Genomic DNA, 45,202 nt, shown 5'->3' on the forward strand with positions numbered 1-45,202 from the left:
CCGATACGGTATCGCACCTGCGAATCTTGCGGCAGGTCAGCATTGGCGACGCCTACATAGTGCTGCATGTCCAACGCACACCGAACGGCCTCAACTGCACTTGCAAACTCAAGAAGCAAGCCGTCGCCCATCAATTTGACGATGCGCCCATGTCGTGAAGCGACAATTGGTTCAAAAAACTGCTCGCGATGGGCTTTGACCCTTGCAAGCGTGCCGGCCTCGTCATTTCGAATAAGACGGCTATAGCCAACCACATCGGCGGCAAGTATCGCTGCTAGACGTCTTTCCAAAGACTGAACTCCCACAGTGGGCACCACGCTAAACGCAAAATTGCATCTAGGCCAGATGCGCTAGCCGAACACACATTTCCAAAAAGAGCGATTGTTAAGTCTTTTTAAGGCATCAGCCGTGAAGCTGTGCCTGACTGCGAAGTGCAGTAGTTCATTGAATGTCCGCTTGAGGCTGCGTGCTGTAGTCGCCCGATGCCCCTAGGACCAGATCTGATGCTATTGGGCCGCGACCCACACGCCGCACCGCCGCAAGGCAGCTCTTGAGATGGATAGGTTCTATGGCAACTTGGAATATCAACCAATGGTTCGCGGTGCGATGATGTCACTATTTGACAAACGCTTGCTAGCTTCAGCCATGAGGCCATCAAACGTCTTCAGAACAATTCCGCGGATCCAGGCTAGGGCCGGGTCAGCATCCAACTCGGCATTCCACATAACCCGGAAGACAAGATCAGGCATAACTTGCGGCGGTTCAAAGACTTGCAGGTCGTCGCCACCTGCGCCCTCCAACATGATCAAAGCAACGAAGTTGCCCATCATATTCGTGTTGTTCAGAGACGATGCGACGCCTGACCAACTGCCAGCGTGAAGCCCGATGCGCCGTTTCAAGCCTAGATTTGCAAAGTGCTCGCTGACAGTGCCGTGGATCGCGGCTGGAATGCGAACTACAACATGGGGCCAGCGCATCCAACTTTCCAGGCTCCAATCATTTGTCGCCGGATGGCCGCGCCGCGCCAGAACATACCGCTTCATCGGCTTCAGTGTTTGTGCTTTCAGGCCTTCTGGTAGAGGGAAGTTCGCGTTCCCGAATGCGATATCTATCTCGCCTTGTAAGATCTGGCCTATGGTCTCTTTGGAGTAGGGCTGCCAAGACAGTGCCGAATCCGGGGCCTCTCCCTGCATTCGTGAGATGACACTGGACGCGATGCAATCCAGCGCCGGTCCTGCCATGCGGAAAGTCCGAGAACATGTTGCGGGTTCGAACGGAGCAGGCGTCTGAACGGCGCGTTCGATTTGCGACAAGATCGGTCGGATCTCATGATATAGGGCCTCGGCCCGCGGACTTGGTTTCATGACGCCACCGGCGCGCACCAGCAATGGGTCATCCAACTGCTTACGCAAGCGCCCCAACGCATGACTCACCGCTGACGGCGTTCGACCAAGCTGTTCAGCAGCGCGGTTCACGCTGCCTTCTTCCATGAGAACTCGAAAGACAAAAAGCAGGTTCAGGTCGAGATTTCTTATCTGAATTTCATTCATGTTGCCTGAATGCTATTCGCTGGAGTGACGCTGAATGCTCCCATATTCAGAGGAAAGTGAATTGAAGTGCAATCGAAATCTGAAGGAATTTCACGATGATGCCATCCCTTCCGAAGCTTAAGACACTTCTGATCGATCAAGCGCCGCGCCTAATTCTTGGCGGTATTTTTCTGATAGGGGCGTTGGATGGCTTTGTGTTCATTCTTACAGACGCGCACCTTATACATCCGCCGACCTCTTCCGCCGGGCTTGCATTTGAAGTAGCGCTTAAAGAGGCCGGGTTTCTCTGGCCATTGATGAAAAGTGTCGAACTGGCAGGCGCGCTTCTTCTCTTGTCCAACCGAGCCCCAGCACTGGGGCTGGCTCTGTTGGCGCCGATTATGGCTGTTATCGTACTATTTCATGCCGCTCTCAATCCAGCAGGACTCCCGCTCGCGTTTGTCCTGGTTCTTTGCGGAAGCGCAATCCTGTGGGTCCAACGCACTAGGTATGCGGCTCTCCTTGAATCAGGCACACCCGAGGCACAGACCCGTCCCGTCTCCGCCTGAAATCTCAAAAAAAGGAGAGGACTAATGCCTGGAGTTATTGCGCCCTTACCCGACTCAGCTCAACCGATGACCTCCACCGCAAGGGAGCAAAGAATTGCGACGCACTCATTCAAACTTGAAGTCGGTATACGCTGGAACTGGACCGTTTTAGTTTTATCGATCACTGTTGTTGGACCAAGACCGTTGGCATTTTTGGAGAGTTCACGATGAAGTTCCTTCGTACACCGGACCAACGGTTTGACGGATTGCCAGATTTTGAATTTGGGCCGAACTATCTTGATGTGGATGATACCGAGGGCGGTCTTCTCCGTCTGCACTATTTGGACGAGGGACCGAAACAGGCACCGCCCGTATTGTTGATGCATGGAGAGCCAACCTGGTGCTTCCTGTATCGGCACATGATTCCGTTATTCAAAGATGCGGGCCATCGAGTTCTAGCTCCTGATTTGATTGGGTTTGGACGGTCGGACAAGCCAATTGAGCGATCCGACTACACCTACCAACGCCATGTAGACTGGATATCCGAGTGGTTGCAGAAAGTTGACCTGACGGGCATCACATTGGTTTGCCAGGACTGGGGCGGACTCATTGGCTTGCGGCTGGTTGCGAGTATGCCCGAGCGTTTCTCCCGTGTGGTCGTGGCGAACACGGCCTTGCCCACCGGTGACGTGCCCTTGGGCGACGCATTTCTTTCATGGCGGGAATACTCACAATCCGTACCTGAATTTAATTCGGGACGCATCGTATTCGGTGGCACAACTTCCAAGATTTCCGATGAAGAGGTTGCAGCCTACAACGCACCATTCCCGGATGCGCGCTATCTGGCAGGCGCCCGAGAATTTCCAGTGTTGGTGCCCGACTCGCCTGACAATCCAGCTTCAGAAGCCAACCGAGCCGCATGGGAAACCCTCAAGACCCTCGACACACCTTTTCTGACTGTTTTTGGAGAAGACGATAGGGTCATGGCGGGCGTAGACAAACTGTTCCAAAAGTCGATCCCTGGGGCAGTTGGTCAAAATCATATCGTTGTGCCAAAAGCCGGGCATTTCATTCAAGAAGATGCTGGCAGAGAGCTGGCAAACGCGACTTTGAAGTTCATAGAGCAAACATAGCGGCTGTCAGATTAGTGTCTTCCCGTGCGGCCTCAACTCACACCAAATTTGCGACGCAAATGCTCGGCCAAGGCCGTTACGCGACGTGGTTGGGCTCGGCTCGGCGGAAACATCATTTGCAAAGGTTTCGGCGGTGGAAGGAAATCGCGCAAGACAGAAACAAGTCTGCCAGATCGAACATCGTCGCCGACATCCAGCTCGGACTTCATTACGACCCCATGGCCTGCAATCGCCCAATCGCGGATGAGTGAACCATCATTGACTATTCGATTTCCCTTTACCGAAACGCGCTGGGCATTTGGCCCTGATCCAAACTCCCAAACGTTGTCAATGATGTCCCCAAACCTCATCACCAAGCAGTTGTGGTTCAATAGCTCTTCTGGTTTATCGGGCGTTCCGAATGAGGCCAGGTAACTTGGGGATGCACATACGAAACGTTGGTAGCTTCCTAGATTTCGCAACCTGAGCGAGCTGTCCGTAATGTTGCCGAAGCGAACGGCGAGGTCGAAACCCTGGCCGACAAGGTCGACATAGCCGTCAGAGAGGGACAGTTCGATTGAGACGGCGGGGTTCTCTTCGGTGAATTCGGCAATTACCTTGGAGACAATGCTCCGCCCCAAGTCAATCGGCGCGCTTATGCGAATTGGACCAGACAGAGTTTCGGCGCCGTGCCGAACAAGTGTATCCAGGTCCGCAACCTCACTGAGAACGATTCTTGCTCCATCAGCGAGTGTCCGACCTTCTTCGGTCAAGCTGATAGAACGGGTGGTGCGGTTGAACAAAACCACACCGTAATGTGCCTCCAGAGCCGCGAGCCGCTCGGACACTGTTGTACTCGACAACCCTGTCTCGCGCGCCGCGGCCACCAGACTGCCTTTCTCGGCTATGGTCAGAAACAAGCGAAGATTGTCTAAAAGCATTAAACGGAAATTCCGGATTATATGTTCGATCCAGACCTGTTTATCCCGAAACTTCTGCGGCGTAAATCTAGCGCATCACTCAAGAACACAAGGAACATATTCCAATGGCCAAGCTGACAATCGTCGCCAACATCAAAGCCAACCCCGACAAGATTGACCTCGTAAAGGCCGAGCTGATCAAGCTCATCGACATAACCCGTGCCGAAGAGGGTTGCATTAACTACGACCTGCACCAGGACAACGACAACCCGGCTCATTTCGTGTTCTACGAAAATTGGGAAAGCCGAGAGCTTTGGCAAACCCACATGAGTGCTCAGCACCTTGCGGCTTACCTGGAAGCAACCGAAGGCGCCGTTGCGGAATTCACTTTGAATGAAATGACAGTCATCGGTTGATACAGAACCGGACAAAGGAGCACGCCATGAAAGCCGTCGGATACCGTGAGACAGGGTCGATTGATCGGGCGGACGCCCTGGTTGACTTCGAGGCCGACAAACCGACGCCGAAGGGGCGCGACTTATTGGTGAAAGTGCAGGCCGTGTCAGTAAACCCGGTCGATACGAAGATTCGGCAAAGACGTGCTCCTGTAGGTCCAGCACCTGATATTCTGGGGTGGGACGCAGTAGGGATCGTCGAAGCAGTTGGCGAAACGGTTGAGACTTTCCGTCCGGGAGATACAGTTTGGTATGCAGGGGCGATCAACCGACCGGGAACCAATGCCGAGTTTCATCTGGTAGATGAACGTATTGTGGGAGCCGCGCCAAAATCCATAACAGCGACAGCGGCAGCGGCGATGCCGCTTACGACGCTTACTGCTTATGAGATGCTGTTCGACCGCTTGCGAGTCCAAGATGCCGTTCCCGGCGGAACCAATACGTTGCTGATTATAGGCGGCGCAGGCGGTGTCGGGTCAACTACCATTCAATTGGCCCGAGCTCTCACTGACTTGACGGTGATTGCCACTGCTTCTCGACCCGAGACACAAGACTGGGTTCGAGAGTTGGGTGCCCACCATGTCATCAACCATGCTGAACCTTTGGGACCGCAGGTCGATGCGCTCGGTATCGAAAGCGTTGATTTTATCTACTCAACGAACCATTCCCAACTGTATGCATCTCAAGCTGGAGAGGTGATGACACCCCAAGGTCGTTTTGGGTTGATAGACGATCCAGAAACCTTCGACATTGCGCCGTTCAAACCCAAGTCGATCTCAATACATTGGGAGTTCATGTACACCCGTTCGCTTTTTGGGACTAGCGATTTGAGCCGTCAAAGTGAAATCCTGAATCAGGTCGCCGGGTTGATAGACGATGGAAAGATCAGATCCACGGCAACGGATACACTTGGTCGGATCAATGCTACAAACTTAATGAAAGCGCATACGATCCTTGAAAGCGGGAAAGCCAAAGGAAAGCTCGTGCTTGAGGGATTCTAGATGAGAATTGAACGGCTGGATCACGTGAACATAGTAACGACCAGGTTGCCTGACATGGTCGCCTGGTATGAAGAGGTCCTGGGTTTGAAACCTGGGGCCCGCCCCGATTTTCCGTTCCCCGGAGCATGGTTGTATGCGGGTGACCACGCTGTGGTCCACCTTGTGGGTCATGAAGGAACGCCCAATGTCGGCTCCGAAGTGAAGCTAAAGCTCGAACATTTTGCGCTCTCAGCCACGGGGTTGGACGCATTCGAGGAAAAGCTGATCTCGAGTCAGACCCAGTATCGCAAAACTGACGTCCCGGGGGCTCGAATAGTCCAAATCCATTTGGCCGATCCTGATGGAAATCATATTCATATAGACTTCGAAGAAACCGGGTAAGTGGCAAACCCTCGGAATAGTCGGGCCGCATAACCAAGATCGAAACGTCTTGCCGATTAGTGGTCGAGATGCTTGCCGGCTTATTTCCAGGAATTACGTGGGCCAACATTTTGGGGCGGTACAAACGTCGATTTGGAGATCAGCATGCCGGATATCGAAACAAACAAGAAAAACGTCATCGCTTTTTACGAAATGATGTTCAACGCGTGTCGACCAGCCGAGGCCATAGCGACCTTTGTTGGTGAAACCTATGCGCAGCACAACCCACATGTTGGCGACGGCAAGCAAGCCTTTGTCGAGTACTTCGAGCGCATGGCCGCCGAATACCCGGGAAAGCGCGTGGACATCAAACGTGCCTTTGCTGAAGACGACCACGTTATTCTGCATTGCCATCAAATCTGGCCTGATGGTCTCGAGTACGCAGGGATCGACATTTTTCGCTTGGATGCTGATGGTAAGGTTGTCGAACACTGGGACGTTCTTCAGGAAGTTCCAGCAAACAGCGAGAATGACAATGGCATGTTTTGACTTAACCCTTCTGACAGTGGTGCATGGAACTTCGAATGTTCCTGTCGGCTGAACCACCATAGTCAAAGGCCATAAGTCTGATCCAAGAATCCCGCCGAAGCGTATCTATAGGAACCCTTCAGCAAGGAAATAAATATGCTCCCAAAGAGTATTCTTGCGGCGACCCTTGGATTACTTGCAGCTACTTCGCTTCAAGCTGGTGTACAAATTCGCTTTATAGAAGGCGCACCCAAGGACCGTTTTGTTCTGACAAATGTCGGAACGTGCGAAGTAGAAGCCTCGACCCTCAAAATTTACTTGTCGCAATCCGCCGGACGTCTGATTTTCGACGTTACCGAAAAAGGCGCGGGTGTAGAGGTTTTCCAACCTCTCGAATTCGTTGAGGGTGCGGATGCTCTGCGGCAAATTCCGGCGGTCGTGGACGGGCAAGATACAATTGAACTTGAGATTGCATCCCTCGAAGCCGGGGACAAACTCGCCTTCACCATCGATGTAGATGACACTATCGGGCAACGCGAAATCACCGTAACGGGGTCGGAGATCGAAGGCGCCAGGGTGTCGTATATCGATGCGGATGAGACCAGTACTGCGACCTTCTCTTCCGAAGCACTTGTGAACGTGACGACCAAGGACTGCTGAAAGCTATCCTACAATGTCGAATTGGTTGATTCGCATAGCATTTCTCGCCCTCATGTTGGGAGGCGGTATCCTGATCGGGATACACCGCTATCGGCGGCGTGGTGATCACCGCATCGAGGCTTTGCGATTTTGCCATCGACGGGCAGATCCTTTTGAACCAACGTGCGGTTTTAGACATAGAAGAGTATGTAGAGACAGAAGAACTGGGAGAAAGAAAGATGAAGGGCATCGGTAATCCTGTGCAGATTTTTCGTGTCCTCAGTCTCTCTGATCAGGCTAAGTGATGCGATTGCTTTTAGGAGTTTATGCGTTCTTTGCATTGACTCTTCGCGACACCGATCCACCTTTCTGAAGCAGTTTTTAGGGGCATTCTGAGTGTTTGCAAGGACCATCGCCTTGTTGCTCTGCACCGTGTCCAATCCAGTCGTGGCATTGCAGCTGCGCGAAACGGGGCGCTATGAGCTCAACCAACCCGCAAGTCTTGACTACGATCCGACGTTTTGTGGGTTGTGGATTGCGAACGAGGGGCCCGAGGCCATTCTCGTTACATTGCAAGGTGATGAGTTGCGCCGCATATCCGGCGATCTCTTCCGTATCAAAGCAATTGCTATTGAAGGGGCTCACTTGTTGGTAGGCGACGGTCTTGGCAGCCTCCAACGTGTCACTAAGGAAGGAGTCACTTTAGGAGCACCATTTGAACTTGAAGGTGGATTTGCGGATACCGAAGGGATCGCGATCAATGCCAAGGGGCACATCGTGACCGTAGAAGATGACCCGGAACGGTTGTCCTGGTTCACTTCAGAGGGTGCTTTGACGGCGAGGTTGGATACCATGAAGCTCTCTCCCCCCTTGAGCGAGGCACAAGGGATCGCGATTGACCCACGCACCGGTCACATGTTGATTGTTGATGACTTGGAAGGGTCAAACAGCCTGTATGAGTTCACGGCTGATGGCCAACTGCTCGCCCAGCAAAGCTTGTTGGAGTTCGGAACCGATCCGGAAGGCATCGCCATTAGGCCAGGATCCAACCAACTTTTCGTGGCATTCGACGGTGGCGCGAAGATTGTGACATTTGACTACACACCCACCTTGCCTGAAGGATCACCGCCGCTTCCCCCGGGCGGAGATTGCATGATGTTCTAAGAATTTGGCTACGTATTCTGGCTAGCGCCGGTTTTTGCCTAGTCCCGTTCGCTGTCCAATGCTTCTCGTATCCGCGTCAGATTCGGCAGCGAATTGTGAAATGGATCGGACCCGAGATCGGACAGAACTGGACCTAGGGCTTCCGACATCTGCTCCATACACGCGCTCAAAAACTCAGCGCCTTGCGGCGTGGACCGGGCAATTTTCGAACGCTTGTCATAGGGGTTGGCTTCAAGGGTAATCAGGGCTTGGTTTTCAAGGCTGGCGAGCATATGCGTCATCGATGTCTTGGGCACTTGAAAAGCGTTCGATAGCTGTAGTGGAGTTTCTCCCTCGGGACGCCGGACAAGGTGGCCTAAAATTCCAAATTGAGTCGCTGTCATTCGACCAGGCAAGAACGCTTCAAGCTTGGTCGAGATCAGCTGATTAATGATCCCGACCTCGGTGAAGAACCGGTAGACTTCGTTGGTCTCATCTTCAGGCTTCATTCAGAATTCGTGTCTCCAGCGGCCAGCGGGGTGTGGCAATTGGCTCGGGTCCATACCCCAAACGCAGCAACATTTGCACCGTGTGGCCCGGTGACGCAAGAAGCTCATGAGCCAGAGCGTATTCATCAGCCATCTCGGGATATTCCTGAAGGGCCTGACTGACCGGATGAACGCCTAGGCCCATTTCGGTTGTCTTCAGGTAGAAACGCATCAACCGACGCCCGGCATCGAGTTGATCGCTTCGCATATTTGTGGCGGTTGTGAGGACTGCGTATTGCGGCGTCGCGTCTAGCATTGAGAAGTAGTCTTGCATGTGTGCCTGAGTGCCGGGGTGATCAACGTTCATCAGGGTCTCATTATCGAGAAAACCGGTAAGCCGCAGCGTTTCCAGCATGGGATCGCGCAATTCAATCCCGTCTGGGTTGGCGTTGATTTCTGCTTTCCCGATCCGCATCAGGTCGACGGATTCTTTCAGGGTCTGCGGCGTTCGCATTTCGATTTCAAAGGCGCGTTTCGTGAGGTCTCGAATACGGGCCGCCAATTCGTCATCGGTAATCAAAGTGGCAAAGTTTCCAAGCGCAGACATTTGGGCGGTAGAGAGGCGCTGCTCAGTGTACGGTTCTTTGTTGGAATGTCGGTTGAGGATTTGATCTGAGAGTGGATCGGGTACTCCGCCAGGCACAAACACTGCTTCTGCGATTGGTCCGTCATCACCATCAGGCAGTAACTTGACATCGGAATCAAACCCAAGAGCACCTGCCGCCAGAACCATCGTCTCAACAAATGCACCGAGGCCAATATAGAGCTGACGGTGATAAGGATCGGTTTCTGGAAGCTCGCGATCAGTATCACGGTGGATGCGCACTTTGTCTTGACCCACCAACTCGACTAGCCAAGGTTGCAAATTATGCGGGTTGGGGGCGAGAATTGCGTAAGACAAAGCGGCTTTGCGGGGATCGTCATACGGTTTTGGCGTCCACGGTGCCAGAGCAATATGGGGCGTTCGCGTGGAGAGGAACCCAACCGCGCCCGTTGCCGCTAGTATCGTGCCTCCACCTAGAATTTTTAGAAAACGTCTTCTGTTTGGCATCTTGGTTCTCCAATAGTACGATATCGAACTAAATAATACGAAGTCGTACTAAATCAACCCCCATGGGTGCGTTGACTGGTTATATGACTTGGAGAAAAGAAAACTAGAACAACCGGGCGCCATTGCGGACTACCGTTTTCGACAAGTATTCGGGGTGCCAAGGCGTCAAAACAATCAGTTCTTTTAGACGGTTAAAGAACGAGCACGAGAAGATCGGAGACTGTTAAGGCGTTGCTTTTCGAGTGTCTCACAGAGCATAGCCTTGGCTTGGAGCCTTTGTGCTCGATGACGTTCACAGGGTCGACATCCGGTCGACCTCCACTAATCGCTTGGGAGACGACGCGGTAACCGGTGTCTTAAGCCGGACATCGGTTCAGGTTTGTTGTCGATAGTCTTTAGTATATTTACTGCAACCCAGCATTGAGACATGCTGCCTTAGATGCGCTTAAAGCTGTTAGGCGCTGGCTTTGGGTCACTTTTTCGAGCACCTAAGGACAGAAGCCAGAGTGCTTTCGAGTTGGAGTGCAAGCTTTTGGGCTAATCGTGCAAAGTTATGCGCAAATACCGTGCAAATCTATGGGCGAAAACTCAAGGTTTTCTTCAATGAAATCAGTGATGAAAGCGCAACATTATGAGCATATCTACAGTGCGTGTGGAGCTCAAGCTGCGTGATGATGAGGAAGATGTGAGCGATTGTTCCGGCTGAACGGGGTGCAACTGGCACGTCTCGAACCGTACTATGCAATTGCTTTGCAATGTGGATTCGAAAAAGTGTTTTGCGCAAATGTTTGAGAATCTGGCTAGACTCTGCGGCGACCGGCCAATCATAAGCGAACGCACACATCTTTAAGCGCACTTCGCCGTAGCGAGCCTTTCAATAGCGCGATAAAGTCCCGAGCAACCGGAGGCACCAATAGGCTCGACCGAAATGCCACCTTTGCCTAGACCCTGGCGCCGAATGATGAGCAGTGTGGATAATGGAAAACACCAGGCAGAATGGCACCTTTTCCTCTGACGCAGCATCACGGCGTCTTGAGGCCTTTGATACACGCCGCAGTTGGCAGTTGGGTACATTGGGTCCGGCCCTGGTTCTGGCAATCTGCGCAATGTGGGTCGGTGTCACGTGGTGGGAGCTGATAGAGAACGGCACCAATGCTATCTCGATAGACTTTCGGGTTTTCTGGGCTGCGGCGCGCCTTGCCTTTCTAGGCGAACCTCTGGCGGCATTCGACATAGAGCAATTGGCGTCGGTTCACGGCATTCGTGACGAAAAATGGATGCCCTGGTTGTATCCGCCCGGTTTTCTGATCGCGCTGATGCCGCTCGGAGCTTTTACGTTTCCAGTGGCTTGGCTAGTATTTCTCGTTCTTTCTGTATTGGCGATGTTGGCTGCGGTTCGACCATTTTCTGGCGGCATTATACCCGTTTGGATTGGCTTTGCTCTCGCGCCGGCAATGCTGCCGTCACTCCTGATGGGCCAAACCAGCGTTTTGTGGTTCGCCACTTTGTTAGCTGCCCTGGCGTCGCTGCGGGATAACAGACCGATCATGGCGGGCGTCTTGATTGGAATTCTGACGCTCAAGCCGCAACTCGGTCTGATGATTCCGATTGCATTGTTGGCGTGTTCTGCATGGCGAACAATTGCCGCAGCCACTGTCACGACGTTGCTCATTTTGGCAGTGCCGACGTTAATCCTCGGCGTCGATTACTGGACAGACTTCCAGGAACTGAACCAACTTCATCTCACGATCGTAAGGACCGCCAGTGCTGAAAATGACCTGATGACAAGCATTTACTCGGCTCTCTCCGGGATCGGAATACCTGAGCCCTGGGCGCTTGCAGCTCAGTGGTTGGTGGCTGCGCTGGCCGCAGTTTTTGTTGCGGTCGCGTGGCACAATCCCAAGATCGAATTCGATCTTCGGGCCGCGACCCTGTTATTGGCGATCATGCTTTCAGCCCCTTATTTCTGGTACTATGAATGTACACTTCTTGCGCCTGCTGCACTTTTCTTGATCAGAGGCGGTGCTCTGACGACCAACTGGTGGGGCAATTGTCTCGCCGCTTTGATGTGGCTGGGTGTCGCGCCCGCAACGCTGTTGGTTGTATTTACTGACGTCGACGCGATTTCAGTGCGATACACATTCTTACCTGTCGCACTGGCCGCGTGTGCGATATGTTGGCATGCTGTTTTTCAAAGTCTGTGGATGCATAAAAATCTATAGTCAACTGTAGGCACCGCGATTTCCCCGTCAGTTTTCGACAGATTTACTGAGCTTTATTACTCTTTTTTCCGAAATTTCCTGGCGTCAGCACCCGCTGGTGATTGTTGCTGCAGCGTAGCAGGAGTCCAGAGAGAGGAAGGTAGTAGAGGCGCAGACCATCCGGCATCAATACCTACAGCATTAACTGGCCAAAACCGAACCAGTAGTCCCAATACAATACCACCTGCGGCTTCGGAAGCTTTCCGGAATCACCATCCTTTTCAGGCTCTCTCCATTTGATACTCGCATTTCACCAATAAAGTTGTTGCAATCAGCTGAAGCGAGGCTTCCATCTTAATCGCACCTTACCTTGCTCATTCGTCGGACAATCAGGCAATTCGACCAGTTTTTCGCTTATCCGACAACACTGCCCGGTTGATGACTTTCGAGAGTGCTTCAGCGTTAAAGGCGCACACGTTTTTGCAGCGTGCGACTGTGCGTTATTTTTTACTTTTTGTGGTATTTTCGACGCAAAAGCCCAAAGCCATTGGGCCGCAACATTGCCAAAATCAAAGTAAAATTTGCGACTTGTGGTGTTTGTCTTTTGCCTTTGTTTTCAATATTTTAACATCCGACAAGCAGGCGCGGGATTTCACATCTAAACGGACACCCAGTCGCCCAATTTGGTATGCCAAATTGTGGCGTTCAAGTGGGGTTCATTGTTCAGAAGGTTGCTCGGAATAAGATCAAAAATTCAATGAAATTGAGCATTTATGAGCATTTATGTTCGGAAGAAATGGTGCCCAGGAGAGGACTCGAACCTCCACGTCCATACGGACACTAGCACCTGAAGCTAGCGCGTCTACCAATTCCGCCACCTGGGCAGGTGTCGTGGAGGGGCGTTTAAGCCTACTGGCGGGGGGCGTCAACCGGATTCGGGTGGAAAATTGAAAGTTTTTTGACGCCAGGCCAAAAGCACCTTGAACACTCGGTTCTTTTCCCTGCTGCGCGGCGTTATTGCGCCTTGTTTGCCGGCCCGTGGAGCGGTAGATCGAAGCAAGACCCTCGCTACAGGAGCCCCATCATGTCCAAAATGGTCACGATTTACGGTGGATCGGGATTTGTCGGCCGTTATATCGCCCGACGTATGGCAAATGAAGGATGGCGCGTGCGGGTTGCGGTGCGACGCCCCAACGAGGCGATGTTCGTCAAACCTTACGGTGTCGTGGGCCAGGTCGAACCCATTCTCTGCAACATTCGCGATGACGCCTCGGTCGCCATGGCGATGCACGGGGTCGATGCCGTGGTCAATTGCGTTGGTGTTTTGAACGAACTGGGTAAAAACGAGTTTGACAAGGTTCAGGCTGAAGGGGCCGGGCGGGTCGCCCGTCTGGCTGCGGAACGGGGCATTTCCCGTATGGTGCACATGTCTGCGATTGGTGCGGATGCGAACTCGGACAGCGAGTATTCCCGCACCAAGGCAGAGGGTGAGGCCGCTGTGCTGGCCCATATGCCCGGTGCGGTCATCCTGCGCCCATCGGTGATCTTTGGAACCGAGGATCAGTTCTTTAACCGCTTTGCCGCCATGACCCGACTGGGGCCGATTCTGCCCCTGGTCGGTGCGGAGACGCGTTTTCAGCCAGTCTATGTGGATGACGTCGCGCAAGCTGCCGTTCAGGGTGTATTGGGGCACGCGGCCGCTGGTACGTACGAGCTGGGCGGGCCTGAGATCAAGACTTTCCGGGCGTTGATGCAGCAGATGCTGGAGGTCATTCACCGCCGCCGTGTCATTGTCGGTTTGCCTTTCTGGATCGGCAAGATCATGGCGGGTGTACTGGATATTGCAAAATTCGTCAGCTTTCAGCTGTTTCCGAACCACATCCTGACGAAGGATCAACTGAAAAACCTGCGCCGCGACAATGTCGTGTCTGAGGGAGCCATGACCTTCGCCGATTTGGGTATCGAGCCGGCTGCATTGGATTCCGTATTGCCTGAGTACCTATGGAAATTCCGGCCTGCGGGTCAGTATGATGACATCCAGAATTCGGCCGGGAACCTGCGGATCTGATCAGCTGTAGGCGATGATCAGAAGGACAGCGCCAAGTACCACGCGGTAAATCACGTAGGGCGTGAAGCTGACGCTGCGCAGCAAACGCATCATCAGCGTCAAAGCCAGTAACGCTGCAATGAAGGCAAAGAACGCGGCTATAGCGCCATCTTTCGCCAACTGTACGTCCGCTTGACGGATCACGTCCACGGACAGCAAGGTTCCGGATGCAAGGATCGTGGGAATGGACATCAACATGGCAATGCGGGTGCCATCTTCCCGCGCATAGCCAAGCTGACGTGCGCCCGTGATCGTAATGCCGGAACGCGACGTGCCTGGGATCAAGGCCAGCACCTGCCACAACCCCATGATTATTGCGTCTCGAATGCCCCAATCAGACGCTTGTTTTGTTTGCGGGCCTTTCTGGTCCATCCAATACAGCAGCAGACCGAATACCAGCATCGTCCATCCGATAACCGTGATGGAGCGCAAGGACTGGCTGACGCCCGTCAGATGCAGAATTGCCCCGACAATCACCGTGGGTATGGTTGCGATGATCAGGCACAAGGCCAGGCGCGACTGAGGGGTTTCAAGCCTCCCAATCAGAGCGTCGGGAAGCCCTGCGAACGCCTGCTTCACATCGGCCCAGAAATACAGAACAACAGCGCCCAGCGTGCCGACATGCACCGCAACATCTATTGTCAGGCCCTGGTCGTCCATGCCGGTCAGGCTGGGCAAAAGGATAAGATGTCCCGAGGACGAGATCGGCAAAAATTCGGTAATACCCTGAATAATTGCCGCGAGAATCAACTGAAACAAACTCATCTGCCCTGCCGTGGTGCCGTCACGTGTTGTTTGATTTTATGGGTATAAGTGTGGTGTCAGAAAGAAAAGCATTCATATGGGTCCGTATCGGACCTAAATTTGTGAGACATTTCTCATTTTTGGGGTCGCGCACTGAATTTTCGTATAACTAGGTCAGCACAGTTGACTTTTCATTCGAATTGACATCCCTTAAAGAAACCCGACCAAGCCAATTCATGGAGTCTGACCCGTGGCCAAGCAACCGATGCTGAAATTTGTGCAGATCGACCGTGTCATGCCCGAAAAGCGTGCCGCTGATGACCGCAAGGAAGACTTTGACGAAATCTATGCCGAGTTCGCGGCTGAAAAGGCGGCCGAGCAGGCCAGCCGTTGCAGCCAGTGCGGCGTGCCATATTGTCAGTCGCATTGCCCGCTGCACAATAACATCCCAGACTGGTTGCGCCTGACTGCGACCGGGCGCTTGGAAGAGGCCTATCAAACCAGCCAGGCCACCAACACTTTCCCCGAGATCTGCGGTCGTATCTGCCCACAGGATCGGCTGTGCGAAGGCAATTGCGTGATTGAACAGTCGGGTCACGGTACTGTCACCATCGGTACGATCGAGAAATACATCACCGACACGGCCTGGGACAAAGGTTGGATTCAACCCGTGACACCGACTGCCGAGCGCAGCGAAAGCGTTGGTGTCATCGGTGGTGGCCCGGGAGGTCTGGCCGCGGCGGACATGCTGCGTCGTGCGGGTATCCAGGTGACTGTTTATGACCGCTATGACCGTGCCGGTGGCTTGCTGATGTACGGCATTCCGGGCTTCAAGCTGGAAAAGGACATCGTCCAGCGCCGCAACGATCTGCTGGCGGATGGCGGCGTTGAATTCGTTCTGAACTGCGACGTGGATGCCACCAAATTCGAAGAAATCCGTACCAAACATGACGCCGTGATCATCGCGACAGGAGTCTACAAGTCCCGTGACCTGTCCATGCCCGGCAGCGGTCTGGCCGGTATCGAGAAAGCCATAGATTTCCTGACCGCCTCGAACCGCAAAAGCTTTGGCGACGAAGTTGAGGATTTCGACAATGGCCGGCTGAACGCCGAAGGTAAGAAAGTTGTCGTCATTGGCGGCGGCGACACCGCGATGGACTGCGTTCGAACCTCGGTCCGTCAGGGCGCGACCTCGGTCAAGTGCCTTTACCGTCGTGACCGGGCCAACATGCCGGGCTCGCAGCGTGAGACGCAGAATGCCGAGGAAGAAGGCGTGATCTTCGAATGGCTGAGCGCGCCCAAAGGGTTCACTGGCGATGACAAAGTGTCCGGTGTGATGGTGCAAAAGATGCGTCTGGGCCAACCCGATGCGTCGGGTCGTCAGGCCCCCGAGATCATCGAAGGCGCGGATTACGTGGAAGAGGCCGATCTGGTCATCAAGGCTCTGGGGTTCGAGCCCGAAGACCTGCCCACCCTGTTCGGTCAGCCCGACTTGCCTGTGACCCGTTGGGGCACTGTCAAGGCCGCGTTCCAAACCGGTGAGACCGAGATGGACGGCGTCTATGCCATCGGTGATATCGTGCGTGGCGCCTCGCTGGTGGTTTGGGCCATTCGCGACGGCCGGGATTGCGCCGACGCAATTATCGACCGGTTCAACAGCAAGGCTGCCGTGGCAGCCGAGTAACCCCACAGTCCAGCGACAGGAGGGTCAGGAATGCCCGAATTGCAAGGTCAATGCATGTGCGGCGCGGTCACTGTGACCGCCACCCCGGCGAAAAATGTGCTGGGGGCGTGCCATTGCGACCAGTGCCGCCGTTGGACCAGCTCGATGCTGGTGACATTCCCGGCCGAGCCCGGTTACGCCGCATTGGGACCGGTAAAAACCTTCACTTCGTCCGAATGGGCCGAGCGCGCCTTTTGCGGCGAATGCGGCTCGTCCTTGTGGTATCGGATCACTTTGCCGGGCGAGATGCACGGCCAGACCCAAATGGCCGCGGGGCTGTTCGAAAACGGTACCGGCAGCCAACTGAAATTAGAACTCTACATCGACAAAAAGCCCGAGGGGTATGCGTTCGCGGGCGAGCGCAAGCAGATGACCAAGACGCAAGTCGAAGCCATGTTTGCCCCATCCGAAGAAGGAGACAGCCAATGACCAAATACGATGCCGATTGGGTGCGGGCGGAAGAAGCCAAGCGAAAGTGGATGGCGGAAAACGGTCTCTATTCCGAGGAAGAAGAGCATTCTTCCTGCGGTGTGGGTCTTGTTGTTTCGGTCGATGGCAAGGCGTCGCGCAAGGTTGTCGACGCCGGTATCGATGCGCTGAAGGCGATCTGGCACCGCGGTGCAGTAGACGCCGATGGCAAGACAGGCGACGGCGCGGGCATCCATGTGCAGATCCCGGCGCCTTTCTTCTATGACCAGATACGCCGTACCGGTCACGAGCCGCGCATGAACGAGTTGATCGCAGTTGGTCAGGTCTTTTTGCCCCGTACCGATTTCGGCGCGCAGGAGCAGTGCCGGACCATCGTGGAAACCGAAGTGCTGCGGATGGGCTACTACATCTATGGCTGGCGTCATGTGCCGGTGGATGTGACCTGTCTGGGGGAAAAGGCCAATGCGACCCGTCCCGAGATCGAGCAGATTTTGATCTCGAATTCCAAGGGCGTGGATGAGGAAACCTTCGAGCGTGAGCTTTATGTGATCCGCCGTCGGATCGAAAAGGCCGCAGCCGCAGCCGGAATCTCTGGCCTCTACCTCGCCTCGCTGAGCTGCCGGTCGATCATCTACAAGGGCATGATGCTGGCCGAGCAGGTCGCCGTCTTCTACCCCGACCTGATGGACGATCGGTTCGAAAGCGCCTTTGCCATCTATCACCAGCGCTATTCCACCAACACCTTTCCGCAATGGTGGCTGGCGCAGCCGTTCCGCATGCTGGCGCATAACGGCGAGATCAACACGCTGAAGGGCAATATCAACTGGATGAAAAGCCATGAGATCCGCATGGCGTCGGCGTCCTTTGGTGATCACGCGGAAGACATCAAGCCCATCATTGCCGGCGGGTCGTCGGATTCCGCCGCATTAGACTCGGTTTTCGAGGTTTTGGTGCGCGCTGGTCGCTCGGCGCCGATGGCGAAAACCATGCTGGTGCCGGAAAGCTGGTCCAAGCAGGCGGTCGAGCTGCCACAGGCCTGGCGCGACATGTATTCGTACTGCAATTCGGTGATGGAGCCGTGGGACGGCCCCGCAGCGCTGGCGATGACGGATGGGCGCTGGGTGTGCGCCGGGTTGGATCGGAACGGTCTGCGCCCGATGCGCTATGTGGTAACGGGTGACGGGCTGGTGATCGCCGGGTCCGAGGCGGGCATGGTGCCGATCGATGAGGCCACCGTAGTCGAGAAAGGCGCGCTGGGTCCGGGTCAGATGCTGGCCGTGGACATGAAAAAGGGCAAGCTGTTCCGCGACACGCAAATCAAGAATAAACTGGCGCGCGCGTTGCCGTTTGGCGAATGGGTCGGAAAGATCAATGATCTCGACGACACGCTGGCCGGCGTGATCGAACAGCCGCTGTTTACAGGTGAAGAACTGCGCAAGCGCCAGATTGCGGCAGGGTATTCGGTCGAGGAACTGGAGCAGATTCTGGCTCCGATGGCTGAAGACGGGAAAGAGGCGCTGGCCTCGATGGGCGATGACACGCCCTCGGCGGTGCTGTCCAAGCAATACCGCCCGCTCAGCCACTTTTTCCGCCAGAACTTCAGCCAGGTGACGAACCCGCCGATCGACAGCTTGCGCGAATATCGTGTGATGTCTTTGAAGACACGGTTCGGCAACCTCAAGAACGTGCTGGATGAGGACAGCAGCCAGACCGAAATCATCGTGCTGGAGAGCCCTTTTGTCGGCAACGCGCAATGGGAACGGCTGGTCGAAAACTTCAATTCTCCGCTGGCCGAGATCGATTGTACCTTTGAGTCCGGCGAAGGCGCATTGGACACCGCATTGACCCGTATCAGAGCCGAAGCCGAGGAGGCCGTACGCTCGGGCGCCGGACATCTGGTCCTGACGGACCATCATTCCGGTCCGGGAAAGGTGGCGATGCCAATGATCCTGGCGACCAGCGCCGTGCACAGCCATCTGACACGCAAAGGCTTGCGCACGTTCTGCTCGCTCAACGTGCGGTCTGCTGAGTGTATCGACCCGCATTACTTCGCGGTGCTGATCGGTTGTGGTGCGACCGTTGTGAATGCGTATCTGGCAGAGGATTCGCTGGCGGACCGGATCGAGCGTGGTTTGCTGGACGGCACACTGACCGAGAATGTCGCGCGCTACCGTGAAGCCATCGACCAGGGCCTGCTCAAGATCATGGCGAAGATGGGTATTTCGGTTGTTTCGTCCTACCGCGGCGGTCTGAATTTTGAGGCCGTTGGTCTGAGCCGCGCCATGGTGGCCGAGTATTTCCCGGGTATGACAAGCCGCATTTCGGGTATTGGTATCCATGGTATCCGGGTCAAGGCGGAAGAGATTCACGCCAAGGGCTGGAACAGCGGTCTGGACGTCCTGCCTATTGGTGGTTTCTACAAGGCACGTCAGTCTGGCGAGACCCATGCCTGGGAAGCCACCTCGATGCATATGATGCAAATGGCCTGTAACAGAGCCTCATATGAGCTGTGGAAGCAGTATTCGGCCAAGATGCAGTCCAACCCGCCGATTCACCTGCGTGACCTGATGGATTTCAAACCGCTGGGCAAACCGATCCCGCTGGAGGAGGTGGAGTCCATCACATCGATCCGCAAACGGTTCGTGACGCCAGGCATGTCGCTCGGCGCGCTGAGCCCCGAGGCGCACAAGACGCTGAACGTGGCGATGAACCGGATCGGTGCCAAGTCCGACTCGGGCGAGGGCGGCGAAGACCCGGCGCATTTCGTGCCGGAACCCAATGGCGACAACCCATCGGCCAAGATCAAACAGGTGGCCTCGGGCCGGTTCGGTGTGACCGCCGAATACCTGAACCAGTGTGAAGAGCTGGAGATCAAGGTTGCGCAGGGTGCGAAACCCGGTGAGGGCGGTCAGCTGCCGGGCATGAAGGTCACCGACCTGATCGCGCGTCTGCGGCACTCGACCAAGGGTGTGACCCTGATCTCGCCGCCGCCGCACCACGATATCTACTCGATCGAGGATCTGGCGCAGCTGATCTACGACCTGAAACAGATCAACCCGCGCTGCAAGGTGACGGTCAAGCTGGTTGCGTCGTCGGGGGTTGGCACGATTGCAGCCGGTGTGGCCAAGGCAAAAGCGGATATTATCCTTATTTCGGGTCACAATGGTGGCACCGGTGCCTCGCCAGCGACCAGCATCAAATATGCCGGTCTGCCGTGGGAGATGGGCCTGACCGAGGCGCATCAGGTTCTGGCGATGAACAACCTGCGCGACCGCGTGACCTTGCGGACCGATGGCGGCCTGCGCACCGGTCGTGACATCGTCATGGCCGCGATGATGGGGGCCGAGGAATACGGCATCGGGACCGCCGCCCTTATCGCGATGGGCTGTATCATGGTGCGTCAGTGCCAGTCGAACACTTGCCCGGTTGGCGTATGTACGCAGGACGAATCCTTGCGGGCCAAGTTCACCGGCAATGCGGACAAGGTGGTGAACCTGATCACCTTCTACGCACAGGAAGTGCGTGAATTGCTGGCCAGCCTCGGCGCGCGATCGATTGACGAGATCATCGGCCGGGCTGATCTGTTGGCTCAGGTCAGCCGGGGTTCGGCGCATCTGGACGATCTGGACCTGAACCCGCTGCTGATCACCGTCGATGGCTCGGCCAATATCGTTTACGATCGCGACAAGGACCGCAATGCGGTGCCTGATACGCTGGACGCCGAGATCGTGCGCGATGCTGCCCGGTTCCTGAAGGATGGTGAAAAGATGCAGCTGTCCTATGCGATCCAGAACACGCACCGGACCGTAGGCACCCGCACATCGAGCCATATCGTCAAGAATTTCGGGATGCGGAACACGTTTCAGGACGACCACCTGCATGTGAAACTGCAGGGTTCGGCCGGGCAATCGCTGGGGGCCTTTGCGGCACCCGGGCTCAAACTGGAAGTATCGGGCGATGCCAACGACTATGTCGGCAAGGGCCTGTCGGGCGGAACCATCGTTGTCCGTCCGCCGCAGGTCAGCCCGCTGAAGGCGGATGACAACACGATCATAGGCAACACGGTTCTGTACGGTGCAACCGATGGTCACCTGTTTGCCGCGGGACGTGCCGGAGAACGGTTTGCTGTTCGAAACTCGGGCGCGACGGTGGTGATCGAGGGATGCGGCTCGAACGGTTGTGAGTACATGACGGGCGGCGTGGCCGTGATCCTGGGGGACATCGGCGCCAACTTTGGCGCGGGTATGACCGGGGGTATGGCCTATCTCTACGACCCCGAGGGCAAGGCGCAACTGCTGATGAACATGGAGACGCTGGTGACCTGCCCCGTGACGGTAGATCACTGGGAAGATCAGCTGAAAACCCTGATCCAGCGCCATGTTTCAGAAACCGGCAGCCGTAAGGCAGTCGACATTCTGCAGCATTGGGATGTCGAGAAAGGCCATTTTCTGCAGGTTTGCCCGAAAGAGATGTTGGACAAGCTGAGCCATCCGCTGTCGATTGCAGCGACGGCCGTTCCTGCAGAATAGCCGTTTATCGACCCAGGAATCGAAACCCCGCGTGTCCTGAGCAACACGCGGGGTTTCGTAATTTGCGCATTCTGATCGCTATTTCTTGCCCAGTTCGACAAAAAACGCCTAGCTTTGGTCACAGTTTCTTTGGGAAATCCGGTCAAGGTCAGGCCTTGATGACGTGAGCGAAGTGGAATGTTCAGATGCCCACAACCTATACGGACCAGTTCTTTGTCCTCGACCCCGCCAATCCCGGGGCCAACGGGACCGTGCCGGGGTCGACGCTCACAGTCTCGAAGTTCGATCTTGTGGATCAGAATGACAATGGATTGATTAACCGGTTGAACGGCGACTCGGTCGACGGGTCTGATATCACCGCGTCGTATTTCGACGATATGGTCACCATCCAATTGCCGGGCGGGACGCAGGTTACCTATACCGGGGTGACATTCTATCTGGCTGACGGGCGCGAGGTTTTTACACCAACAGATGGGCAGGTTCTGCAGGAAGGGACATTCGTTTCTTCCTCATTCACAGATACCAGCGACACCGGGGGATCATTCGGGTCGGTGGACGTCGCTGGCGGCGATCTTGGTCCCCCCTGCTTTACGCCCGGAACGCTGATCGACACTCCCGATGGACCGCGCCTGGTAGAAGATCTAAGGGCAGGTGATCTGGTGAACACTCAGGACAGGGGGCCGCAGCCCTTGTTGTGGGTTGGGCAGACGAAAGTTGCGGCCGAGGGAAAGTTTGCGCCTGTTCGGTTTGAGGCCGGCATGTTCGGGCTGACACAGCCGCTTTTAGTCTCTCCGCAACATCGGATGCTGATCGACGACTGGCGCGCGCAGTACCTTTATGGTGAGCCCGAGGTGCTGATCGCTGCACATTGCATGATCAACGGAGATACCGTGACGCACGTCGAAGGCGGCACGGTCGAATATTACCATCTGCTGTTTTCCCAGCACGAGATTGTTGTCGCCAACGGTGCCAAGACTGAAAGCTACTACCCCGGCCACGCGGTATCGCAACCCGAGCGGCGCACGCAGGCGGAAATTCTGGCGTTATTCCCGGAACTTGATCGCTCCAATATAGTCGATCTGAAAACCGCCCGGCCGGTGGTCCACCCTCGGGAAGGCCGGCTGATCGCGATTTAAGCCGTTCCAAACGGTCGCGACGCGGCGTATAGCAAGGTCATGGCACAGAAAGCAGCCCGCAAGTCTCGCGGTAAAAAAAGCAAGGCAACAAAGAAAAAAACGAGCATGCCGCTGGGTCGCCGGATTCGATTCTGGCTGACGCGGATCGCCTTGGGTGTGGCCGCCTTTTTTGTGGCGTTGGTATTGTTGTATTCGGTCGTGAACCCTCCGGTAACGCATACCATCTGGTCGGAATGGCGCCGATTGGGAAGAGTCGAACGCGATTGGGTTCCGATCGAAGAGATTTCCCCCATCATGACCCGATCCGTCGTTGCGGCTGAAGATGCGAATTTCTGTCTTCATTGGGGATTCGATGTCGAGGCCATTCGCGACGCGCTGGAGGACGGTGGCGCGCGGGGAGCATCGACGATTTCCCAGCAGGTCGTCAAAAACGTATTCCTCTGGCAGGGTCGCAGTTGGATGCGCAAGGCGCTTGAGACATCCATGACGCCCGTCGTCGAACTGTTGTGGAGCAAACAGCGTATCCTCGAGGTCTATCTGAACGTTGCAGAGACCGGCCAGGGCATTTTTGGGGTCGAGGCCGCAGCGCAACGCTACTATGGCGTCAGTGCGGCCAAGCTGTCGCCGGTTCAGGCCGCGCGGCTGGCAGCGATACTTCCGTCGCCGCGTAACAGATCGGTCACCGACCCTTCCGCCAGAACACGCAGACGGGCGGCGTCCATTCTGGACGGGGCGGCCACCATCCGCGCAGATGGTCGCGCCGAATGTTTCGAGGATTGAAACCTCAGCCCGTCAAAGGCTAAAGCTGGAAAGGTATTCACTGGTTCGATTGGAAATCCATGGCGCGTCTGTTTCACGTTCCCCTGTCCCCCTACTGCCGAAAAGTTCGCCTGTCCCTGGCCGAAAAGAAGATTGAGGTCGAACTGGTTGAAGAGAGATATTGGGAGCAGGACCCGGATTTTCTGCGCCGGAACCCGGCCGGCAAAGTGCCTGTTTTGCGGTTGGACGGCCGCGTCATGTCGGAAAGCGCGGCGATCTGCGAATACATCGAGGAATCCCGCCCCGAACCGCCTTTGATGCCGAACCGGCCCGAAGCCAGATATGAAGTTCGGCGCCTGGTGGGGTGGTTTGACGACAAGTTCCACCACGAGGTGACTTCTAAGCTCTTGTACGAGCGGGTCAACAAGAAGGTGACCGGGCAGGGCTATCCTGACAGTAAAAATGTCAAGGAAGGTGCGCGGGCGATCAAGTATCATCTGGATTATATGGCGTGGCTTCTGGATCAGCGGCGCTGGCTGGCGGGGGATCAGATGACGCTGGCGGATTTTGCCGCTGCGGCGCATTTGTCGGCGCTGGATTACATCTCGGACGTGGATTGGAACCGCAGCTCGGCCGTCAAGGATTGGTACGCCAAGATCAAATCCCGCCCGGCGTTTCGTTCGATTTTGGCGGATCAGGTTCCCGGATTTCGGCCACCGCCGCATTATGCTGATCTGGATTTCTGATAGGATAGAGGGGAAGGGGGCTGTCTGCCCCCTCTTGGCCCGTCGGGCCAATTCACCCCCGAGGATATTTTGGGCCAGATGAAGAACGGATCGGAATTGAAGGAAAGGCTTGTGGCGCAGGCTGTGTCCGAAGGGTTTGTGTCTTGCCGCATTTGCAGGCCCTGGGATGTGCCACAAGTACCGGCGCGGCTTGAAGCGTTCCTGCAGGCCGGATTTCACGGTCAAATGGAATGGATGGCCGAGCGGACTCATTGGCGCGGTGATCCGGCAGCGCTGTGGCCTGAGGCACAGTCTGTGATCATGCTGGCGGAAAGCTATACCCCCAACCATGATCCGACAGAGATTTTGAACCATCCCGAGCTGGGCGCAATTTCCGTTTACGCTCAGAACAAGGATTACCACGACCTGGTCAAGAAACGGCTGAAGCGACTGGCCCGGTGGTTGATCGCCGAGGCAGGCGGCGAAGTGAAGGTTTTTGTCGACACAGCCCCGGTTCCGGAGAAGGCGCTGGGTCATGCGGCGGGTTTGGGTTGGCAGGGAAAGCATACGAATCTGTTAAGCCGCGATTGGGGGAACTGGGCCTTCATAGGGTCTGTTTTCACGACGCTGGACCTGCCGTCGGACCTGGCGGAAGTTGATCACTGTGGATCGTGTCGCGCCTGTCTGGATGCGTGCCCGACGGATGCGTTTCCGGCCCCATACCAACTGAATGCGCGGCGGTGCATTTCGTATCTGACGATAGAGCACAAGGGACCTGTGGATGAGGAATTGCGTCCCTTGTTGGGCAACCGGATATACGGTTGTGACGATTGCCTTGCGGCATGCCCATGGAACAAGTTTGCCGTCGCGGCGAGTGACATGCGCTATGCCGCCCGCGATGACCTGAAGGCGCCGCGGCTGGCGGAGTTGTCTGAATTGGATGATGCCGGGTTTCGGGCTTTGTTCTCGGGGTCCTCTGTCAAGCGGATAGGCCGGGATCGATTTGTTCGGAACGTGCTGTATGCGATCGGCAACTCTGGAACCGCTGCTCTGTTGCCATCCGCTCAAGCTCTGGCTTCGGATCCGGACCCTGCCGTTGCGGATGCAGCGCGCTGGGCGGTGGAACAGTTGTCATAAATGCCGCAAACAGGCTGGACGCGCCGCGATTAACCGCTACACCCGATCTACGCGAACAGATGGAGGACCCGATGGCGCTGGCTTTGGGGGTTGATACTGGTGGAACCTATACGGATGCGGTGCTGATCCGGGACGAGAAAGAGGTGATTGCCTCGGCGAAGTCCCTGACGACAAGGGCAGATCTGGCGATCGGCGTCGGAAAGGCGATTTCCGCTGTGTTAGAGACCTCTGGGATTTCGCCGGATCAGATTGCGCTTGCGTCGCTTTCGACAACGCTGGCCACGAATGCGCTGGTCGAAGGGCAGGGCGGGCGCGTTGCCCTGATTTATGTCGGGTTTCGCGAGGCTGATCTTGAAAGGCATGGGCTGGCCGAGGTGTTGAAGGGCGATCCCGCCCTTGTGCTGGCCGGTGGCCACAACCATTCGGGCGCAGAATCCGCGCCGCTGGATGTTGCCGCGCTGGAGGCGTTTCTAGAGTCTGATGAGGGCATTTCCGGTTATGCGGTTGCCGCACAGTTCGCCACGCGTAACCCGGCGCATGAGCTGGAAGTTGCACGGATCATCACTGAAAAAACCGGTGTGCCGGTAACCTGCTCACACCATCTTTCGGCCAAGTTGAATGGCCCTAAACGGGCGGTCACGGCTGTGCTGAACGCACGGCTGATCGGCATGATCGACCGGCTGATTGGGCGTGCGCAGGACAGATTGCGGGATCTTGGCATCGAAGCTCCGATGATGGTCGTGCGCGGGGATGGTGCCCTGATGAGCGCGGAACAGGCGCGGGAACGGCCGATTGAGACGATTCTCAGCGGGCCAGCCGCCTCGATCGTGGGGGCTCGGTGGCTGACGGGGGCGGAGAATGCGCTGGTCTCCGATATCGGCGGCACCACAACCGATGTTGCACTGATCCGGGACGGCAAGCCAGCGATTGATCCGGCCGGAGCCCGGGTTGGCGGGTTCCGCACCATGGTCGAAGCGGTCGCCATGCGTACGCACGGATTAGGCGGTGATAGCCAGGTGCACGTTGTGACGCAGGGGTTGAATGGAGGCGTTTATCTCGGACCGCGCCGCGTTTTGCCGGTGTCCCTGATTGCGGCCGAGGCTCCGGACGTGGTCCATTCAGCGCTGGATGAGCAATTGCGTGCGACCAGTGTGGGCGAACATGACACGCGATTTGCGCGCAGGGTACCGGGTCTTCCGGCTGTCGGGGTTGGTCCGCGCGAAGCTGTCTTGCTGGACAGGCTTGGGGACCAGGTTCTGCCACTGAGCAAACTGTTGAGGACCCGTATGGAGCACGGTGCGCTGAACCGGCTGGTCGATCGCGGGATCGTTCAGGTCTCGGGCGTGACGCCTTCGGATGCCAGCCACGTGTTGGGGCGGTTGAACGAATGGGACAGCACGGCGGCGCTGAAGGCGCTTGAACTGGTCGCGCGCAAGCGGGTCGGATCTGGTGAATTGCTGGCCAAGACGCCTGAGGAGCTGGCGCAGATGATCGTGGACCAGCTGACGGAACAGACTGCCTTTACTTTGTTAGAGACTGCTTTTGCCGAGGAGGCCGATGGTTTTGGTCCCGCACCGAACGAACTGGCGCGACATGTTCTGATGCAGAAAGGTCTGGTACGGCACCGCGGGCTGCTGGCGCTGGATGCTGCGTTGAATGTGGATGTTGTTGGTTTGGGGGCGTCCGCGCCCAGCTACTACCCAGCCGTGGCAGATCGGCTGCACTGCAACATGATACTGCCGGAACATGCCGGGGTGGCCAATGCCATCGGGGCCGTCGTTGGGCGGCTGACGCTTCGTCGGGCGGGCACGGTCACGTCACCGGCCGAAGGCCGCTACCGTGTGCACCTTGAGGACGGCCCGCAGGATTTCCCGACGCCGGACGAAGCGCTGACGCTGTTGGAAACCGTCCTGCGGGATGCGACCACGCAATCCGTTCGCGAGGCGGGTGCTGAAGATATTCGCGTTCTGGTCGACCGCGATATCCGCAAGGCTCAGATCGAGGGCCAGGAGGTTTTTGTCGAAGCACTGGTTACAGTCGAAGCCAGCGGCCGGCCACGGGTTGCCGCCGGCTGACTTGGCCTAACTAAGCAATCCCCTTGCTATTCCGCCGCGTCCGCACGTTTGGGCAAAACCCAGTCCGGGCGCGGGAAATGGCAGGTGTAGCCGTTGGGAATACGTTCCAGATAGTCTTGATGCTCGGGCTCGGCCTCCCAGAAGTCACTAACAGGCTCCACCTCGGTTACCACCTTACCCGGCCAGATACCGCTGGCATCGACATCCGCAATGGTGTCCAGCGCAACCTGTTTCTGAGTATCGTCAACGTAGTAGATCGCGGACCGATAGCTCATGCCGATATCGTTGCCCTGCCGGTTCACTGTCGTCGGATCGTGGATCTGGAAGAAGAACTCGAGCAGCTTACGATAGGGTATCTGCGACGGGTCAAACCATATCTCGATCCCCTCGGCATGTGTGCCATGGTTGCGGTAAGTGGCATTGGGTACATCGCCGCCGGTATAGCCGACGCGAGTGCGGGATACGCCCTGCAGCTTGCGGATCAGGTCCTGCATGCCCCAGAAACAGCCCCCGGCCAGAACAGCACGTTCTTCGGTCATTGGATTTCCTCCACATGGATCAGGTATTCGCCGTAGCCTTCGGCCTCCATATCGTCACGATGGATGAACCGCAGCGCGGCGGAGTTGATGCAGTAACGCAGTCCGCCATGTTCGCGCGGGCCGTCGGGAAACACATGGCCCAGATGGCTGTCCCCGTGTTTCGAGCGGACTTCGGTGCGGATCATGCCCAGCGTCCGGTCCTGAAACTCTTCTACATGTTCGTGGACGATGGGTTTGGTGAAACTGGGCCAGCCACACCCGGATTCGTATTTATGGGTCGAGGCGAACAGCGGCTCACCCGAAACGATATCGACGTAAATCCCGGGCTCCTTGTTGTTTAGCAGCTTGCCAGTGCCGGGGCGTTCCGTGCCGCTGCGCTGCGTGACATGGAATTCCTCGGGTGAGAGGGCGGCGATGGCCTCGGGGTCCTTGGTGTAACGAGTCATGGCTCCTCCGCGTTTTGCATTCGTTGATGCACTATTTGGGCACAATTGTTCGGAAATCAAAATCATATTTCAAACGCCTCGCGCGCATGTGCTAATGATCCGAAAGCCGGGTAGGCGCGTAGACTTCAGAAAGGGAGGATGCGACATGTACCGACTGCTTTTACTGACTGCGCTACTGTTGATCGGCCGAGCCGTTCAGGCGGCCCCGGTATCCGGAGTGTTTGACTCGATCGACGGCGGATACCTGTCGATGGAAGACTGGCGTGGCCAACCTGTTCTGGTGGTGAATACGGCGTCGCAATGCGGGTTCACCGGTCAGTACGCAGATCTGCAGAAGATGCACGACACCTATTCTGACCGTGGGTTGGTGGTTCTGGCCGTACCGTCGGATTCTTTCAATCAGGAGTTAGGTTCCGCAGACGAGGTCAAAGAGTTCTGCGAAATGAACTATGGCCTGACCCTGCCGATGACGGATATCACGGAGGTCAAGGGGCCTGACGCACACCCGTTCTACAAGGCGGTCGCTGCGGACACCGGATTTGTTCCCAGCTGGAACTTCAACAAGATACTAGTCGATGCGCAGGGTTCGGTCGTTGCAACCTATGGTTCCGCCACCAGGCCGGACGCCCCCAATCTGTTACGTCAGATCGAGGCTCTGCTTCCCTGAACCGGCTGACGGGCCAGTTGCACTGCCAGAATGCCGATCGTGGTGACAGCCACGCCCAGCACGTCCATCGGGCCCAGCTTTTCGCCCAGAAGGACCGCCGCGATCGCCACACCAAAGACCGGGTTCAAGAAATGAAATGTTGCGGCTCGGACAGGACCAATCCGGTTCAGCAGCAGGAACCATATCAAAGTGGCAAGCAAGCCCGGGAACAGCGTGGTGTAGGTGAAGGCCAATGCCAATGGTACCGTCGGATGGATGTAGATCGTCTCAAACAAGGGTGCGGCAACAAACAGAACGGCCGAACCTATGAACATCTGCAGCCCGACCACCATCATGAAATTCCCGCCCGAGGTGGCTCCGCGCACGGACAAGGTTGCAAAGGTCAGAGCCAATGCGCCGATACCACACAGTGCAACACCGAACAGGTCTATGCCGGCATTGATCCGGCTGCTCATGATCAGGGCGACACCTGCAAAACCGCCCAATAAGCCGATCAACCCGATAGGCCTCAACCGTTCGCCCAGAAACAGCCAACCGGCCAGCGCAACCAGCAGCGGCATGGTCGATGCAATGATGGCTGCGACCGACGCTTCGACCGTTTGCATCGCGTAAAAGTTCAGACCCAAATAAAGGGCGTTCTGGCAAATTCCGAAAATGATGGTGGCGCGCCATTGGCCGCGGGTCAGGCGCCAGCTTTGGCCCATAGCCCGCGCAATCAGCACGCCCAGCAGACCAGAGATCAGAAACCGGACGGCCAGCGAAAACAGTGGCGACGCGTCCGCAACAATGATCCGTGCCGAGGTAAACGCCGAAGACCAGATAAACGCAAATACAAGCCCCATGGCTATGGCGCGCAGATCCATGGAGACCCCCTGTCAAACCACCGGGACTGTTCCCGATTTTCCGGTTGCCCGCAAGCACCGCACTGCAAGAACGGCGCATTTCCTGATTCTAGGTCGCCTTAGGCTGTAATTCAGGCACCAAAATCAAAAAAGATGTCCGAGAGGGCACATCTTGAGTTTTCACGTGATTCAGAGGCTTCACTGATGCGTTCCGAAACGCAGCCAGGCGGCTTGATGGTCGCATATGTCAATCCTTGGTTGTGGCACCGGTCCGATCCCGTTCAAATTGTTTCAATCCCGGGAATTGAGGCAGCCAACCTTCCCTGCGTATGCACCAGCTTTCATAGGTCGGCTTGAATCGGTTCGGCTGATCCAGCGAACCCAAATGCAGCTCGATTTCCCTGCCGCTTTGGGCGAAGACCGACGCGCCGCAATTGGGACAAAAGTGGCGCCCTTCGTAGCTTCGGCTCTGCCCCTTTATTTCGACCGCCTCATCAGGGTATATTGCGGCCGCATAAAACAAGGCACCGTGGTGTTTTCGACAATTCAGGCAGTGGCATATCCCCACCCTGAGCGGGTTCCCTGACGCGACGAAGCGAACGTTTCCGCATACGCAGCTTCCGGTATAGCGGTCCATGTCGTGCCTTTCATCACTCGGTAAATCCCAAACAGGTTACAAACCTATCCTGAATTTGCCTTTCAACAAAACCACCAGTCGCCTCCTTCGGCGCGGGCCGATGGGTCTTTCTGCTATGCAACGAAAAAGGGCCCCCGAAAGGCGGCCCTCAATCGTTTTGCAATGTCGGCTGATGTCAACCGTTCACGCTGTCCTTCAGGGCTTTCGCGATGGTCATCTTGACCACTTTGTCAGCTTCCTTCTTGAACTGCTCGCCAGTTGCGGGGTTGCGAACCATGCGCTCGGGGCGTTCACGGCAGTAGATCTTGCCGACACCGGGCAGGGTCACTGCACCGCCGGCCGACACTTCGCGGGTGATCAGGCCGGTCATGGCCTCAAGTGCCGCGTTTGCGGATTTCTTGTCGGTTCCCATTTCCTCAGCGAGAGCAGCAACCAGCTGAGTCTTTGTCATAGGCTTTGCCATTTCTTGGTCTCCTTAACGTGCCCGATAATTTGGGCCTCACCGCGTAACTGTAACGGGATATTGTGAGTGAACACAACGAATAGTAGCGTCGAAAACCCTAAAAATATGGGGAAAACGTTGCTTTTTTGCTTCAGAGAAAGGCCGTTTCGTCGAATGAACGCAATTTCCGGCTGTGTAACCGTTCCAACGGCATTCCGCGAAGACGTTCCATCGCGCGTATCCCGATGGCCAAATGGCGGCTGACTTGCGTGGTATAGAAGGCCGAAGCCATGCCTGGCAATTTCAATTCCCCATGCAAGGGTTTGTCTGAAACACAGAGCAACGTGCCGTATGGAACCCGGAACCGATAACCGTTGGCAGCGATCGTGGCGCTTTCCATATCCAGTGCAATCGCCCGTGATTGGCTGAGCCGTTGTACCGGGCCGGACTGGTCGCGCAACTCCCAGTTGCGGTTGTCAACCGATGCCACGGTGCCGGTGCGCATGATCCGCTTGAGCTCGTAGCCTTCCAGCTTTGTAACCTCGGCCACCGCTTGCTCCAGAGCCACCTGAATTTCGGCCAACGGCGGGATCGGAACCCAAACCGGCAGATCATCATCCAGCACCTTGTCTTCGCGCAGATAGGCATGGGCCAGCACGAAGTCACCAAGCGCCTGCGTGTTCCGCAGCCCGGCGCAATGCCCCACCATCAACCAGGCATGCGGACGCAGAACGGCGATGTGGTCGGTGGCAGTTTTGGCATTCGAAGGCCCCACGCCGATATTGACCAGCGTGATCCCGGACCCATCTGCCCGCTTCAGGTGATAGGTCGGCATCTGCGGCAGCTTCAGTGGCTGCTTCAGCGTTGCATTCTGATCCGTGATCTCGACATTTCCGGTCGAGACAAAACTGATGTAGCCGCTGTCCGGGTCTGCCAACTGCGCGCGCGCATAGGCTTCGAATTCAGATACGTAGAACTGGTAGTTGGTGAACAGAACGTGATTCTGGAAATGGCTGGGGTCGGTAGCCGTGTAATGCGCCAGCCTGGCCAGAGAGTAATCGACGCGCTGCGCGGTGAACAGCGACAAAGGCCCGACTTCGTCTTCGCTGCCATGCAATCCGTTGACGATGTCATCATTGGTAGTCGTCAGATCAGGAACATCGAACACATCGCGCAGGGTAAACCCGGCCGCTCCCTGATGCGGGACAACAAGATCGGGATTGTTTGCAACCGCAAAATGCACCGGAATCGGAGTATCCGAGGCGCCGATCGTTACCGGTTGGTCGTGGTTCTTGATCAACAGGGCGATTTGTTGCGTCAGGTATGATCTGAACAGATCTGGCCGAGTGACAGTCGTGGCATGGGTGCCGGGTTCGGACACGTGCCCAAAACTTAAACGGCTGTCGACCTGTGCGTAGGACGTCGTCTTGATGCGAATTTCCGGGTAATAGGCCCTGAATCGCGCACTTGGAGTCCCCTGATGCATTGCCTCGGCAAAGTTATCGCATAGAAACCCGGTGGCCTGTTCGTAGAGCTCCTCAAGCCGCGCAACCGCGGCTTCGGGATCGGTAAACTGTTCCGGTTTCGGCGCGTCAGGTATTTTTATTGTTGTCATGCAAGTGGTTCCAGAAGGTCGATCTTTTCAAATGTGCGCACGTCCACAAGCCCAAGGTCCGAAATCCTGAGTTCGGGGATTACGACAAGTGCGAGCAGTGAGTGCTGCATGTAAGCGTTGTTGAGCGTGCAACCGCAGGCCTCCATGGCCTCGCCTATATTCTGTGCCTTTTTGGCGACTTGACCCGCGGGGCTGTCGGACATCAGCCCGGCGATCGGCAATTCGACCAGAGCCAGTTCCTGCCCGTCCCGGAAGATGGTTATGCCGCCGCCCACTTCGGCCAGTCGGTTGGCGGCCAGCGCCATTTGCTCACGATCAGTGCCGACAACAATCATGTGGTGACTGTCATGCGCCACCGTCGACGCCATCGCCATCCGGCCCTCATAGCCAAAGCCCGAGACAAAGGCGTTCGTAACCCCTCCGGTCGCGCGGTGCCGTTCAACCAGCGCAATCTGGCAAACGTCGCCTTCGCCCTCGACCAATCCCTCGACAATCGGCAATTCGGCCTTAAGGGCCTTTGTTGGAGCCTGATTTTCCACCACACCGATCACGTTGGCCTGAACCCGGTTCGCGCCTGCCGGGGCGTCGATCTCGAAATCGCTAGCGGTTAGTTCGTGCCCCAGATGTACGGTGTTCCGTGCCCTTTCAGGCCAGCGAAGATGGGGGCAATCCACCCTGATCTCTCCGTTTTCGGCAACAATCTGGCCTCGGGCTATGACCGTCTCAATCGGCAATTCCGTCAAGTCCGAGGACAGGATTATGTCTGCCCGCCGTCCAGGCGTAATCGAGCCAATCTCACGTTCCAGACCGAAATGCGAGGCCGTGTTGATAGTTGCCATCTGCAAAGCGACCAGCGGGTCGCAGCCACAGGCAATTGCGTGCCGCACGACCCGATTCATATGCCCGTCATTGACCAGAGTGCCCGAGTGGCAGTCATCCGTGCACAGGATGAAGTTGCGTGAGTCGAGCCCTTTTTCCGTGACAGCTGTGATCTGACTTTCCACATCATACCAGGCCGACCCCAATCGCATCATGGACCGCATCCCCTGCCGCACACGCGCTATGGCATCCGCTTCGCAGGTGCCCTCGTGATCATCGGCCGGACCGCCGGCAACATAAGCCGAAAAATCAGACCCTAAATCAGGGGAAGCATAGTGTCCGCCGACTGTCTTGCCGGCGTTTTGTGTCGCGGCGATTTCAGCGAGCATCTTGGGATCGCCGTTGATGACCCCCGGGAAATTCATCATCTCGCCCAGACCGATGATTCCGGGCCAGTCCATCGCCGCGACCACGTCCTCAGGCGTGATTTCATACCCAGTCGTTTCCAGCCCCGGCGCCGAGGGTGCGCAGGACGGCATCTGGGTAAAGATGTTCACCGGCTGCATCATCCCCTCGTCGTGCATCATGCGCACGCCGTCCAGACCCAGCACATTGGCGATTTCATGCGGGTCAGAGAACATCGATGTGGTTCCATGCGGGATAACGGCCCGTGCAAATTCGGCCGGGGTCAGCATACCCGACTCGATATGCATGTGAGCGTCGCACAACCCCGGGATCATGTATCGACCCCTGGCTTCAATCACTTGAGTGTTCGGGCCGATGCAATGACTGGCATCCTTGCCGACATAAGCCACGCGTCCTTCGGCAATCGCAATGTCGTGGTCTGGCAATGCTTCACGGCTATGAACATTGATCCAAACCCCGCCGCGAATGACCATATCGGCGGTATCGCGTCCGGCGGCAACCGCAATCAGACGGGGGGCAGTTTCGGGCCAACTTGGGAAAGGTTTGTATTCCATGGCCCAACTTTCCCTAATGCGCCGAAAGGTGCAACCCCCGGAGTTAGCGTTATCATGAAAGCATCACATATCACGTAATGATCGGATTGCGCGCCACCGCAGCGCGTCAGCGCTGCCCGGCCCAACCAGAGGAGAGGCCCGACAGGGCGCCGACGATGGGCGGGAGAGCCCCGGGTTATGAGTCCCCGTGCGGTTCCGTGTTAATTTCCCGCCTTATCCAGTCGGCGAAAGTTACCGCCCCGGGGGTTTCTTCGGCCTGAGGCGACAGCAACAGGTAATAGGCTTCGGGCATGGTGGCGCGGTGTTCGAACGGGGCAATCAGACGCCCTTGATCGATCAGATCCTGCGCGATCGTGTCGTGCGCCAGACACAGGCCACCTCCGGCCATCACCGCGGACAGGCAGACAAGATAGGTCGTCGCGTAAGTCACGGGCTGATTTCCCCATGTTAGACCCTGAGATTCGATCCAACTTGACCAGTTGGACATCAGGTTTGAACAGTCAAACAGCTGATGCTGATCCAGTTCTTCCAAGCGGACGGTGTAGTCAGGTGCACAAACGGGGTAATAGTGATCGGTCCGCAAAAGCTCGGTCCTGACCGTGTCTGCGGGTCGAAGGGAGTACCGGATCTCTATCGCGGCACCCTCGGCCATTTCGCGGGGCTCCCACAGTTCCGTAAAGATGTTGAGCTGCACGTCCGGATGTTGGGCGCGAAACCGGGGCAGTCGGGGCGCCAGCCAATTGACCGCAAATGTGAGGTTGCACTGAACCTGCACCGCATTCTGCTGGGCTCCGGTCACTGCCTGAGTTCCCCGGACCAATGTCCGAAACGCTTCGCGCACCACGGGCAGGTATGTGATTCCGGCTTCGGTCAGTTCCAGCACACGGGGGCGGCGCAGGAAGAGTGGCTGGCCCAGATACCCTTCCAGCGACTTGATCTGCTGGCTGACGGCGCTTTGTGTCATGTTCAGATCACGGGCCGCGCCGGTAAAGGACAGGTGCCGGGCAGCAGCCTCGAAAGTGCGCAACCAACCCAGTGGCGGAAGGGGATTCTGCATCTGCATAACTCAGCCATTAGTTCAGCTAATGGAATAGTTGCGTTTTTTTCGTTGGTCAAATGACAAACCGACATGCACGATTTGCACCGAGAATACCGAAACGCCCAGCACAGGAGCCCCGGGATGAGCGTTACCAACCTGCGCCCCAACATTGATCACTGGTCCGAACGCGTCGATATGGCAGCGGCCTTTCGCTGGACCGAGCGGCTGAACATGCATGAAGGGGTGGCCAACCATTTCAGCCTGGCCGTCAACGAGGAAGGTACTCAATTCCTGATGAACCCCAACCAGATGCATTTTGCGCGCATCCGGGCCTCGGACTTGTTGCTGTTGGATGCAAATGATCCGGATGTCATGTCCCAGCCCGGCGCGCCCGATCCGACGGCTTGGGGGTTGCACGGATCGATCCACCGTCATTGCCCGCACGCGCGGTGTGTGATGCATGTGCATTCGATTTTTGCCACTGTTCTGGCCTCGCTGGCGGACAGCAATCTGCCCCCGATCGATCAGAATACGGCCACGTTTTTCAATCGTTATGTCATTGATGACGAGTTTGGCGGACTGGCCTTCGAAAGTGAAGGAGAGCGTTGTGCCGGTATGCTGTCCGACCCGAAAATGAAGGTCATGATCATGGGCAATCATGGCGTTCTGGTTATCGGCAGCGATGTCGGAGATGCCTTTAACAGGCTCTATTATTTCGAACGGGCAGCGGAAACCTATATCCGCGCGCTGCAAACCGGGCAGCCCATGCGCGTTCTCTCCGACGAGATTGCAGAGAAAACCGCACAAGAGCTGGACGACTACCCGGGGCAGGCCGATGCGCATCTGCGCGAGATCAAGGCCGTTCTGGACGCAGAAAACTCGGATTACGCAACTTGAATCTCAGCAAAGAGTGCAGGCCATGACTGATGTTCACGATCCCGAAGCCGCGCGCTGGCATTACCGACCCGAAGGACCCGTTGGCCTGAACCCGCTGTTCAGCTGGCCGCCGCGCCCGATGGCGGTGTTGAACTGGTACAGGGGCGCCTGGCTGCAGATAACTTCGCTGACCCTGTGCATGGGATTGGCGTTGATTGTCTATTTTGCGTTTCTGCCGCCGCTTGAGACCATGCAGAGTTTCGCGCCGGGCTGGATGTTCCGTGTCTGGTTGCTGAACATGGTGCCGCAGATCCTGATCGCCGGTGGCCTGCATTGGTGGTTGTACATGCGAAAAGGTCAGGGCATGTACAAGAAGTTCGACCGGCGTGATCTGACCCGCGACAATGGCACGTTCACATTCCGCAATCAGGTTCTGGACAATATCTGGTGGACACTGGGCAGCGCGATGACCGTCGCGACGGTCTATCAATGGCTGATCTACTGGGCGATGGCCAATGCCTATGTGCCGGTGATCACCTGGGCGGCCGCACCGGTGTGGTTCGTGATCTGGATGATGTTCATTCCGATGTGGTCCGGGCTGCACTTCTACTGGGTGCATCGCCTCGAACATCACCCTAAACTGTATAAACACGTCCACGCCGTGCACCATCGCAACGTCAACACCGGCCCGTGGTCCGGGATTTCAAATCACTGGTTCGAGAACCTGCTGTATTTCACCACCTATTTCGTTCACCTGATTATCCCCTCACACCCGCTGCACCTGCTGTTTCACGCCTACTTCCAGCAGATCAGCCCGGTGCTGTCTCATTCGGGGTTCGAAAAGCTGAAAACCGGGGAAACGGAAGCCGCTCGTGCCGGAGATTTCTTTCATCAACTGCATCACCGGTATTTCGAGTGCAACTATGGCACCTCGGAGATCCCGTTCGACAAATGGTTCGGGACGTATCACGATGGCTCGGCTGAGGCGACGACCCGCACGCGCGCTTACAAAAAGCAGATGTACACATAGCAACGTGGGCCCCTTCTTGGGGCCGCGCCTCCCTCCCCGGAAAGTATGGGCACGGCTCTGAACAGTTCGATTTCAGGATTTTTCGAACAGCGCGATCAGGGCCTCGTCATCCTTGTTCGGACCTGCGGCAAGGCTGCCGTAGATTCGAACCCGTTTCAGGGTCAGGTTCTCTATCTGCCCGTCTTCCAACTGACTCAGGGCCTCGGCAAAACCCAGGCTTTCATAGTGCCTGGCATTGATTGAAATGGCGAATTGCGCACCGGGTCGAGCCGCGCGCAGGAGGGCGGGGAAAACCTCGGGTCCCAAATGGCCATGCGTGAACGTGCCTGAGGAAACGATCCCGGCATAACTGTCGCGTGGCACCGGCAAGCCCTGATGCAGGTCGACTTCTATCGCGTCACGGTAGATGTCCTTGCGCATGGCTTCTTCCAGCATCTCGGCGCTGATATCGGTCGCATCAATCGGACCGACGCCAAGCCCCGCCAGCACTGCGCCGCAAAGCCCGGTGCCGGCCCCGACATCCAAAACGGGGCCTTGCCCCCCGGCGCTGACAAAGGCGCGGGCCGTGTGGATGTGCAGCTGATAATCTTCCAGCGCTGCAAATCCTTCGTCATAATCACCGGCCCATTCCGCATAGAGGCGTTTGTTGTCCTCGGGCGTTTTCAGCGCGTAGGCGGCATCCAGGTTTGGTTTCTTCTCGCTCATGTTTTCATGAAGGCGCATCCCGGGATTCGAATCAAGTGCGTCCATCCGGCGCTTGCATCCCGGCGCAGGTCGGATCATCAAAGGGGGCATGACAGGCACTCTTTTCTCTTTCGGACATGGATATTCAGCCCGGGCGTTGTCGCGCCACCTGGCCCCGCAGGGCTGGCGGGTCATTGGAACAACACGGGATGCCGGGCAAGTGGACATCATCCGCGCTTCGGGTGCCGAGCCGACAATCTGGCCAGGCATCGTTCCCGATCTTGATGGTGTGACCCACCTATTGATCTCGACCGCACCCAAAGCGGCTGGCGATCCGGTTCTTGCAGAGCTGCGTGAAGAAATTGCGTCGCGTGCCGGGCAATTCGATTGGGTCGGCTATTTGTCGACCACTGCCGTCTATGGTGATCATCAGGGCGACTGGGTGGACGAATCAACGCCACCCACACCAACGGCGGAACGCGGGCGCTGGCGCGTCAAGGCCGAAACCCAGTGGGCAGGTATTCCTGATCTGCCCCTGCATATTTTCCGTCTCGCCGGTATCTATGGCCCCGGACGCGGCCCCTTTTCCAAGTTGCGGCGCGGAGGGCTGCGCCGGATCATCAAACCGGGTCAGGTGTTTTCGCGCATTCATGTCGAGGATATCGCACAGGTACTGGCCGCGTCGATGAAGCACCCCAATCCCGGCGCGATCTATAATGTCTGTGACGACGAACCCGTGCCACCGCAGGACGTGATCGGGTACGCCGCGGAATTGCAGGGCCTGCCCCTGCCGCCAGCCGTTCCTTTTGACAAGGCGGACATGACCCCGATGGCGCGCAGCTTTTACAATGAAAACAAGCGGGTGCGAAATGACCGGATCAAGTCCGAGCTGGGCGTCACATTGCTCTATCCCAACTATCGCGTCGGGTTGGAGGCGCTGATGAAGGATCAGGCCAGCGCCTCCTGAGCGTTGGCCCGAACCCGGAAGGGTTCGGGCAGTGGTCTATTCGGCGTCGATGCCGCCCATGCACAGGTATTTGAGCTCCAGGAAGTCATCGAGACCGTAGCGTGAGCCTTCACGGCCGAGGCCGGACATCTTGACGCCGCCAAAGGGCGCCTCGGCTGTGGAAATCAGCCCGGTGTTGATACCGACCATACCATATTCCAGCGCCTCGGAGACACGCCAGACCCGCGCCATGTCTCGCGAGTAAAAGTAGGAGGCGAGCCCGAACTCGGTATCATTGGCCGCAGCCACGACCTCGCTTTCGGTGTCGAATTTGAACAGGGGTGCAACGGGGCCAAAGGTCTCCTCGGTCGCGACGGCCATCTCGGAAGTGACCCCGGTCAGGATGGTGGGCTCGAAGAAAGTGCCACCCAGTTCGTGTTCTTTGCCGCCCAGAGTGACCTCGGCCCCTTTCGACGTGGCATCCGAGATATGCTCGGCCACTTTCTCCACTGCGGCTTGGTCGATCAGCGGACCAAAGACGATGCCCTCGTCAAAACCATTACCGGTGGGCAGGGTGGCGACCTTGTCGCGCAGCTTGGCGGCAAATTCATCATAGACCCCGGACTGAACGTAGATGCGGTTGGCGCAGACACAGGTTTGGCCGTTGTTGCGGAACTTGGCGATCACAGCGCCTTCGACGGCCGCATCCAGATCGGCGTCATCGAACACGATGAAGGGCGCGTTGCCGCCCAGTTCCAGACCCAGCTTCTTGATTGTCGGTGCACATTGCGCATAGAGCAGCGCGCCGATCTCGGTCGAGCCGGTAAAGGTCAGTTTCTGAACCGTCGGGTTGCCGGTCATCTCGCCGCCAATTCCACGAGCCGAGCCGGTCACGACCGAGAACAGCCCCTCGGGCACTCCGGCCCGTTCGGCCAGGACTGCCAGCGCGATGGCCGAGAAAGGCGTCTGGCTGGCCGGTTTCAGGACCATCGAACAGCCCGCGGCCAATGCGGGGCCTGCCTTGCGGGTAATCATCGCGTTGGGGAAGTTCCACGGCGTGATGGCTGCCACAACGCCGATCGGCTGCTTGATGGTTACAATACGTTTGTCGGGCGCGTGGCTGGGGGTGACGTCGCCATAGGCACGACGGGCCTCTTCGGCGAACCACTCGATAAAGCTGGCGCCATAGGCGACCTCGCCCGTGGCCTCGGCCAGTGGTTTGCCCTGTTCTGCGGTCAAAATCGCGCCCAGATCGTGCTGGTTCTCCAACATCAGTTCATACCAGCGGCGCAGGATCTGGCTGCGCTCTTTCGCGGTGCGTCTGGCCCAGCCGTGGCGCGCGGTTTCGGCAGCGGCAATAGCTTCGGCCGTCTCGATGGCGCCCAGATTCGGCACATGGCCGATGATTTCGCCTGTGGCCGGGTTAGTGACGGCCAAGCCCGAGGCCGGATCAGCATCAATCCAGCGCGTGCCCACAAGGGCGGCCTCGCGCAGCAAACTGGGGTCATTAAGTGGCAGCATTGCTCGATCCTTCAGAAAACTCACGTACCGTTGGCGGCGTGGTTCGCCGGACAACGGCGCGACCTTACCCGGTGAGGACCACGTCGAAAAGACAGCATCGAGTGATCTGTTGCCGCATGCGCCGGTGGCCCGTTCAAGCTGCTGTTGCGCTGTCCTCAAGGATCATGTCGGCAGCTTTTTCGGCAATCATGATTGTAGGGGCATTTGTATTGCCAGATACAAGAGTTGGCATGATCGACGCGTCCACGACCCGCAATCCCTCTATCCCCCGGACCCGCAGGGTCGGGTCGACCACCGCCATGTCGTCCGTTCCCATTCTGCACGTACCAACAGGGTGATAGATCGTGTCTGCCCGGGCGCGGATGTGCTGTTCCCAGTCCGCATCGGTTTGGGCTGCGCCTGTTCCGAACATCTCTTTTTGTCTGAACCTGGCCATCGCAGGGGCTTGCAGGATGTCTCGTGTCATCCGGGCACCTGCGATCATCGTGTCCAAGTCGCGGGGGTCGGACAAGAACTGCGGATCGATGGCGGGTGCCGCCATCGGGTCGACACTGGCGAGTGAAACCGAGCCTCGACTTTCAGGGCGAAGTTTACAGACATGGCAACTGTAGCCGTAGCCCATATGCAGCTTGCGGGCATGATCGTCGACCAGTGCGATAGTGAAGTGAAGTTGGATGTCGGGCCGCTCCAATTCGGGCGCTGTTTTCAGAAACGCCGCGCCTTCGGCGAATGGCGTGGCCGCCATCGATACGCCCGATTTACGCCAGCGCCATAAGTGACCCCCAAGTTTGGCAGCTCCGACCGGGCCGATTCCGAACGTGTCGGTGTCTTTGGTTTTGTACGCCAGTGTAAAGTCCAGATGGTCCTGAAGATTCTGCCCGACGCCGCGCAGATCGTGCCGCACCGGAATGCCATGCCGGGACAGCTCAGCGCCGTCGCCGATACCTGACAGCAGCAGCAATTGAGGTGACTTCAGTGCGCCACCGGACAACAGGACCTCGCGCCGTGCAGCTATGGTGATATCCGGTTCCGTGGCACCTTTTCGATAGACGACCCCTGTTACGCGCCTGTTGTCAAAAGCAACCCGCTGAACGTGCGCCCCGGTTATGACGGTCAGGTTGGGCCGCTTCATGACGGGAAATAAATACGCCGCCGCGGCCGAGCATCGTTCACCGTTGCGCGCAGCATCGTGAAACTGAGTGACCTGATACAGGCCGGCCCCTTCGTTGTCGCCGCCATTGAAATCATCGGTCCGGCGGTGCTGCATCTGAGCAGCAGCTTCGACAAATGCGTGAGAGATCGGGCGCGCTTCTTTCTGGTTGGAGACCTGTAGTGGACCTGCGTCGCCGTGTATCTCATCCGCCCCTCGCTCGTTGTTTTCCGCACGTTTGAAATAGGGCAGAACGCTGTCCCAATCCCAGCCCGAGCAACCCTGCTCGGCCCAGCCATCATAGTCTTGACGTTGTCCGCGAACATACAGCATGGCATTGATTGCACTGGACCCGCCCAGAGCCTTGCCGCGTGGCTGATAACTCCTGCGCCCGTTCAACCCCGGCTGCGGGACAGTTTCAAAAGCCCAGTTGTTGATCCTGGGCCGTCCCGGCAGCATTGCCACAACTGCCGCTGGCATACGCACGAGCAAACTGTCACCCCGCCCGCCTGCTTCGAGCAGGCAAACGCTGACCCGCGGGTTGGCGCTCAGCCTGTTGGCCAGAACCGATCCGGCGGAGCCACCACCGACAATGACATAATCAAAGTCCATCCCCGACCTCTTACCTGATCTGCGACACCGAGTATGCGGCAGTTGCAGATGATCTTCACTGTGATGGCTCAGGATCAAAAGACAATCGTCAATCCGATCCTAAAGCGGGAACGTTGCGTCAGACTCTTGCAGGTCGGGGCCGTTACGCCACGTGGATTCCCATAAATAAAATCTATGATAACAATCCGAAAACAAAACTTATTTGCATGGCTTGGATTTGCTAGAGTTGAGCCAGCCAAGAAGAACGAGTCGCCAATGCATTCCTCCCGGACACTTGCCGAGATTAAAGCTGCGCCTTCCAGCAGCTTTTCAGGAATCCGTCAGAAAAGCTTAGTCTTCTTGTCGCAGTTTTCCCCTCGGAATTAACCGCACGGGCAACGACCTAAAGTCAGGATTGGAGATTGATATGGATGGAAGCGACAACCCGAATATGGGCGGATGCCCGGTAATGCATGGCGCCGGTTCCCGGTCGAACCGCGACTGGTGGCCCAATCAGCTGAACCTGTCGATCTTGCACCAGCACGGCGCGGCCTCGAACCCGATGGGTGAGGCGTTCGATTATGCCGAAGAGTTCAAAAAGCTGGATCTGAAGGCAGTTAAGGAAGACCTGTACGCGCTGATGACCGACTCTCAGGATTGGTGGCCGGCCGATTATGGTCACTATGGCGGCCTGTTTATCCGCATGGCGTGGCACAGCGCCGGCACCTATCGGACGGCCGATGGCCGCGGTGGCGGTTCAACGGGGACCCAGCGGTTTGCGCCACTCAACAGCTGGCCGGACAACGGTAACCTCGACAAGGCGCGTCGCCTGCTTTGGCCGATCAAGCAGAAATACGGCAACCAGATTTCATGGGCGGACCTGATGATCCTGGCCGGTAACTGCGCGATTGAATCCATGGGTGGTAAGACCTTTGGTTTCGCGGGCGGTCGCGAAGATGTCTGGGCGCCCGAGGAAGATATCTATTGGGGCGCCGAGACCGATTGGCTGGCGCCGACCGACAACCCCCACAGCCGGTATTCAGGTGATCGCGACCTGGAAGACCCGCTGGCCGCAGTTCAGATGGGCCTGATCTATGTGAATCCGGAAGGCCCGGACGGAGAGCCAAATGTCCTGGCCTCGGGTCGCGATATTCGCGAAACCTTCGGCCGGATGGCGATGAATGACGAGGAAACCGTCGCCCTGGTCGCAGGCGGTCACACGTTTGGCAAGGCCCACGGGGCCGGTGATCCAGCTCTGGTAGGCCCCGAGCCCGAAGCCGCACCAATCGAAGATATGGGACTGGGTTGGATCAATGAGTTCGGCAGTGGCAAGGGTGACGACACCACCACCAGTGGGATCGAAGGCGCCTGGACTGCCAATCCCACCAAATGGGACAACGGTTATTTCGACCTTCTGTTCGGATATGACTGGAACCTGACCAAGAGCCCCTCGGGCGCATGGATCTGGGAGCCGATCGGCGTCAAGGACGAAGACATGGCCCCGGCGGCGCATGATCCGTCGAAAAAGGTCAAAACCATGATGACCACCGCCGACATGGCGATGCGCATGGATCCGATCTATGGTCCGATCTCGAAACGGTTCCACGAGAACCCCGAAGAGCTGGCGGATGCTTTCGCCCGCGCCTGGTTCAAGCTGACCCATCGCGACATGGGGCCGCGCTCTCGGTATCTGGGTTCGGAAGTGCCGGGTGAAGAACTGCTGTGGCAGGACAATGTCCCGGCCGTCGATCATGAACTGATCGACAAAGCAGATGCCGCAGACCTGAAGGCCAAGACCTTGGAGACGGGGCTGTCTGTTTCAGAACTGGTGTCCACTGCGTGGGCGTCCGCGTCGACCTTCCGTGGCTCGGATATGCGAGGCGGCGCCAATGGCGCTCGTATCCGCCTTGCACCGCAAAAGGACTGGGATGTGAACGAGCCTCTGAAACTGTCCAAGGCGCTTGATGCGCTGGAAAGCGTGCAGAAGGCATTCAATGACGCGCAGCCCGGCAACAAGAAAGTGTCCCTTGCGGATGTGATCGTCCTGGGCGGTGCCGCGGCAATCGAGCAGGCCGCCAAGGCGGCGGGCCACGATGTCGAGGTTCCGTTTGCACCCGGCCGCACCGATGCAACTCAGGAGCAGACGGATGTCGATTCCTTTGCGGTGCTGGAGCCCATCGCGGATGGCTTCCGGAACTATCAGCGCAAGGAATACAGCGTCTCGCCAGAGGAGCTGCTGGTCGACAAAGCGCAACTGCTGACCTTGTCGGCGCCCGAGATGACAGTGCTCGTCGGTGGCATGCGTGTACTGGGCGGCAACTTTGGTGACAGCAAGCATGGTGTGTTTACGGATCGCGTCGGCACGCTCAGCAACGATTACTTCGTCAACCTGCTGGATATGGGCACCGAGTGGAAGCCGTCTGCAGACAGCAAGGGTGTGTACGAAGGCCGTGACCGTGCAACGGGCGACGTCAAATGGACCGGTACACGCGTTGATCTGGTCTTCGGCTCGAACTCGCAGCTGCGGGCTTTGGCCGAGGTTTATGGTCAGAACGACGCTGGCGGAAAATTCGTCTGCGACTTTGTCAGCGCCTGGAACAAGGTGATGAATGCCGATCGATTCGATCTGAGCTGATAACCATCCTTCAATAAAACCGCTTGAGCCGTCCCGTCGTAAATCACGGGGCGGTTTCTCTTTGCGGTTCAAATTGAATCGTGAGTCTCAGGGTTTTCTCCGCGCCTGAATTCGGGGAATGACAGCCATGGCAGTTTCGGAATGTAGGTGTGTGGTGCCTTTGGTGCCTTAATATTCCGGTAATGACATCTTAATTCGTTGATTTTAATTATTAATCACGGAACCGAGAAAGAAATGTGAAGTTTTTTCAAAATGGGGGTTGCAGGTCCCAGACCTAATCCGTAAATACCCCTTCACCGGCGCTGCTGAGGCGGTTGCTGGGACGCTGGAGACGGCGGAGACGG

Annotated in this window: 41 protein-coding genes and 1 tRNA gene (1 of these 42 only partly in view); 24 read left to right on the top strand and 18 right to left on the bottom strand. The window is 57.0% G+C overall.

Annotated elements, in window-relative coordinates; genetic code table 11:
- Positions 1-290: the beginning of an adenylate/guanylate cyclase domain-containing protein gene (locus AC2TEL_RS18395; protein ID WP_480844525.1), read on the bottom strand. The gene continues 1,588 nt to the left of window position 1, outside the view; 290 of the gene's 1,878 nt are visible here — the first part of the coding sequence; its start codon is at positions 288-290; its stop codon lies beyond the left edge, outside the window.
- Positions 291-584: 294 nt separating this feature from the next.
- The gene (locus tag AC2TEL_RS18400; RefSeq protein WP_480844524.1) at positions 585-1,550 is read right to left on the bottom strand and encodes a LysR family transcriptional regulator; all 966 of its coding nucleotides are present in this window, start codon (positions 1,548-1,550) and stop codon (positions 585-587) included.
- Between the two features lie 95 nt (positions 1,551-1,645).
- Between AC2TEL_RS18400 and AC2TEL_RS18405 the strand changes: the two genes are divergently transcribed.
- Entirely contained in the window at positions 1,646-2,098 is a 453-nt protein-coding gene (locus AC2TEL_RS18405) for a hypothetical protein (RefSeq protein ID WP_480905997.1), read from the top strand.
- Between the two features lie 206 nt (positions 2,099-2,304).
- A complete protein-coding gene (locus AC2TEL_RS18410) occupies positions 2,305-3,210 on the top strand; it encodes a haloalkane dehalogenase (RefSeq protein ID WP_480906000.1) in 906 nt (301 codons plus the stop codon).
- A 32-nt stretch (positions 3,211-3,242) separates the two neighbouring features.
- On the opposite strand, the gene AC2TEL_RS18415 is transcribed toward AC2TEL_RS18410, so the two are convergent.
- Positions 3,243-4,130 (bottom strand): LysR family transcriptional regulator, encoded by an 888-nt coding sequence (locus tag AC2TEL_RS18415; RefSeq protein WP_480906003.1) that lies wholly within the window; start codon positions 4,128-4,130, stop codon positions 3,243-3,245.
- 104 nt (positions 4,131-4,234) lie between these two features.
- Here AC2TEL_RS18415 and AC2TEL_RS18420 point away from each other — a divergent pair, with 104 nt between their 5' ends.
- The 7 genes from AC2TEL_RS18420 (at position 4,235) to AC2TEL_RS18450 (ending at position 8,256) form a co-directional block, all read left to right on the top strand.
- Positions 4,235-4,525, top strand: coding sequence for a putative quinol monooxygenase (locus tag AC2TEL_RS18420; RefSeq protein ID WP_155146617.1), 291 nt, complete (start codon positions 4,235-4,237; stop codon positions 4,523-4,525).
- Between the two features lie 26 nt (positions 4,526-4,551).
- The gene (locus tag AC2TEL_RS18425) at positions 4,552-5,565 is read left to right on the top strand and encodes a zinc-binding alcohol dehydrogenase family protein (RefSeq protein ID WP_480906006.1); all 1,014 of its coding nucleotides are present in this window, start codon (positions 4,552-4,554) and stop codon (positions 5,563-5,565) included.
- Positions 5,566-5,946: a VOC family protein gene (locus AC2TEL_RS18430; RefSeq protein ID WP_480844518.1), complete on the top strand. Its 381-nt coding sequence runs from the start codon at positions 5,566-5,568 to the stop codon at positions 5,944-5,946.
- 144 nt (positions 5,947-6,090) lie between these two features.
- Positions 6,091-6,474, top strand: a complete 384-nt coding sequence (locus AC2TEL_RS18435) for a nuclear transport factor 2 family protein (protein WP_480906009.1) — start codon at positions 6,091-6,093, stop codon at positions 6,472-6,474.
- A 135-nt stretch (positions 6,475-6,609) separates the two neighbouring features.
- Positions 6,610-7,113 carry an aggregation factor core gene (locus tag AC2TEL_RS18440; RefSeq protein ID WP_480906012.1) on the top strand — a complete coding sequence of 168 codons (504 nt, stop codon included), beginning with the start codon at positions 6,610-6,612 and terminating at the stop codon, positions 7,111-7,113.
- A 101-nt stretch (positions 7,114-7,214) separates the two neighbouring features.
- Positions 7,215-7,397, top strand: coding sequence for a hypothetical protein (locus AC2TEL_RS18445; protein WP_480906015.1), 183 nt, complete (start codon positions 7,215-7,217; stop codon positions 7,395-7,397).
- 91 nt (positions 7,398-7,488) lie between these two features.
- On the top strand, positions 7,489-8,256 hold the full coding sequence (locus tag AC2TEL_RS18450; RefSeq protein ID WP_480906017.1) for a hypothetical protein: 768 nt from the start codon (positions 7,489-7,491) through the stop codon (positions 8,254-8,256).
- 38 nt (positions 8,257-8,294) lie between these two features.
- Here AC2TEL_RS18450 and AC2TEL_RS18455 read toward each other — a convergent pair whose 3' ends face one another.
- Positions 8,295-8,744: a MarR family winged helix-turn-helix transcriptional regulator gene (locus AC2TEL_RS18455; RefSeq protein ID WP_480863079.1), complete on the bottom strand. Its 450-nt coding sequence runs from the start codon at positions 8,742-8,744 to the stop codon at positions 8,295-8,297.
- On the bottom strand, positions 8,734-9,834 hold the full coding sequence (locus tag AC2TEL_RS18460) for an Acg family FMN-binding oxidoreductase (protein ID WP_480863081.1): 1,101 nt from the start codon (positions 9,832-9,834) through the stop codon (positions 8,734-8,736). Before AC2TEL_RS18460 ends, AC2TEL_RS18455 begins: the two co-directional genes overlap by 11 nt.
- Positions 9,835-10,811: 977 nt before the next feature.
- Between AC2TEL_RS18460 and AC2TEL_RS18465 the strand changes: the two genes are divergently transcribed.
- Positions 10,812-12,056, top strand: coding sequence for a glycosyltransferase family 87 protein (locus AC2TEL_RS18465; protein ID WP_480906020.1), 1,245 nt, complete (start codon positions 10,812-10,814; stop codon positions 12,054-12,056).
- A 776-nt stretch (positions 12,057-12,832) separates the two neighbouring features.
- Here the strand turns inward: AC2TEL_RS18465 and AC2TEL_RS18470 are convergent.
- Positions 12,833-12,919: transfer RNA gene (locus AC2TEL_RS18470), tRNA-Leu, on the bottom strand.
- 200 nt (positions 12,920-13,119) lie between these two features.
- Here AC2TEL_RS18470 and AC2TEL_RS18475 point away from each other — a divergent pair.
- The gene (locus AC2TEL_RS18475; RefSeq protein WP_480906023.1) at positions 13,120-14,103 is read left to right on the top strand and encodes a complex I NDUFA9 subunit family protein; all 984 of its coding nucleotides are present in this window, start codon (positions 13,120-13,122) and stop codon (positions 14,101-14,103) included.
- Here AC2TEL_RS18475 and AC2TEL_RS18480 read toward each other — a convergent pair whose 3' ends face one another.
- Positions 14,104-14,907, bottom strand: coding sequence for an undecaprenyl-diphosphate phosphatase (locus AC2TEL_RS18480; protein WP_480844509.1), 804 nt, complete (start codon positions 14,905-14,907; stop codon positions 14,104-14,106).
- 229 nt (positions 14,908-15,136) lie between these two features.
- On the opposite strand from AC2TEL_RS18480, the gene AC2TEL_RS18485 reads away from it, so the two are divergent.
- The 8 genes from AC2TEL_RS18485 to AC2TEL_RS18520 all read left to right on the top strand — a co-directional run bounded on the left by AC2TEL_RS18485 (position 15,137) and on the right by AC2TEL_RS18520 (position 27,399).
- Positions 15,137-16,570 carry an NAD(P)-dependent oxidoreductase gene (locus AC2TEL_RS18485; RefSeq protein WP_480844508.1) on the top strand — a complete coding sequence of 478 codons (1,434 nt, stop codon included), beginning with the start codon at positions 15,137-15,139 and terminating at the stop codon, positions 16,568-16,570.
- A gap of 30 nt (positions 16,571-16,600) precedes the next feature.
- The gene (locus AC2TEL_RS18490) at positions 16,601-17,038 is read left to right on the top strand and encodes a GFA family protein (RefSeq protein ID WP_480844507.1); all 438 of its coding nucleotides are present in this window, start codon (positions 16,601-16,603) and stop codon (positions 17,036-17,038) included.
- Entirely contained in the window at positions 17,035-21,567 is a 4,533-nt protein-coding gene (gene gltB, locus AC2TEL_RS18495) for a glutamate synthase large subunit (protein WP_480844506.1), read from the top strand. The genes AC2TEL_RS18490 and gltB overlap by 4 nt, the downstream gene beginning before the upstream one ends.
- A gap of 185 nt (positions 21,568-21,752) precedes the next feature.
- Complete coding sequence (locus AC2TEL_RS18500) at positions 21,753-22,703, top strand: Hint domain-containing protein (RefSeq protein WP_480906026.1); 951 nt, start codon at positions 21,753-21,755, stop codon at positions 22,701-22,703.
- Between the two features lie 39 nt (positions 22,704-22,742).
- Entirely contained in the window at positions 22,743-23,483 is a 741-nt protein-coding gene (gene mtgA, locus AC2TEL_RS18505) for a monofunctional biosynthetic peptidoglycan transglycosylase (protein ID WP_480906029.1), read from the top strand.
- Between the two features lie 59 nt (positions 23,484-23,542).
- A complete protein-coding gene (gene fzlA, locus AC2TEL_RS18510; protein ID WP_480906032.1) occupies positions 23,543-24,208 on the top strand; it encodes an FtsZ-binding protein FzlA in 666 nt (221 codons plus the stop codon).
- Between the two features lie 78 nt (positions 24,209-24,286).
- On the top strand, positions 24,287-25,324 hold the full coding sequence (gene queG, locus AC2TEL_RS18515; protein ID WP_480844502.1) for a tRNA epoxyqueuosine(34) reductase QueG: 1,038 nt from the start codon (positions 24,287-24,289) through the stop codon (positions 25,322-25,324).
- A gap of 71 nt (positions 25,325-25,395) precedes the next feature.
- A complete protein-coding gene (locus tag AC2TEL_RS18520; RefSeq protein WP_480844501.1) occupies positions 25,396-27,399 on the top strand; it encodes a hydantoinase/oxoprolinase family protein in 2,004 nt (667 codons plus the stop codon).
- A gap of 26 nt (positions 27,400-27,425) precedes the next feature.
- Here AC2TEL_RS18520 and msrA read toward each other — a convergent pair whose 3' ends face one another.
- Positions 27,426-27,938: a peptide-methionine (S)-S-oxide reductase MsrA gene (gene msrA / locus AC2TEL_RS18525; RefSeq protein ID WP_480844500.1), complete on the bottom strand. Its 513-nt coding sequence runs from the start codon at positions 27,936-27,938 to the stop codon at positions 27,426-27,428.
- A complete protein-coding gene (gene msrB, locus AC2TEL_RS18530; protein ID WP_480844499.1) occupies positions 27,935-28,384 on the bottom strand; it encodes a peptide-methionine (R)-S-oxide reductase MsrB in 450 nt (149 codons plus the stop codon). The genes msrA and msrB overlap by 4 nt, the downstream gene beginning before the upstream one ends.
- Before the next feature lie 145 nt (positions 28,385-28,529).
- Between msrB and AC2TEL_RS18535 the strand changes: the two genes are divergently transcribed.
- The gene (locus AC2TEL_RS18535) at positions 28,530-29,051 is read left to right on the top strand and encodes a glutathione peroxidase (protein ID WP_480844498.1); all 522 of its coding nucleotides are present in this window, start codon (positions 28,530-28,532) and stop codon (positions 29,049-29,051) included.
- Here AC2TEL_RS18535 and AC2TEL_RS18540 read toward each other — a convergent pair.
- The 6 genes from AC2TEL_RS18540 to AC2TEL_RS18565 all read right to left on the bottom strand — a co-directional run bounded on the left by AC2TEL_RS18540 (position 29,027) and on the right by AC2TEL_RS18565 (position 35,443).
- Positions 29,027-29,914, bottom strand: coding sequence for a DMT family transporter (locus AC2TEL_RS18540; protein ID WP_480906035.1), 888 nt, complete (start codon positions 29,912-29,914; stop codon positions 29,027-29,029). The two genes, AC2TEL_RS18535 and AC2TEL_RS18540, sit on opposite strands and share 25 nt — an antisense overlap.
- Positions 29,915-30,140: 226 nt before the next feature.
- Positions 30,141-30,530, bottom strand: a complete 390-nt coding sequence (locus AC2TEL_RS18545; protein ID WP_480906037.1) for a GFA family protein — start codon at positions 30,528-30,530, stop codon at positions 30,141-30,143.
- 175 nt (positions 30,531-30,705) lie between these two features.
- The gene (locus tag AC2TEL_RS18550; RefSeq protein ID WP_010442901.1) at positions 30,706-30,993 is read right to left on the bottom strand and encodes an HU family DNA-binding protein; all 288 of its coding nucleotides are present in this window, start codon (positions 30,991-30,993) and stop codon (positions 30,706-30,708) included.
- Positions 30,994-31,123: 130 nt separating this feature from the next.
- Positions 31,124-32,587, bottom strand: a complete 1,464-nt coding sequence (locus AC2TEL_RS18555; protein ID WP_480844495.1) for an AMP nucleosidase — start codon at positions 32,585-32,587, stop codon at positions 31,124-31,126.
- Positions 32,584-34,386 (bottom strand): adenine deaminase, encoded by a 1,803-nt coding sequence (gene ade / locus AC2TEL_RS18560; protein WP_480906040.1) that lies wholly within the window; start codon positions 34,384-34,386, stop codon positions 32,584-32,586. The genes AC2TEL_RS18555 and ade overlap by 4 nt, the downstream gene beginning before the upstream one ends.
- Before the next feature lie 175 nt (positions 34,387-34,561).
- Complete coding sequence (locus AC2TEL_RS18565; RefSeq protein WP_480863233.1) at positions 34,562-35,443, bottom strand: LysR substrate-binding domain-containing protein; 882 nt, start codon at positions 35,441-35,443, stop codon at positions 34,562-34,564.
- A 123-nt stretch (positions 35,444-35,566) separates the two neighbouring features.
- Between AC2TEL_RS18565 and AC2TEL_RS18570 the strand changes: the two genes are divergently transcribed.
- Positions 35,567-36,322 carry a class II aldolase and adducin N-terminal domain-containing protein gene (locus tag AC2TEL_RS18570; protein ID WP_480863235.1) on the top strand — a complete coding sequence of 252 codons (756 nt, stop codon included), beginning with the start codon at positions 35,567-35,569 and terminating at the stop codon, positions 36,320-36,322.
- Between the two features lie 22 nt (positions 36,323-36,344).
- On the top strand, positions 36,345-37,331 hold the full coding sequence (locus AC2TEL_RS18575) for a sterol desaturase family protein (protein WP_480844491.1): 987 nt from the start codon (positions 36,345-36,347) through the stop codon (positions 37,329-37,331).
- Positions 37,332-37,403: 72 nt separating this feature from the next.
- Here the strand turns inward: AC2TEL_RS18575 and AC2TEL_RS18580 are convergent, their stop codons facing one another.
- A complete protein-coding gene (locus tag AC2TEL_RS18580) occupies positions 37,404-38,036 on the bottom strand; it encodes a class I SAM-dependent DNA methyltransferase (RefSeq protein WP_480863237.1) in 633 nt (210 codons plus the stop codon).
- Positions 38,037-38,124: 88 nt separating this feature from the next.
- Between AC2TEL_RS18580 and AC2TEL_RS18585 the strand changes: the two genes are divergently transcribed.
- Positions 38,125-38,982 carry an SDR family oxidoreductase gene (locus tag AC2TEL_RS18585; RefSeq protein WP_480906043.1) on the top strand — a complete coding sequence of 286 codons (858 nt, stop codon included), beginning with the start codon at positions 38,125-38,127 and terminating at the stop codon, positions 38,980-38,982.
- A gap of 36 nt (positions 38,983-39,018) precedes the next feature.
- On the opposite strand, the gene AC2TEL_RS18590 is transcribed toward AC2TEL_RS18585, so the two are convergent.
- Both AC2TEL_RS18590 and AC2TEL_RS18595 read right to left on the bottom strand, forming a co-directional pair.
- The gene (locus tag AC2TEL_RS18590; protein WP_480906045.1) at positions 39,019-40,482 is read right to left on the bottom strand and encodes an NAD-dependent succinate-semialdehyde dehydrogenase; all 1,464 of its coding nucleotides are present in this window, start codon (positions 40,480-40,482) and stop codon (positions 39,019-39,021) included.
- Between the two features lie 133 nt (positions 40,483-40,615).
- Complete coding sequence (locus tag AC2TEL_RS18595; protein ID WP_480906048.1) at positions 40,616-42,244, bottom strand: GMC family oxidoreductase; 1,629 nt, start codon at positions 42,242-42,244, stop codon at positions 40,616-40,618.
- Positions 42,245-42,650: 406 nt separating this feature from the next.
- Between AC2TEL_RS18595 and katG the strand changes: the two genes are divergently transcribed.
- Positions 42,651-44,858, top strand: coding sequence for a catalase/peroxidase HPI (katG, locus tag AC2TEL_RS18600; protein ID WP_480906051.1), 2,208 nt, complete (start codon positions 42,651-42,653; stop codon positions 44,856-44,858).
- Positions 44,859-45,202: the final 344 nt, after the last annotated feature.

The organism is Ruegeria sp. HKCCD9138 (assembly GCF_057220975.1).

Bases quoted from the DNA above. Each gene is read 5' to 3' on its own strand.
- AC2TEL_RS18585 (WP_480906043.1), top strand. From the start codon at position 38,125: ATGACAGGCACTCTTTTCTCTTTCGGACATGGATATTCAGCCCGGGCG.
- AC2TEL_RS18430 (WP_480844518.1), top strand. From the start codon at position 5,566: ATGAGAATTGAACGGCTGGATCACGTGAACATAGTAACGACCAGGTTG.
- ade (WP_480906040.1), bottom strand. From the start codon at position 34,386: ATGGAATACAAACCTTTCCCAAGTTGGCCCGAAACTGCCCCCCGTCTG.
- katG (WP_480906051.1), top strand. From the start codon at position 42,651: ATGGATGGAAGCGACAACCCGAATATGGGCGGATGCCCGGTAATGCAT.
- AC2TEL_RS18460 (WP_480863081.1), bottom strand. From the start codon at position 9,834: ATGCCAAACAGAAGACGTTTTCTAAAAATTCTAGGTGGAGGCACGATA.
- mtgA (WP_480906029.1), top strand. From the start codon at position 22,743: ATGGCACAGAAAGCAGCCCGCAAGTCTCGCGGTAAAAAAAGCAAGGCA.
- msrB (WP_480844499.1), bottom strand. From the start codon at position 28,384: ATGACTCGTTACACCAAGGACCCCGAGGCCATCGCCGCCCTCTCACCC.
- AC2TEL_RS18465 (WP_480906020.1), top strand. From the start codon at position 10,812: ATGGAAAACACCAGGCAGAATGGCACCTTTTCCTCTGACGCAGCATCA.
- AC2TEL_RS18400 (WP_480844524.1), bottom strand. From the start codon at position 1,550: ATGAATGAAATTCAGATAAGAAATCTCGACCTGAACCTGCTTTTTGTC.
- AC2TEL_RS18595 (WP_480906048.1), bottom strand. From the start codon at position 42,244: ATGGACTTTGATTATGTCATTGTCGGTGGTGGCTCCGCCGGATCGGTT.
- AC2TEL_RS18520 (WP_480844501.1), top strand. From the start codon at position 25,396: ATGGCGCTGGCTTTGGGGGTTGATACTGGTGGAACCTATACGGATGCG.
- AC2TEL_RS18420 (WP_155146617.1), top strand. From the start codon at position 4,235: ATGGCCAAGCTGACAATCGTCGCCAACATCAAAGCCAACCCCGACAAG.
- fzlA (WP_480906032.1), top strand. From the start codon at position 23,543: ATGGCGCGTCTGTTTCACGTTCCCCTGTCCCCCTACTGCCGAAAAGTT.
- AC2TEL_RS18440 (WP_480906012.1), top strand. From the start codon at position 6,610: ATGCTCCCAAAGAGTATTCTTGCGGCGACCCTTGGATTACTTGCAGCT.
- AC2TEL_RS18540 (WP_480906035.1), bottom strand. From the start codon at position 29,914: ATGGATCTGCGCGCCATAGCCATGGGGCTTGTATTTGCGTTTATCTGG.
- AC2TEL_RS18480 (WP_480844509.1), bottom strand. From the start codon at position 14,907: ATGAGTTTGTTTCAGTTGATTCTCGCGGCAATTATTCAGGGTATTACC.
- AC2TEL_RS18405 (WP_480905997.1), top strand. From the start codon at position 1,646: ATGATGCCATCCCTTCCGAAGCTTAAGACACTTCTGATCGATCAAGCG.
- msrA (WP_480844500.1), bottom strand. From the start codon at position 27,938: ATGACCGAAGAACGTGCTGTTCTGGCCGGGGGCTGTTTCTGGGGCATG.
- AC2TEL_RS18455 (WP_480863079.1), bottom strand. From the start codon at position 8,744: ATGAAGCCTGAAGATGAGACCAACGAAGTCTACCGGTTCTTCACCGAG.
- gltB (WP_480844506.1), top strand. From the start codon at position 17,035: ATGACCAAATACGATGCCGATTGGGTGCGGGCGGAAGAAGCCAAGCGA.
- AC2TEL_RS18410 (WP_480906000.1), top strand. From the start codon at position 2,305: ATGAAGTTCCTTCGTACACCGGACCAACGGTTTGACGGATTGCCAGAT.
- AC2TEL_RS18435 (WP_480906009.1), top strand. From the start codon at position 6,091: ATGCCGGATATCGAAACAAACAAGAAAAACGTCATCGCTTTTTACGAA.
- AC2TEL_RS18490 (WP_480844507.1), top strand. From the start codon at position 16,601: ATGCCCGAATTGCAAGGTCAATGCATGTGCGGCGCGGTCACTGTGACC.
- AC2TEL_RS18415 (WP_480906003.1), bottom strand. From the start codon at position 4,130: ATGCTTTTAGACAATCTTCGCTTGTTTCTGACCATAGCCGAGAAAGGC.
- AC2TEL_RS18500 (WP_480906026.1), top strand. From the start codon at position 21,753: ATGCCCACAACCTATACGGACCAGTTCTTTGTCCTCGACCCCGCCAAT.
- AC2TEL_RS18550 (WP_010442901.1), bottom strand. From the start codon at position 30,993: ATGGCAAAGCCTATGACAAAGACTCAGCTGGTTGCTGCTCTCGCTGAG.
- AC2TEL_RS18590 (WP_480906045.1), bottom strand. From the start codon at position 40,482: ATGCTGCCACTTAATGACCCCAGTTTGCTGCGCGAGGCCGCCCTTGTG.
- AC2TEL_RS18545 (WP_480906037.1), bottom strand. From the start codon at position 30,530: ATGGACCGCTATACCGGAAGCTGCGTATGCGGAAACGTTCGCTTCGTC.
- AC2TEL_RS18475 (WP_480906023.1), top strand. From the start codon at position 13,120: ATGTCCAAAATGGTCACGATTTACGGTGGATCGGGATTTGTCGGCCGT.
- AC2TEL_RS18535 (WP_480844498.1), top strand. From the start codon at position 28,530: ATGTACCGACTGCTTTTACTGACTGCGCTACTGTTGATCGGCCGAGCC.
- AC2TEL_RS18580 (WP_480863237.1), bottom strand. From the start codon at position 38,036: ATGAGCGAGAAGAAACCAAACCTGGATGCCGCCTACGCGCTGAAAACG.
- AC2TEL_RS18575 (WP_480844491.1), top strand. From the start codon at position 36,345: ATGACTGATGTTCACGATCCCGAAGCCGCGCGCTGGCATTACCGACCC.
- queG (WP_480844502.1), top strand. From the start codon at position 24,287: ATGAAGAACGGATCGGAATTGAAGGAAAGGCTTGTGGCGCAGGCTGTG.
- AC2TEL_RS18425 (WP_480906006.1), top strand. From the start codon at position 4,552: ATGAAAGCCGTCGGATACCGTGAGACAGGGTCGATTGATCGGGCGGAC.
- AC2TEL_RS18565 (WP_480863233.1), bottom strand. From the start codon at position 35,443: ATGCAGAATCCCCTTCCGCCACTGGGTTGGTTGCGCACTTTCGAGGCT.
- AC2TEL_RS18570 (WP_480863235.1), top strand. From the start codon at position 35,567: ATGAGCGTTACCAACCTGCGCCCCAACATTGATCACTGGTCCGAACGC.
- AC2TEL_RS18555 (WP_480844495.1), bottom strand. From the start codon at position 32,587: ATGACAACAATAAAAATACCTGACGCGCCGAAACCGGAACAGTTTACC.